Origin of the sequence: Campylobacter concisus (assembly GCF_003048875.2) — a bacterium.
GTDB lineage: Bacteria > Campylobacterota > Campylobacteria > Campylobacterales > Campylobacteraceae > Campylobacter_A > Campylobacter_A concisus_AU.
In genome coordinates this window covers 860569-918239 of the sequence record NZ_CP049264.1, presented here as the reverse complement: position 1 = coordinate 918239, position 57671 = coordinate 860569, and the positions used below count along the sequence as shown (strand labels likewise).

Genomic DNA, 57671 nt, shown 5'->3' with positions numbered 1-57671 from the left:
AAAAACCTTACTATAAATGTAGCATCAAGTAAAAATTTAAACATCAAAACGCAAGAAAATGCTAACCTAAAGCCGTTTGAAAACAAGGCGTTTGTGCTTAAAATTTCAGCCCTTGAAACAGGTGCTGGCGAATACAATGTCACAATAAGCGACAAAAATGGCTCAAAAACGCTTCAAAATTTACTTGACGTCGTTAGCCCTTATACGATCAGCACCTACGCAAAGAGCAGCGTCTTTGACAAAGAGAGCAAAATTTCACTACCAAAAGGCTATCACGATGTGAGCGTTGATGCCTCAAGCTCGGTCTCAAGCGTGCTTTTAGCAGCTTCTAAAAATTTAGTAGAGTATCCTTACGGATGCGCGGAGCAAAGAAGCTCAAGACTGCTTGCGCTTTTAAATTTAAAACCAAAAGATGAGCTTGAAAAAAGCGATCAAAAGAGATTTATCGCAAGCGGCATAGATGAGCTAGTTAAGATGCAAAAGCCAGACGGCAGCTTTGGCTACTGGAGCGATCTAGGCGAGACAAATGCATTTGCAAGCATCTTTGCAACTGATGTTTTACTTGATCTTAGCGAGGCTGGATACGAGGTAAGCAAAGGCGTCAAACAAAATGCTCTAAATTCGCTCTTAAAATACGCAAACAACGACCTTGAGGTACTTTACGCTCTTTATGTAAGCTCACGTGCAAATATGGCCGATAGATCTATCTTAAATAAAATTTATGACGACAAAGCCTACAATAAAACAGCGCTAAGTAAATACCTAATGGCAGCGGCTCTAAAGCTAAATGGCCTAAATGACGAGGCAAAGGTCGTGCTAAAAGATATCAAAAACGCTAAAACAAGCGAAGAAAATCCATCTGATTTTAGCTCAAAAGTAAGAGATAACGCCTTTATCTTATATCTGCACGCAAAATACTTTGAGAAAAACGACTACTCAGACGACCTTGCAAATTTCTTGATAGTAAATTTAAATGAGCTTAGCTCAACGCAAGAACGTGCATTTACGCTAAGAGCTCTAAACGCCTACTTTGGCAAAGATAGCGGCGAGAAAAATAATAAATTTAAGCTTAGCTACAATGGTGAAAGTAAAGAATTTGACGGTCTTTTAAGCACCTCTTTTACTACAAAAAATGGCGAATTTAGCATCACTCCACTAGGCTCAAATAAGCTTTATGCGACTATCTTAAGCTACGCTTACTTGCCGCTTGAGATTAAACACAAAATAGAGCCAAAAGAGCTTGACATCTACCGCGTTTTTGTCGATGAAAAAGGCAAAGAGCTGGGTCTTGACAGCCTAAAAGTAAATGACGTCATCTACTCAAAAGTGGTGATAAACTCAAAAACAATGGTTAAAAATGGCGTTATAAACGAGATCGTAAGTAGCTGCTTTGAGCCGATAAATGAAAATTTAAGCAACTTTAGCAAGAGCTTAAAAAACAGCTTGCAAGTTGAGTATAAAAGCGTAAAAGATGACCGCGTACTAAGCTTTTACACGCTAAGTAGCGACGAAAAAGACGCCGTGCTTTACACACCTTACCGCGTAAGACTTGGCGGCAAATGCTCGCTTGGTGCAGTTACAACTGAAAATATGTATAACGAAAGACAAAACGACTACGACTTAGCTCAGCGAAGCTTTAACGTCAAATAGCTATTTAAACTTCGGGGCGTTTAACCGCCCCAAGCCCATATTTCCCCACTTTTGCAAAGATTTTTTTAAACAAATTTTAGATAACATTAAGCATTTTTTAAACGAAACTGAGGAGAGAAAAGTGGCAGAATTTTACAATGCAAAAGAGATAGAAGATAAATTTTATAAAATTTGGGAAGAACGCGGATACTTCGAGATAGACGCAAACAAAGATATCCAAAAAGATGGACGTAAATTTTGCATTATGATGCCACCTCCAAACGTGACTGGCTCGCTTCACATCGGACACGCCCTAACCTTCACACTTCAAGATATCATGACTCGCTACAAGAGGATGGACGGCTACAAGACACTTTGGCAGCCAGGCCTTGATCACGCTGGTATCGCCACTCAAAACGTCGTTGAAAAGCAGCTTTTGGCTCAAGGGATCAAAAAAGAAGAGCTTGGACGTGAGAAATTTGTAGAAAAAGTGTGGGAGTGGAAAGAAAAAAGCGGCGGCATGATCGTCCATCAGATGCGAAAACTTGGCATCACTCCGGCTTGGTCACGCCAGAGATTTACTATGGATGAGGGCTTAAGAAAAGCTGTGAAAAAAGCTTTTGTAAATTTATACGACAAAGGGCTAATTGTTCAGAAAAACTACATGATAAACTGGTGTACGCATGATGGCGCACTCTCTGACATCGAGGTCGAGCACAAAGAAAATAAAGGCAAGCTTTATCATTTGAGATACTACTTTGCAGACAAGCCAAGCGAATTTGTTGTTGTGGCCACAACTCGTCCGGAGACCTACTTTGGTGATACGGCCGTAATGGTAAATCCAAACGACGAGCGCTATAAAAATTTAATCGGCAAAAAAGTGGTGCTACCTATCATAAATAGAGAGATCGAGATCATCGCAGACGAGCACGTTGATATGGAGTTTGGGACAGGCCTTGTTAAGGTCACGCCTGCGCACGATCAAAACGACTACGAAGTTGGCAAAAGGCACAACCTTGAGTTTATCACTGTATTTGATGAAAAAGGCATTTTAAACGACAAGTGCGATAAATTTGCAGGTCTTGAAAGGCTAGAGGCTAGAGATATCGTCGTGGCCGAGCTTGAAAAACTTGGCAATGTTGAAAAGATAGAGGACTATGAAAACCAAGTAGGTTACTGCTACCGCTGCAAAAACGTCGTCGAGCCATACATCTCAAAGCAATGGTTTGTCAAAAAAGAGATCGCAGACGAGGCGATACAAAAGGTCTCAGAGGGTCTTGCTAAATTTTATCCGCCGCACTGGATAAACAGCTTTAACGCGTGGATGAGAGAGCTAAGAGATTGGTGTATCTCACGCCAGCTTTGGTGGGGACATCAAATTCCAGTATTTTACTGCGATGATTGCGGTTATATGTGGGCTGACGAGGGAGAGCCGTGCGAGTGCAAAAAGTGCAAAAGTAAAAACATCCACCAAGACCCAGACGTGCTAGATACGTGGTTTAGCTCTGGTCTTTGGCCATTTAGCACGCTTGGCTGGGGCAATGAAAATGAGCTAAAAAATGAAAAATGGTTTGAAGGCGACTTGGCTGAGTTTTATCCAAACAACCTTCTCATAACTGGCTTTGATATATTATTTTTCTGGGTTGCTAGGATGATGTTTCAGGGTGAAAACGCCCTTGGTAAGCTGCCATTTGACGACATTTATCTGCATGCGCTTGTAAAAGATGAGTTTGGCAGAAAGATGAGTAAAAGCCTTGGCAATGTCATCGACCCACTTGATAGCATAAATGAGTATAGCGCCGATATATTGCGCTTTACACTAACGCTTCTAGCCGTTCAAGGACGTGATATCAAGCTAAGCGACGCCAAGATGAAGCAGGTAAGAAATTTCACCAACAAGCTTTATAACGCGAGCAAATATCTCATGCTAAATGAGAGCAAATTTGCAAATTTAGAGGACATCAAGCTTCAAACAAAGCTTGGAATTTATATGAATAGCCGCTTTAACGAGTGCGTGAGAGAGGTGCGCGAAAACATCGACGCCTACCGCTTCAATGACGCTGCAAACACACTTTACAAATTCCTTTGGGACGAGTTTTGTGACTGGGGCATCGAGCTTAGCAAGGCTGACAAAGCGAGCGTAAAAGAACTTGGAAGTATATTTAAAGAGGCAATGAAACTGCTAAATCCTTTCATGCCGTTTCTCTCAGAGTATCTATACCAAGAGCTTAGCGGCACACAGCTTGAAAATGCAAAATCAATAATGGTTATGAGCTATCCAGAGATAAAAGAGCGAAATTTAGATGTTGAGAAGAAATTTGAGCTAGTTATCGAAGCGATCGTTGCTATTCGCCGTGCAAAAGCTACTATCGACCTTGGCAACTCAAAGATCGCAAAAGCCTTTGTTAAATTTAACGAAAAAATAGATCTTTACGAGGTTAAAGAGTATATTAAACTGCTTGCAAAATGCGAGGAGATTGGCTTTGTAGATGAGAAAATCGAAAATTCAATAAGGGATGTGAGCGAAAATTTAGAGGCATTTGTCCCGCTTGAAGGGCTTGATATGAGTGGCATCATCACAAGGCTAAGGTCTCAAAAGACAAAACTTGAAAAAGAGATAGCTAAACTCTCAGGCATGCTAAATAACCAAAATTTCGTAGCAAACGCACCAAAAGAGGTCATAGAGACAAACAAAGAGGCGCTAGAGAGCGCTGAGGCTAAATTTAAAAAAGTATGCGAAGAGTTAGAAGCTCTTGGAGAAAAATAGTGATAAAAATAGAAAATTTAAACAAATTTTATGGTGATACGCAGATCCTTTATGATGTAAATTTGGAGGTTGCAAAGGGTGAAATTTTTGCTATCGTGGGACACAGCGGTGCTGGTAAATCAACGCTTTTAAGGTGCATAAATGGGCTTGAGAGCTATCAAGGTGGCAGCCTAAAAGTCTTTGATCAAGAGATAAAAAATTTAGATGAGACACAGCAAAGACATTTAAGGCGAGATGTTGGGATGATATTTCAGCATTTTGCATTAATGGCTAGAAAAAATGTCTTTGAAAACGTCGCTACTCCGCTTAAATTTTGGGGCTACAAAAACGATGAGACCGAAAAAAGAGTGAGAGAGCTTTTAAATTTAGTCGGTCTTGAAAACAAGGCAAAAAGCTATCCAAGCGAGCTAAGTGGCGGTCAAAAACAGCGTGTGGCAATTGCTAGAGCGCTTGCATTAAATCCTAAAATTTTACTAAGCGACGAGGCGACTTCGGCTCTTGATCCAAACACGACAAATCAAATTTTAGAGCTGCTTGAAAAGATAAACAAAGAGCTAGACATCAGCGTCGTCATCGTCACTCACGAGATGGAGGTTGTAAAATCGATCGCAAAACGCGCGATACTGCTAGAAGGCGGCAAGATTATAGGCTCTGGAAGCATCGAAGAGCTATTTTTAAAGCCAGATGAGAAGATGAAAGAGTTTTTGGGCGAAGTTGAAATTCTGCCAAGCACTGGCACAAATATCAGGCTATTTTTCCCAAAAGAAGTGGCTCAAAACAGCGTGATCACGCACATGGCAAGAAGCCTAAATATCGACTTTAACATAGTCTGGGGCAAGCTTGAAAAGCTAAACGACAACGTTCTTGGCTCGCTCGTCATAAATATAGACGAAAAAGATAAAGAAAACGTGCTTAACTATATCAAGCAAAGTGGCGTTTTGTGGGAGGTTGCTTGATGTTTGGTATTGATTTTTCTAAATTTCCAGATGTTTTTTCTAGGATACTTTTGCCAGCTATCGGCGAGACGCTATATATGAGCATAGTCTCTACCCTGCTCGCCTTTGCCATAGGCCTCATACCTGCGGTTTTGCTCATCCTTTCAGACAAAGACGGACTAAAGCCAAACAAGCAGCTTTATTTTGTGCTTGATATCGTTATAAACGTGCTTAGAAGCTTTCCGTTTATTATTCTCATCATTGTGCTCTTTCCAGTCACAAAAATGATCGTAGGCACAAGCATCGGCACCACAGCTGCGATCGTTCCGCTAACTATTGGCGCGGCTCCGTTTGTGGCAAGGCTCATTGAAAATGCACTAAAAGAGGTTGATAAGGGCATCATCGAAGCTGCTCAAAGCTTTGGTAGCTCGAAATTTCAGATCATCTTTAGAGTGATGTTTGTAGAGGCACTTCCTGGCATCATCTCGGCATTTACGCTAACGCTTATCGTAAATATCGGCTTTTCAGCGATGGCTGGTGCAGTTGGCGGTGGCGGACTAGGATCAGTCGCTATAAACTACGGATATCAGAGATTTCGCCCAGATATCATGCTCTACACCGTGGTTATTCTTATCATAATGGTTCAAATTTTCCAAGTTTTAGGCAACTATCTCTATAAAATTTCAAAAAAATAAGGCCACATTTTTTATCTGATTTTAAGCTTTTTTCCTTAAAATTGCCAAATTAATTTTAGCTGAAAGGACAAAAGATGAAATCAGATATGTGCCAGATGTGCCGCCTACTAAAAAATGCGTCGTCGAAAGACTAATCTCTAAGCACAGAATTTCTTTTTAAGTGCTTAGAACTAGCTTAAGCGCTTAAAAAGAAATTTAACCTTCTAGTTTAAATTTATCCTTTTTTGGTGCTTGGCAAATTTTAAAAAAGGATAACAAATGAAAAAACTACTTCTTACCTCTTTAGTTGCCCTAGGCCTTAGCGTTAGCGCAAATGCTGCTGACAAATCAAAAACAATAATCGTCGGTGCTACACCTATCCCACATGCTGAAATTTTAGAGGTTGTAAAGCCTATTTTGGCAAAAGATGGCTACACACTTGAGATCAAAGAATTTAACGACTACACCACGCCAAACCTTGCGACAGAGGACGGTGACCTTGATGCAAACTTCTTTCAGCACATCCCATATCTTGAAGAGTTTAACAAAAACAAAGGCACTCACCTTGTAAAAACAGTTGGCGTACACCTCGAGCCAATGGGCGTTTATTCTAAAAAGATCAAAGATATCAAAGAGCTAAAAGATGGCGCAGTTGTCTCTATACCAAATGACCCAACAAACGAGAGCCGCGCACTTGATATCATAGCAAGTACCGGACTTATCAAGCTAAACAACAACCCACTAAAAACCCCACTTGATATAGTTGATAACCCTAAGAAGCTTAAATTTGAAGAGATCGAGACTGCTCAAGTGCCAAGAACGCTTGATGACGTTACTATCGCAGTTATCAACACAAACTACGCGCTAAATGCAAATCTCAATCCAACAAAAGACGCGCTTGTGATCGAGAGCAAAGATAGCCCATACGTAAATTACGTAGTTGTTAAAGCTGGCAACGAGAACAGCCCTAAAACTAAAGCGCTTGATAAAGCGATCAACTCACCAGAAGTTAAGAAATTTATCGAGACAAAATATAACGGCGCTATCATCCCAGCGTTTTAATTAAATTTATAAAAAGCGACGTAAAAGCTTTTACCTTTTTAGCGTCGCTTAAAATCAAATCAAAAAAAGTAAAAACAATGAAATTTATCAAACTTTTAACCGCATCTTTAGTTGCTCTAAGCCTTCACGCAGCCGACAAGGACCACACTATCACTGTTGGCGTCTCACCAGTGCCACACGCTGAAATTTTAGAATTTGTAAAACCAAAGCTAAAAGATAAAGGCTACGACCTTGTTATCTCTGAAATTTCAGACTATTCGATACCAAATGTCGCCACAGAAGATGGCAGCTTAGACGCAAATTTCTTTCAGCATTTGCCATATCTTGAGGAGCAAAACAAGGCTAGAGGCCTGCATCTTGTAAGCGTTGCAAATGTCCATGTCGAGCCACTTGGCTTTTACTCTAAAAAGATAAAAAACATAAAAGATCTAAAAGATGGCGCAAAAGTGGCGATAGCTTACGATCCGTCAAATGGCAACAGAGCGCTTAGAATTTTAGAAAAAGCTGGCCTTATAGAGATCGATAAAAACGTAAAAGTTGCAACTGTAAATGACATAACTAAAAATCCTAAGAATTTGCAGTTTGTCGAGCTAGAAGGCGCTCAGATCCCAAGAACGCTTGATGATGTCGATATCGCTGCTATTAGCACAAATTTCGTCCTTGATCTTGGCATGAGCGTGGCAAAAGACGCACTTTTACTTGAAGATGCCAACAGCCCTTACGCCAACATCATCGTCACAAGAGCTGGCAACGAGAACAATCCTAAGATCAAAGCTTTAATTGATGCGGTGCTTAGCCCTGATACTAAAAATTTCATCATCACTCGTTACAAAGGCGAGGTCATACCTGCATTTTAAAAACGGGGCGAGCTTTCGCCCTAATTTTACCTTTAAATTTAAACCTTATAGCTTTTCGTTTTAACTATCTTTCTTAAAATTTATCGCTTTTGTTAGTTACTATTAGTAAATAAAGCTTTGCTACAATGCATCACTTAAGATAAATTTCGGAGTAAAAATGCTACATGACATTATTGATTTTATAGTCTCAAGCGTGAGCAGCTGGGGCTATGCTGGCATATTTGTAATGATGTTTTTAGAGAGCTCATTTTTTCCATTTCCAAGCGAAGTGGCGATGATACCAGCTGGATATCTAGCTCACAAAGGCGAGATGAACTTAGCGCTTGCTTTTATCTCAGGCACGCTTGGTAGCCTTCTTGGAGCCATTTTTAACTACTATCTTTGCTACTTTTTTGGACGCGAGATCGTCTTAAAATACGGCAAATTTGTTGGCATCACTCACGAAAAAATGGATAAATTTGAAGCATTTTTCAATAAACATGGCGAAATTTCAACATTTAACTCACGCCTCATCCCAGGAATTCGCCAGTATATCAGCCTGCCAGCTGGGCTTGCTAAGATGAACATTTTTAGATTTTGCCTATTTACCACGCTTGGCGCTGGGATTTGGTGTGCGGTTTTGCTTGGAGTTGGCTACTTTCTAGGCTCAAATCCTGATAAACAGACACTTCTAGCGATTACGATCGCTCTTTTGGCGGTGGTTGCGATAATAAGTGCTATCTATATATTAAAGCAAAGAAAAAAATAATACATATAAAAATACGTAAAATTTAGTGTATTTTGCTAAATTTGGCTCAAATTTTTAGCTAAATTTAGCCTAGCTGATCGCTCTCATTTTTTCTAATCTAGCTAAATTTCTTGAAATTTTCTCTAGCTCGCTTTGCTCGCAAACCTCGTCACCTGAGTAGAAAAATTTCACATTTGGAGTTAAATTTACACTTGAAATTTTAAGTCCAAGCTCGCTTATGAGGCGCTTTATCGTCCCTTCGTTGCCGTCTATTATGCTTACATTTGGGGGCAAAATTTCTCTTAAGCTATCTTTAAAATAGTTAAAATGCGTGCAGCCAAGCACTAAAAAGTCAAATTTACTTAGATCAAATTTAGCTAGCTCTTCTTTTAGATATGACTTAACGTTTTCGCTCTCAAACTCAGCCTTTTCAGCGAAATTTACAAGGCGAGGCAGAGCTAGCAGCTCGGTTTTATCTTTTGCGTTTAAATTTGTGATTAGCTCTTTTAGTTTTGCACCATTTACGGTGACTGGAGTGGCGATGACAAGCGTTTTTAGGGCGTCATCGTGGCTTAGATCGTGAGCCTTTTTTACAGCTGGCTCCATGCCGATGATCGGCACGCTTAAATTTGCTCTAAGCTCTTTTATCGCCACGCTTGTTGCAGTGTTACACGCTACCACAACAGCTTCTGCGCCATTTCTAACAAGAAATTTCACCGCATCAAAGCTAAATTTTAATATCTCATCCCTGCTCTTTTGTCCGTATGGGACATTTTTCACATCTGCGTAATATAAAAATTCATGCTCGCTAAGCTTGCTTAAAGCTTCGTTTAAGACGCTAAGTCCGCCAAGTCCCGAGTCAAATATACCTATCTTCATGCCCATCCTTAAAGCCTGCAATTATAGCAAATAATATCTTTGTAAGCCGTTTTTTATTATACTTTGGCTCATTTTAAAGTTGGAGCTAAATTTGGCAGTTGATAAGGTTATTTTCTATCTTTGCGCGACTTTGATCGCCATAAGTATCATTTTTTCACTATCCTTGCCAGTTTTTACAGTTTTATTTTTTAACTACGACGAATTTCACTTTTTCATCCGCCAGTTTGCAGTCGGTTGCATAGGAATTTTTCTCATGTGGTGGCTCTCTAGGCTAAATCCCGACAAAGCGCTCGTTTGGATAGGCTTTGGACTTCTTATCTCGTGCGGTATCGCTATGGGGCTCATGCACGCCTTGCCAGCTTCGATGGTGACTGACTCTGGAGGTGCTAGACGCTGGATCAGGCTGCCTGGCTTCTCACTTGCGCCTGTTGAGTTTTTCAAAGTCGGTTTTGTCTATTTTTTAGCATGGAGCTTTACTAGAAAATTTAGCGACGGTAAGAGGACTTTAGCAGATGAGATCAGGATACTTTGGCCTTATATTGGTCTATTTGTTGTAATTGTCTTTCTTATTGCCGTTATGCAAAACGACCTTGGTCAGGTTGTAGTTTTGGCACTTACCTTTGTGACGATGGCGCTCTTTGCAGGGGCTAGCGTTAGGCTCTTTGGTATAGGTATCTTGGGTGCTGCCTTTGTCATGACGGTGGCGATAGTTAGCTCTGAGCACAGAATTTTACGTATAAAGTCATGGTGGGGCACGATACAAAATATGGTTCTCTCTTTCTTGCCAGATAGCGTGGCAAACGTGCTTAGAGTGGCAGACGCGCCAGAGCCATATCAAATTTCTCACTCACTAAATGCAATTAAACACGGCGAGTTTTTTGGCGAGGGGCTTGGAGCTGGTATATTTAAGCTTGGCTTTTTAAGCGAGGTGCATACAGACTTTGTGCTAGCTGGCATAGCTGAGGAGGTCGGCGTTTTTGGTATTTTATGCATCACAGCGATCTTTATCACACTACTTTATAGGATATTTAGAATTTCAGCTAGGAGCGAAAACAAGGTCTATCACCTATTCTCGCTAGGCATCGGTCTTATCTTGTCGTTTTCGTTTTTGATGAATAGTTACGGCATCACATCGATCACGCCGATAAAAGGTATCGCTGTGCCATTTCTTAGCTACGGCGGCAGCTCCGTGCTTGCTATATGCATCGGCATCGGCATGGTCTTGATGGTTAGTAAAAAGGCAAAACTATGATAGTTATTTGTGGTGGCGGCACTGGTGGGCATTTGGCGATCGCTAGAAGCTTTTGTGAGGAGCTAAATAGACGAGGCATAAAGCCTATTTTTATCGGTTCAACTAGCGGTCAGGACAAATTTTGGTTTGAAAATGATGAGAAATTTGCAAAAAAATTCTTCTTACCAAGCAGTGGTGTCGTAAATAAAAGAGGCCTTGCCAAGCTAAAATCACTAACAAACATCATAAGCCTAGCGCTAAAATGCAAGCAAATTTTTAAAGAAAATGGCGTTAAAGCAGTCATCAGCGTGGGAGGCTACTCAGCAGCGCCAGCAGCCATAGCGGCCATCATCTCTAAAACACCGCTTTTCATCCACGAGCAAAATGCCGTAACTGGCAAGCTAAATAAAATTTTAAAGCCATACGCAAAGGGCTTTTTTAGCTCTTATGATGAGCTCTCGCCCTGCCCTTATCCTGTGGCAAATAAATTTTTTGAAAGCCAAAGAACAAGAGATGAGCTAAAAACGATACTATTTTTAGGTGGCTCACAAGGTGCAAAAGCTATAAATGAGCTAGCTATAAATTTAGCCCCATATCTTAAAGAAAAAGGGATAAAAATCATTCATCAATGCGGCAAAAATGCCCTTGATGAGCTTAAAAAAAGATATGATGAGCTTGGCTTTAGCGAGGCAAATTTAGAAATTTTTGACTTTAGCAAAGAGATAGAAAAGAAGATGAGTGAGGCTGATCTTGCCATATCAAGAGCTGGAGCTAGCTCGCTTTGGGAGCTTTGCGCAAACGCCCTACCATCTATCTTTGTGCCATTTCCTTATGCCGCTGGCAATCACCAGTTTTATAACGCTAAATTTCTAAAAGATAAAGGCATAGCCGAAATTTGCCTGCAAAATGGCGAAAATTTAGACAAAGACGAAGTCATAAAAATGATCGAGAGCTTTGATCTAAACAAAAGCAGCAAAGCACTAAAAGAAATCCTTTTGCCAAACGGAGCAAAAGAGATAATGGATAAAATTTTAAGCTAGATCCTCGCCTATGGCGTAGGCTTTTAGCTCTCGTAGCTCGTAAATGAGGTAGTGATAGATAAGCTCGTTTGTCTTTAGGCTCTTGCCTGAAAGCACAGGTCTTATCATCTCAATGATCCTATCTGTGATACCTGCGATCTCAACCAAAAGTAGCTCATCACCCCTTTGTTTTGCCACTCTTATGCAGTTATAAAAAAATGTGTAGATAGTTTTAAAATTTTCCAAAACGACATTTGAGACGATTTGAGAGTCGAGATGTAAAATTTTATTCATCCTATTTTGCAGTTCCATTAGCTCGGCAAGTAGCCCTCTTATCATCGCTGTATCGCCACTTCTTGAGAAGATACTCTTCTTCTTTTTTTTATTTTGTATCTGATATTCAGCGACTAAAATTTGCATGATGTTTGAGATGTTTGTCAGGCTCTCTTGTAGGTTTTGATTAGTCTTTAGGCTCACTCCGGCTTTTTCTATCTTGTAGTATAGGCTTTTGTTTGTCTGCTCGAGGTATGAGCTAATGTTTTCGTAGTAATCTTCAGTGTTAAAGACATTTTTAAAAAAACTGCCCTCGTCTGTTGTGCTGTAAAGTCTTTTTTTGATCTCTTCGACATTTTTATTAAAAGTAAGCGCATCGATCTTTGTCTCAGGCTCGACAACGCCGTTGTTTTCGATAACTTCCAAGTTTTTCTTAAGCGTATTTATCAGCTTATCAATCTCATTAAAATCCATTTTGCCTCTTTGAAATTTTTGACTATTTTACTATAAAAAGCTGAAGTTTTCGCTTGCAATTCTTAAAGAGATAAATTTATACTTCTTTTAATAAAATATCTCAAAAAGGAGCAAAAATGAATGGTGAAGTTTTTAACGCTTGCATTATCGTAGCATTCATAAAGCAAGCCTTAAAGTCAAATTCGGAGCTAAACTACAAAAGCGAAAAATTTATAAAAAGCCTAGTTTTTGACTTTATCTTAGGTGATGAGCCAGAAAAAAGAGAGCAAGCTAGCATAAATGAGTGGTTTAAGCACGCCTTAAAGCTTGGGCTAAGCGACGTGAGATATGCCACAAATTTGAGCGTCACATCAGAGGAGCGCTCGCTGCAAGGCTTTTCAAATGTAAGCTACAAGTCTATTCTTTGCATTTATAAAGATAAAATGAGCTATCTCGTGCCTCACTGGAGCTTTGAAGAAGATAAAAAGGGCTGGGATATAGTCTATAAAGAATTTAGTTTAAATGGCACGCCAGAAATTCAAAAATTTAGCGATAACACTTTGGAGTTTAAAGATATCCTAACTAGGACCTCTAAATTTGCTGACGAGATAGAGTGTGAGAATTTTGGTGACTGCTTTAGACGAGGGCTAAAAGCGCTAAATGAGCCAGAAAATATAGAGCAAAATGTCCTAAATGCGCCACTTATGCCAAAGCTAAATTTAGCCCTTTTTACTGCGGCAAGTGCGGCAGATGTCTTTGGTGGCATGGGCTCTTGGAACGACGACGCAGCAGGCTTGGCACAGCATAAAAGACGAGGCAAAGAGTATGATGAGCTTAGCAGTGAGCTATTTACGCAGATGCGAAAAGCCACACTTTTTGCTATAAATGAGTGGTAGCTAACCGTTTATCTGATAGATCTTTTTTCGTTGGCTTGAGCTGCCGATGTTTAGGATTTTGCGGTATTTGGTGATAGTTCGGCGAACGATTTGGATGTTAAATTTAGCTTGGATTAGCTCTTGGATTTTTAGATCAGAAAGTGGCTTTTTGTGATCTTCATTTTTGATAAGCTCTAGCAAAAATTCCTTTATCGCAGCGTTTGAAGTCTCTTCGTCAAAGCCAGTTGCGAAGAAATTTTTAAGCGCTACCGTGCCTCGTGGGGAGCTTAGATATTTGTTCGCGATCGCTCTTGAGATGGTTGAAGGGTTGCGTCCAAGCTCGTCAGCTAGGTCTTTTAGCTTCATAGGCTTTATGTCACCACCCAAAAAGTAGTCATACTGATACTCAACTATCATGAGCCCTATCTTATAAAGTGTCGCCTTTCTCATCTCAAGGGCGTCTATGAGCTCGCTTGCCTCTTTTATGCGCGAGCTTACAAAGGCCTCTTTCTCGTCTAGCCCCTCAGTGTCGATAGAAATTTCAGGATAATAGTCGTCATTTATCTGCACGCTTATGCCACTACTTGTGCTTAGCACGAAGATGTCAGGCACCGCCTCTTTTTCATCTTCAAGATACTCAATGGCTGGGGGATTTTTAAATTTCTTTATGATCTTTAGCGCGTCGTCATAGAATTTAAGCTTTCTAAGCTTCTCTATATTTTCAAAATTTAAGATGATCTTTTTCGCGCACTCTATGATCTCTTCGCTAGCCTCTGCCTCGCTTAGCTGAAACAAAAAGCTCTCTTTAACATCCTTTGCGCCCACGCCACAGGGCTCAAGGTAGGCAAATCTCGCCCTAACTCGCTCCACCTCGCTCTCGCAAAAATCAGCAAAAATTTCATCATCATAAGAAAAATATCCCTCATCGTCTAAACACTCAATGATCTTATATGCGATATCTTGGGACTTTTGCGTGGGAAAAAGTGGTGGATTTATCTGGCTAACGAGCTTTTCATAGAGGCTTTCTTTATATATGCTTAAAGCCTCGATACTCTCGCTAACAGAATTTCTACTAACCTGCTCGAAAAAATTTCGCCTTTTTTCGCTTTTTTCTAAATTTTTATGTTCGATCGTGGCAAATGGGTTCTCTTTTATAAAAGGCTCAAGCGTCTCTTTTAGCTCATCAAGCCCGCTTTGAAGGATAGGAAGCCAGCTTCTTAGCGTTTGGTTTAGTTTGATCTTTGGCGCTAAAGTTTGCTTTTGCCTTAGCATCATCTACTCAAGTAGCTTAAATTCTTCGCCAAGATAGTGCGTTCTAACGAGCTTGTTGTTTGCCACTTCGCTCGCACTGCCGCTTGCTAGCAGCGAGCCATCTTTGATGACGTAGGCTCTGTCGCAAATGGCTAGCGTCTCACGGACGTTGTGGTCAGTTATTAAAACGCCGATACCTAGCTTTTTAAGGTCCCTAACGATGCTTTGGATGTCGCTAACTGCGATAGGATCAACGCCTGCAAATGGCTCATCAAGCAGCAAAAATTTTGGCTTTATGATGAGGCTTCTAGCGATCTCACAGCGTCTGCGCTCGCCACCACTTAGACTGACGCCCTTTCTTAGGCGGATAGGCTCGATATTTAGCATATTTAGCATCTCATTTACTCTTTTAGAGATATCTTCTTTGCTTTGATTTAAATTTTCAGCCCCAAGGAGCAAATTTTCTTCTACGCTTAGCTCTTTAAATATGCTTGACTCTTGCGGCAAATAGCCAATACCAAGGTGCGCTCTTTTGTGAAGTGGGACGTTTGTGATCTTTTCGTCGTTTAAAAAGACATCTCCGCTAGTTGGCGAGATGAGCCCACAGATCATATAAAAAGTGGTCGTCTTTCCAGCGCCATTTGGCCCAAGAAGCCCCACGACTTCGCCGCTATTTACCTCTAAAGATATACCTTTTATGATCTCACTTTTTTTAATCGTCTTTTTTAGATCTTTTACTTCTAGTTTATGCACTTATAACCTCGTATTTTCTGCCATTTTTGCTAGGAGAAATTTTTACTAATGTATAGCTCTCGCCGTTTTTCTTTAGAGCTTTTTCTAAATTTTCATCGCCCCACTCTACTAGATGAAGCCCCTCTTCAAACAAATTTTCAAAAAGGCCGTTTTTTGCCATCCCGTCAAATCCGATCTGGTAAATGTCGTAGTGGTAGATATCTTTACCATAAATTTGCATCAAAGAAAACGTAGGCGACGTCACGCTCTCATCTATGCCATGAGCCTTGATGATCGCCTTTACAAGTGTCGTTTTGCCACTTGCTAGATCGCCGCTTAGTAGCACCACGCCACTTTTTGGCAGCACTCTCACAAGCCGATCAAGCTCATTTTCTAAAAGCTCAAAAACCATCAAAGCTCTTTTACATATTCGCTTTGAGCGCTTTTTGGTATGCTTTTTGTAGTCGGGATCGCTAGCACCTCGTATCTCGCCTCACGAGCTAGAAATTTGATAGTGATAACGTCGCCTATCTTAACATCTTTTGCTGCTTTTGCCTGCACGCCGTTGATGCTCACAACGCCGCTTTTGCACATATCTTCGCTAACGGCACGCCTTTTGGTGATATTTACTACATTTAAAAATTTATCTACTCTCATGCGGCGGATTTTAACAAAAATAGCCTTAAATTTTTAATCCTTCAGATATTTTAAAATCTCTTTTAAATTTAGAGGTATGACGCTGCCATGGGTTTCATTTTTAAAAAGCTCAAAGTGAGAATTTACGCCACTTTGCTTTAAAATTTGGGCCAAATCGCTCGCCTTTAAAATGCCAGCTTTGTCTGTTTTGCCCTTTCTCTTTTCAAGCTCTCCAACGCTAAGAAAGACAAATTTAGCTCTTATTTTCTCTTTAAATTTACCCTCACTTATGTTTTGCTTTAAAATTTCAGACTCACCCCACCAAAGAGATGGCGAAGCGATAAAGAAATTTGAAAATACGCCATCATTTTTAAGCAAAGCATAGAGCGTAAAAAGCCCGCCAAAAGAGTGTCCATAAAGGCTCTTTTGGCTGCTTTGCACGTTAAATTTCTCATCGATTAGCGGCACTAAATTTCTAGTTAAAAAGTGGTAAAACGCATCTGCGCCACCACCTTTGCTAAACTCCTCACCCTCTGCCTTTGGAGTGAGATCTCTTGTGCGTTTTTCTATCTCGTAGCTTTTGTCCGTGTCATATCCTATGCCTATTATTAGCGGGGCAGTCGTGGCGTCAAATTCATTTAAGAGCATGTTAAACTGGGCGTTTGCGTCAAGCAAGAAAAGCACGTTTTTAAACTCATTTTGCCCCTTTAGCTTGGCTGTGAAAATTTTATAAATTTCATCATTTGCGCTCATTTTAAATGTTGAAATTTCAAATTTACTAGCAGCTTTTTGGCTAAGTGGCTCAGGCGTTTGGCTAGGTCCTGCGTGCAAAATTTGCGTCACACCAAGCGTAAAAAGCAAAAATTTAAAGGCTCTTACCATTTTGCAGCGACCTTAAACCAAAATCTCCTGCCCTCTTGCGGATAAAAGTAGTATGTATCGCCCACAAGCGCCTCATCGTATCTTACTTTATCAAAGATGTTGTAGGCATTTAGGCTAAGCGTTAGGTGCTTGTTTGCGTCCCAGCTGACGCCTGTATCGAAGGTGAGTAGGTCTTTTGTGTTCTCTCTTACACTATTACCAGCACCAAAATTTACGCTTGTTAGCTTGCTCTCGTAGTTTGCACCAAAAAATGTCTTGACGCTTTTTACAGGCTTATATGTAAGCGTGGCGTGAAATGTGTGCTCTGGCGTTGCTGTTAGGCTTTTGCCATCAAGTCTGTTAAGCCCAGTTTGGCTAAATTTCATAGGGCCATTTGGCGTATTTATCGTTGGATTGCCAGTTTTGATCTTTGATTTGTTATAGGTGTAGTTTGAGCTGAAATTTAGATTTGAAAGGATGTCATAGTCGCCACTTAGCTCTACGCCCCAAACGGTCGCACCTTCTATGTTAAAGTAGGTTCCCCAACCAGGGCAAGTAACATCTGGTGCATTTGTGCAAGTGCCAAAGGCTGGAATTCCATTTACTCTTTTACTGCCATCAGTGTCTAGGATCTTATCTTTAAATTCATTTCTAAAAAGCGTTACCGAGCCTCTAAAATCAGCCTGATTGTCATAATACGCCCCAACTTCATAAGTCGTGCTCTTTTCTGGCTTTAGGTCCTTGTTGCCAAAATCAACTATACTCCAAGCCTTTTGAATAGTGCCTACTTCAGGAGAAATTTGATTGACATTAGGTGTTTTATAGCCAGTCGCTACGCCGCCTTTTAAGCTTAGCGTATCTGTGGCGTTATAGACTAGATAGGCTCTTGGCGAGAGGTGGTTGCCAAAAAATTCGTTGTGTGTGAGCCTTGAGCCAAGCGTTAAAAAGAGCTTCTCATCTAAAATTTGCCACTCATCTTCGATAAATCCCGCATGCTCGCTCATCGAGTAGGTCTTTGGATCTTTTAAGCCGTTTCTTGAAGCGTTTGAGACGATGAAGGTTGTGCCTACATTTTGCTTGCTAAAGTCATAGCCAAAAGTTAGAGTGTGTGCGCCAAAAAACGTTGTAAATTTTGAGTTAAAGTTGTGATTTTTAGCTTTTGCTGGTATAAATTTGTCAAAAAGGCTCGTTCTTTGGGTCTCATCATAAATGTAGCTAAGATCGGCATTTAGGCTATCAAATTCGCCAAGATAGCCCACGCCATAGCTCTTTTTCTCATAGTCATAGGCGTTTAGAAGTCTGTTTGTTCTAGTAGTGGCTGACTTTCCAACAGTTCTTGAGTAATCATGCCTTTCATTTGAGCCAAGGATAAAAAATTTATTGTGCTCATCTGGTGTGATCCAAAGTTTTGCGCTTAAATTTCTCTTATCGCTCTTTTGATAGCCACCTTTGTAATTATCCTCATCTCTTAGCTTTTTGTATCCCCAAAGCTGAAGCGCAAAAAGCTCTTTGTAAAGTGGCAAATTTAGATAAAAATCCACTTGCCTGCCATCGCCTATGCCTTTGTGAGTGTTGATAAGTGTTGAGAGGCCGACGTTGCCACTAAATTTTGAAAAGTCTTTTTTGGTGATGATGTTGATGACGCCGCCGACTGCATCACTGCCATAAAGCGAGCTCATCGGCCCACGGATGACCTCTATACGCTCGATCGCCTCGGCTGGTGGGATGAAATTTGAGTTCATATCCCCTGCTCCGCCCTTTGGATTTGCGCTGCTAGAATTTACCCTTTTGCCATCTATCAAAACTAGCGTTTGAGAGCTTTCCATGCCGCGTATCGAGATGCCACTAGCTGGACCATCCTCGCCGCCAACGACATTTACGCCTGGTACCTTTTGCGCGATTGAATGAAGTGAGGTAAAGCTATCTTTTGTTAGCTCATCACCACTTATCACGCTGATGCTTGCAGGGGCTTCTTTGATCTGCTGCGAAAAGCCACTCGCACTTACTACGACGCCATCTAGCTTAGTTTCGTTGTTCTCTTTCTCTACTGCATAGAGAGAATTTGCCACACAAGCGCTAAGGCAAATGGCGATAAATTTTGATCTATTCACAGATATCCTTTTGTTAAATTTAATCTTTGATAATGAAAGCGAAACGCAAATTTAACAAAGCAAGCATAAAAACAATATTAATTATCATAATTTTAAATGATAATTTAGAAAAATTTATGAAAATAAAATTTAAATCAATCTAAAAGAAGCTAGACCCAAAGCGGGTCTAGCAAATTTGAAGTTATTTTGAAGCGACCATTTCGTTGTATGAGTTAAATATCTCTCTACTAAGATCTTCGAGCTTTCTAAACTCAGTGACAAAATGTTTTAAATTTTTCTCGTTATAGCCCTTGCCAGCTTCTGTCAAGATGGCTTTGATGTTTTTGTTAAACTCATCTACCAAATGGCGTGATTTCTCATAAGTTTTAGTGTGGCTAAAGCTCTTTGCACACTCATTTTCATACCACGCTACAAGATCGTCTGCGTCTTTTGCTATATCATCGCTGTAACCTTGCTCATTTACAGTGTCTGAATAAACGCCCACTTTATAGACGATGATAGCTATCTTTGCGATGATGCCAAAGGTCTTGTCTTCTACATATTTTGATCTTTGGGCTGTCTCTTTTGCATTTTGGTTAAAGCTAGCTAAAGTTTGTTTGAAATTTTCAACATTTGCTGTGGCGATCTTTGAAATTTCATCTATCTTTTTAGAGTTTTCATCTATATCTTTGGCTTCTTGCTGAAGTGTTTGGATATTTACGCCGATCTCATGTGTCGCTTTTTGAGTGTTCTCAGCTAGCTTTCTAACCTCATCAGCGACAACTGCAAAGCCGCGTCCATGCTCACCTGCTCGTGCTGCCTCGATGGCTGCGTTTAGAGCTAGTAAATTTGTCTGCTCAGCTATATCTTTTATCAAATTTACAACCGAAGTGATGTCATCTGTTCTGCTATTTAGCGTGCTTATAGCGTGGCTTGAGCCCTCTATCAGCTCTTCAAGCGAGCTCATATTTACGCTTAGCTCATTGATGCTTTGCGTCGTATCCTCAGCGATCCTAGCCGTATCTTGTGCCATGTGCGCCATTTGGCTTAGGTTTTTGATGCTCTCATTTAGATCGTTTCTAACATCTTCTATACCGTCGTTGCCATTGCCAAGTGCGTCAAGCTCTTTTGAAAGCAGACCTCTTACTTTACTTTTGTGACTATCTTTTATACCAGTTACGCCGTTGCTCATAGAGATGGCATTTTGTTTAAATATACCGCGAAATCCCTCTGTAAAGATATTTCTATATGTTAGTCCACTTTGAGCAGCGTCTATCGAGGTTGAAATTTCTCTTTGAAGTGCCTCAACTTGATCAAGCAAGTCATTTATACCAAGCGCTACTTCATAAAGAGGGTCATTTTCTTTTACATTTACTATCCTAGGCTCTAAGATACCGTTTCTAGCTGAGCCTACTACGCTTAAAATTTCATTTATAGAGTCAAGTTTTTTTCCAAACATCTTATAGCCTTTGAAGGTTATTTACAAATTCATCATAACTTAGATTTTTTTCTTTTAAAAATTCAGTTAAAAATTTCATCGAAGCATCCATGCCACCGCTCTTTTCTACCGATAACAACTTTTGATATATAGGCTCTATTATCTCAATCGCCTTTGGATTTGGCTTGCGTCTAACTGAGTAGTAGCCAACTGGGTTGTTTTGCACATCAAGCGAAGTTGTGATATTTGCAAAGACCCAGTAGTATCCGCCATCAAAGCTTTTGTTTTTAACATAAGCGAAAATTTCTTCTTTATTTTTTATACGCTCCCAAAGTAGCTTGAAAACAGCTCTTGGCATATCTGGGTGTCTTATGATGTTGTGAGGCTTACCCAAGACTTCAGCTTGTTTAGCTCCAACTATCTTTAAAAATGGCTCGTTACAATATGTAATACGTCCTTTTAAATCGGTCTTTGAGACCAAAAAGGCGCTCTCTTCGACCATGTGTTCTTTGTTTTCAGACATCTTCTCTCCTTTAAGATTTTAATTATTTTAGTTTTTAACGGCTTTTGATAGATCCCACATCGGCAAAAATATACCAAGAGCCAGTAAAAGCACCATGCCTGCTATAAAAACAAGCAAGATAGGCTCTATATAGTTTGAGATGTTATCAATAATATCGTTAAATTTCATCCTGTAATAGTCAGTTACTTTTCCGGTCATATCGTCTAAGCTACCGCTTTGCTCGCCAGCGCTTATCATCTGTATGAGCATATTTTCATATAAATTTGTATCTCTAAAAGCCTCTGTTAGGCTAACGCCCCTACCAACAAGTATCTTAACGCCGCTTAGCTTTTTTTTGATATCCTTGTTTGAAACCGTTATCACAGCCGTATCAAGGGCATCTGCTATAGGCAAACCAGCTCGAACAAGCTCTGTAAAGATGAGGTTAAATCTACTCATATTCGAATAAAATATGATCTTGCCGATGAGATAGACTTTCAAAAGGTATTTATCGACCTTATCTTGAAATTCTTCACTCTCAAGGTAGTATTTTCTAAGCAAATATCCGATAAACGCAAGTGCTCCAAGGATATAAAAGCCGTAGTTTGTCATGACATATTCGATATTTAGCAAAATTTTAGTTGGCAGTGGCAGCTCTGCATTTAACTGCTCGAAAATTTCTCTAAACTGCGGCACAACAAGTATCATAAGGATGACAAAGGCTATGATGATCGCACAAATGACTGTTATCGGATAGCGGATAGCTTTTTTAAATTTTTGCTGATTGTCCCAGACCTCTTGCAAGATAGAGGCGAGCTTTACAAGCGCGTCAGCCATATTACCAGTGCTTTCCCCTAGTCTTATCATCGCTAGCGTCACGTCGCCTAGCTCTTCTTTAAAATTTTCTATGCTATTTGTGAGGCTTGAGCCTTGATTTAGCTCCTCATCTATAGTTTGAAATATAAATTTAAGGCGCTTATCCTCGGTGGAGTTTGCAACCTCTTTAATGCTATCGTGGATAGAAATTCCAGCATTTGTCATAACGCTAAGCTGCCTTATGGTGGCTACTAAATTTGGGATTTTCACCTTTGGATTAGTAAAAGCCTTTGCGATCACGTTTTGTAAATTTTCAAAGTTATTTATGCTAGAAGTTTGCGTCTCTTTGATCTTTACGATCATGCCAGTGACATTTGCTTTGTCTTTGATCTCGCTTTTATTGTTCGCTCTTAGGCTCATCTTGTGGCGTTTGCCGTTTTGGATGTATTCAACCTCAAAGTATTTCATATCTTAGCAACCCTATAAACTTCTTCAAGCGTGGTTATGCCATTTGCTGCTCTTATGACACCATCATGAAACATATCTATAAAGCCCTCTTCGTAAGCTACGCTTTTAAGCTCATCTTTAGAAGCACCATTTGCGACCATGCTTGCTATATGGTCACTAATAGGTAAAATTTCACTTATCATCTCACGTCCTAGATACCCAGTTTGTGAGCATTGCGGGCAGCCGACGCTTTTATAAAACTGGTAGTTTTCAGGGACAAATTTCTTAACCTCGTCAAATGCCTTTTGAGATAGAGTGATCTTTTGTTTGCAGTGTGGGCAGAGCTTTCTAACAAGCCTTTGAGCCTCTATGCAAACGAGCGCGCCACTTACTAGATAAGGCTCGATGCCCATATCTATCATACGAGGAAGCGCGCTTATGGCATCATTTGTGTGAAGCGTAGAAAAGACAAGGTGACCAGTAAGTGCCGCTTGTATCGCTATGCGAAGCGTCTCTTGATCTCTGATCTCACCTATCATTATGACATCTGGATCTTGCCTCAAGATAGAGCGAAGAGCTGAGACAAAGGTAAGTCCAGCCTTTTCATTTACATGCACTTGTTGGATCATATTTAGCTGGTATTCAACCGGATCTTCAACTGTGATGATCTTAGTTTTTACGCTTTTTATATCATTTAGCGCGCCGTAAAGTGTCGTAGTCTTACCTGAGCCTGTTGGACCAGTAACAAGGATGATGCCATAAGGTGCTTTCATGCTCTTTTTAAATTTAGAAAAGTTGTCTGGGTGCATGCCAAGATCTTCTAAATTTATAATGACCTTTGACTTATCAAGAATTCTTAAAACTATACTTTCGCCATTTAATATAGGTAGCGTCGAGATACGAAAATCATACTCTTTGTCTAAAATTTGAGCTGAAAATCTACCATCTTGTGGGCGGCGGCGCTCTGCGATATCCATATTTGAAAGTAGCTTCATACGGCTAACCATCGGCGGATAGATATCTTTATCAAATATAAATGTCTCACTTAGCATGCCATCGATCCTGCTTCTTACGATGCAGTTTGTCTCGGTTGGCTCGATATGGATGTCGCTGGCTCTGCTTTGGATAGATGTTTTTAAGATGATCTCGATTAGCTTTAAAATTCCAGAGTTTTCAGTGTTTTGACCTTGACTGGCCGAGCTTGAAAGCTCTCTTCTGATCTCTGTTATCACATCTTTTATGCTCTCATTAAGTGCTAGCTTGCTTATATATTTTTCTATCTGAGTTGGCTGAGCGATGGCAACTTTTAGTAGTTTTCTATTAAATAAATTTTGCACCTTATCTTGAGCAATAACGTCAAACGGATTTTTAAAAGCGACATATACGCTTATCTCGTCTTCTTTTACTGGGATCGCGCTATATGTTTTTAGCTGAGCGGTGCTTAGCTTCTCACTGATGCGGTAGTCGATGTCGATATCATCAAGGTCAAAGTATAAAACCTTAAATTTCTCGCTTATAAATTTAACAAAAGCCTTTATATCAAGCTCAAGATCGTTTGAAATTTCATCTATATTTACATGCCCTCTTCTGTAAATATCGGACAAAATTTCCATAAAATCTTCATCGTTTATTAAATTTTCATCTCTTAAAATTTTAACAAGACCCTTACCTTCTTGCTCGCTTATCTGCTTTATCTTTTCTATATCTGATGTGCTTAGTTTGCCATTTTGTTCTATATTTTTTAAGATTACATTTTCTACATTTTTCATTATCTATACTCTATTTGTGATTTCAGGTCGTTATTTTTAAAAATTTTAAGCACTAGCTTTGGTATTTGCCCATTTGTTGGGCTTATCTCATATCTTGTGTCAGAATTTGGCTCTTCAAATATAAATGTGCCAAGCTCTTCGACATACTCTTTTTTTACAAATTTATCAAACAAAAATGAAAGTATATAATCACTCTTTGGAAGCCTGATATAGCTTATATCAACGCCATCTATCATAGCGTGAAATAAGAGCTTTTTCTTAAATAAGATATCAGCAAAATAGGCAGCATTTTCTCTTGATTTTTCGCTCTTTACTAGCTTATCGATCGGAGTTGCTAGCCTGTTTAGATCGTTCATCTTTATGCAAGCGATGCCAAACATAGAAATTTGCTCTTCGTTATTTTGTGTTTTTAAAAAGTCCTCAACCTTTTGGTTGCAGACTTTTGCATAGTTTGCGCTGTTAAAGTCATCTCTTATCTCAGTCAGACTAACAGCAAAAACTTCACAAACAAAAAGCAAAAAAATAGCAAAAAATTTCATAATGTTCCACTTTTTATCTTATTTATAAGCTCATTTATCGAAGCTTTGTTTAAGTTTTTATTATACTCCCTTAGAGCTTTGACGGCATCATCGCTTTGTTTTAGCTTATATTTTGACTTTGCAAAGATGATCCACGACTCCTCTAAGCTATTATCTATATCGTTCGCGGCAAGCGACCACTTTATAGCTTCTTTGAAATTATTATTTCTAAAATTTAATCTAGCAAGCTCGAGCGCGATAGTTGGATTGTTTGTCTTTAAAAACTGCTCCCTTAGCACGCTCTCTTCATTTGATGCTGAAGTTACTTGTATATTTACACGCTTTCTAGCTGGTTTTGCCTCAAGATCTATCACTTCATCTTGTGGCACGCTCATGCCGTTTATGCCATTTTGTTCGGTAAGTGGCTCTTCATCAGGGATATTTAGCTTAAGCCAACCTTGTGAGCTTCTTTGCCTTTTTGGGTCATTTTTTGAAGTATCGTTTGTTTCGTTTATCTTTACGACCTCTTCGAGCTTTTTAGCTATCTTGTCAGCCAGCTCATCTTGCTTCTTACCCTCTTCAAATTTAGCCTTAGCAACCTCGCTCTTTTGCTTTAGCTCGCTAAGCATGCTTGCATTTGTTTCGTTTTTTTCTACCATTTTTACTGCGGTTGCATTTTTAGCTAAAAATTTATCGCTTTTACTAGCAAGACTTGGGGTTTTTTCTATGCTTAGCGCTATCAATGCAGCCAGCAAAATGATGATAAGTAAAAGCTCGATGATTAAAATTTTAGAGTTTTTGGCATTAAAAATTTTATGCAAAAAGCCACCATTTTTTTTCTTGTAGCTCTCATAAAGCTTTTCTAGTCTTTGAATTTCTTGTGGTTCAAGCATCGATTAGCCCCGCATCAAGTGCAGCCATGGTGAGTATCATGGTATTTGCCTTATCGCCGCTAAGCTTTGAAGGCTGATACTGCTCGTAGTATTCGCAAATTTCATAGAATTTATACATGATCTTGTTTAGCGTTCTTAAATTTCCACCGCAAAATGAGTAGGCGCACTCGTAGTCTTTTTTCTCAAATTTAAGGTATTTATCATAGTTTTTTTGACTAAGCTTTCTTTGCAAGTAGATGATGATCTCATTTACATCAGCACTACTTAGCTCGATGCTCTCCCAAATTCTAGTCTGAAAATAATCTTTCGCCAAAATATCTTCGTTTTCGGTTTTGTGTATCGTAAAGAGAAATTTAAACATCCTAGTATCGGCCATAAGCCTTATCTTCTCGATAAGCTCAGTCGGATAGAGCTGTGCTTCATCTAGGATAACCGTCATTTGATTTTTTAAAATTTCATCTTTACTGCTAAAGTCTTTTGAATAAAATTTTATAAAGCTCTCAAAGTTGTTTATATCTTCAAGCTTTTTTCCATAAATTTGCTCACAAAGTGCCTCGATAAATGTCGCCTCACTAAAAAATGGATGTGGAAAAAAGATGAGGCTTTTATCTTCTTTTAGATCATTTGCGATCTTGTTTAGCAAAAAGGTCTTGCCGCTACCTGGCTTGCCATAAAATAAGATAAGCTTTAGTGGCTTTTTTAAAGCTAAAACTATCTTGTTGTAGCAGCTTATAGAGTTGTCTAAATTTACGAAATTTAAACTCTCGTCTTCATCTATAAAAACATCTTTTATATGTGTATAAATATTTTCGTTACTCATAGATCGATTTAGAAAATCCTAGATCTTTTAGCGACTGCTGAACTGGTTTTGGATCTTCAAGATCAACAACTCTTGGCGTGATGACAAAGATAAGCTCAGTAGTTCTTACGCCATCTCTTGTGCTTTTAAAGACGCTTCCTATCAAAGGTATGTCGGCTAGAAGTGGCACAGCTGTGTTTTGCTTATCTTTGGTCTGTCCGATAAGTCCGCCAAGTATGATCGTATCGCCACTATTTACCTGAACGACGGTTGAGAGTTTTTTCTGAACTGTATCAGGGGCGATCTCTCTAATGGCTGTATTTTGTGATCTTGTGTCATCTTCTGCATACTTAAAGCTGCTTAAGCTTGGGTTGATGCGAAGCATGATCTTGTTGTTATCTGAAACTTCTGGAAGCAAATTTAACAAGATACCGATAAATACAGAGTATTGTTTATAAGTTGTTGTAAGCCTGTTGTTATTGTTATTGTTGCTACCATTATCTGTCTCTTCCATCACGCGGTAGTTTATATTATCACCCACAGAGATTAGCGCTTGTTGGTTGTTTAGAGTGGTTACTTTTGGACTTGAAACGACCTTTGTTTTACCATTTGTTTCAAGGAAATTTATCATACCATCAAGGCTAAAGTTTAAATTTGCAGCGATGTTTAGTGTGCGTCCAAAGCCATCGCTTAGGCTGTTGCCCTTATTTGTCCAGCTTGCACTTGAGCCGGTGCTAGAGCCTTGGTTGCCTATATATGAGTTAAATCCAAGCTCAAATTTACTCCAATCAACACCTTGTTTATACTCATTATTTAGATCAACTGCGATGATAGAAACGTCGATGATGACTTGCTTTTTAAGTCTTCTTTGCATCTCGGCTATATATTTTTCAACGCGTTTTAGCTGTGACGGAGTGGCTGTAACCGTGATAAGTCCAGCATTTTGGTTTATGATAGGATCTGGCGCTGTGATGTGCTCGCTGCTATTGTTTAAGATAGCTTTTAGCTCAGCATCAAGCTTCTCCCAGAAGTCAAATTTCTCTGTTGTTCTTATCAAGTTGTTTTCATTTTTTATGTCATTTGAGCTAGTGTCACTGCTTGAGCTATTGCCAACCTCTGATGGAGAGGCATCAACCGAAGCTTTTGTGATAGCTGTGCCCTCACGGATAGAGGTGATATAGTCTATTTTAAAAATTTTTGTTTGAAGCGATGAGATTTTTAAGACATTATTTGAAAACTCATAGCTTAAATTTTTCTCATTTAAAAGTAGATCAAAGACCTCGCTTAGACTCATGTTTCTTATATTTACGCCAAAGACTTTATCGTCAAGCTCTTTTTTACTATAAGCATCTTTTGCAACAATACTAAAATCACACATTTCAGAGAGCTGATTTAAAACATCGCCAAGACTTATATCGTCTGTGATCTTCATACTAAAATTTTTACTCAAGCATGTGCTTGGTTTTGCCATTATAGGGGTAGCTAAAAATGAAGCCAACGCCGCAGTTATAATAAATTTACTTAATTTTGATACCAACATTTTTACTTCCATTTTTAAGAGTTAGTTCTTGTTTTTCACCATCTTTTACGATGATAACCTTGTTATTTTGAACACTTGTGATATTGTAATCATCAATCATATCTCCCACTTTATACCACTTGCCATTTATATTTGCTTTATTTAGCAAAATAGCCTTTAGCATAAACCCCCTTGCAGAAGAGTATTTTGTAGTGTTTTGATCGCCTTTTGGAGCAACTGGCAAATTTAGCTTAAAAGGATCTTGCAAGCTAGAAATTTCACCGTTATTAAGCCCCTTTCTTTGCTCCTTTATCTTAACAAAAACTTCATCATAGTTTTTCATCTCGCCTTCAAACTCATTACCAAATAGGCCAAGAGCTAAAATTAAAAATAAACCAAATTTTTTCATCAGTACTTCATACCCCACACAGAGATAGAGAGCTTAGCTCCTAGATCTTTTTGAGTGGAATTTATATCCATCTTGTGAAGATCTACTACGAGTTTTGACTCTTCAAGTCCGTTTATATAGCTAAGCATATCTTTAAAATTTCCAAGGCAAGTGACATCTATATTTAAAATTTGCTCTATCTTTTGGAAATTTGGCTCTTTTATATCACTTTTAAGCTCTAAAATTTTTATATTATTTTGTTTTGCCAAAAGCACGATACTATCTATATAGTTTGCCCAGTTTTGATTGTCAAAAAGCAAAAATGAAAGCTCTTTTAGCTTTGAATCAAAATAGGTATTAAATTTCAAAATATTTGTGTAACGAAGTTTTAGATTGCTTAAATTTCTATTTTCTTCGTTTATCTTGAAATTTCTATCGCCATCAGGGGAGCTCACTGAGGCTAGATAATTTCTAGTGTTTTCTAGCTTTGTAGAAATTCTCGTATGTTTATCAAGCTTTTCATCAAAGAAATTTTGTGCAGGATCAAAGCATAGCATATAGACAAGGTAAGCTATGATAAGCGCTGAGCCAAGAAAAATGAGGTTTGTTTCGTTTGGCTTTTTGCTATCAAAGTATTGATCCATTTTGCTTAAAATATCTTGTCTCATTGTCTAATCTCTATGCTTATATTACTTTCATACTCGTGTTTAGCGTCATCGGAGCGAATTTTTTTAGTATTTACCAAGTATTTTTCATCTTTGCTGATATCTTTGATCAACTGGGTTATCCTTTTTTCATTATCGCTAACTGCAGTTATAGTCAAATTTCTATCGTTATTTACGATGTTTGTGATATGAACTGCGTTTAGATTTAAAATATCGGTAATTTTAAAAAGATTTAAACCCTTCATAGCGTAATTATCTTTTTTATTTTCGATCTCAGCAAGCAGACCTTTTCTAAAATTTAGCTTTTCATTCTCTTTTTGAGTCTGCTCTTTTACCGCCTCTTGTTCTCTTGAAATTTTAGCTAGCGTCTCTTTTATCTGCATCTCTTGTGCGTTTAAGACGCTATATTCGTCATTTAGTCTTGCGCTGTCTTTTTCTAAAACAAGACCAGCTATGTAGTTGTAAGCTGGATATAACATACTTAGCGCAAATGCCGTAGCGCAAGTGAGCAAGAATTTGCCACTTTTTCTTTTGACAAATGGATCTGGACGGAGCATATTTGAGAGGTTAAAATTCTCATAAAATGGCTCTTTGGTATAAAATCTACCAAATAAAGCCATAACGTTATAACGCTCGTTGATAGTGTAGTTTTTGTTATTTATCGCAACTTTTATGTTTATATATTCGGCATCCAAGCCAAGTTTGGTTGAGATAAAATTTGCAAAATTTTTGATCTCATAGTCACAATCTATGTAAATTTTCTTTATGGCTATGCCATTTTGGCTATTTATAATGTTTAAAATATCGTTAAAGTAAAATATATAATCTTCAAAAACTGTGTTTAGATCGTAGTTAAAGCCATCATCGTCTTTATTTACGAGTCCTCTTTGAGACAAAACTTCGAGAAATTTATCATCGCTTAGGCGATCGCCGCTTTGCTCTAAGAATTTATCTTTAAGATAGTTTAGGTTATAGCGAATTTCTCTTGCAGTAAAAAAATCACCATCTAAATATATGCTTAAAAATGATTCATCTTTTCTAAGCGCGATAAAGCAGTCTGCTTGTGTGCTAGGTAGCAAGCCTTTTTTATAAATAGCAGAGTAGATCAAAGGCTCAGGCGCAAGATAGTCGATATATGGGACCTTTTTTGCAACTGCTTTAAAGGTCGAATTTATATCTTCATTTGTGATAGCAAAAACAGTAAAAATTCTCTCTTGAGCTTTTGTAGTACCTTCTGAGAAAAATATCTTATTATCAAGCGCTGGATCAAGTGAGAGCTCTGCATAGGTCTTTGAATAAAGCTCCTCATAGAGGGTGTCGCTATCAACGCTTCTAGGGATAAAAATAGTTGTTGTTTTTAGGTCTTTAAATTTTATATATGAGATGAAAAAGTCGCGTTTATTGACTGTTTTTGAAAAGTTAAAAGCTTCTACATTGCTGTTATGATAACGAAATCCTTTATAGTCATACGGATCTAGTGCAACTATAGAAATTTCACTATTTTTTTTAATATTCATCATGAATCAAAAAACCTTCCTAAACGCTTATATTGGGTATTTTAATATCTTTAAAATAAAAAATCAATAGCCAATTATCTGATTTAGGCTCTTTTCTTCTTTACTCCAGCCTTTTTTAACGACTACATCGAGCTTTAGAAAGACCTTTGTGTTGGTTAAATTTTGTATTAACTTTCTTGCAAAAATTCCAATTCTTTTAATAGTTTCACCATTTTTCCCGATGATCATGCTTTTGTGGATGTCACGCTCCGTGATGATACTAGCATAAATTTCAGTTATGCCAGTTTTTTCTTTCACGCTTTTTATGATCGCATCGCTAAGATATGGGATCTCATCGCTTAAATTTTCATAGATCGCTTCAAGTATAAATTCTCTAAAAATTTCCTTCTCATTTGTCGGCGTGAGAAATTCTGGATCATAAAAGTACTCATGCTCTGGCAAAAGCTTGCAAATTTCATCAAGAAGCGGCTTTTTATAGGTAGGCTGCTTGGTGCTAAAGGTGAGCAAAGCTGCAAATTTATCTTGAAATTTCTGATACTGAGTGATCTTTTCAAGCACTTTAGTATTTGAGCTCTCATCGACTTTTGTTAGCACTAAGATGTGTGGTTTTTCAGGATTTAGAGCTAGAAATTTCTCATAGTCGCTTGTACTATCATGAATAGGCGCTAAAAATACTATGAGATCACAGTCTCCCATCGATTTTATAGCTTGGTTTATTAGTAGTTGATTTATCGCCTTATTGCTCTCGTGAAGCCCTGGCGTGTCGGTAAAGATGATCTGATCTTCACCGTTCATTACTATGCCATTTATCTTTCTACGAGTTGCGTTTTGCTTGTGCGAGACAATGGCGATCTTTTCATTCAACAATGCATTTAAAAACGAGCTTTTGCCAGCATTTGTGCGTCCTATGATGCTAACAAAGCCCGATTTCAAAGTATATACCTCGCTAGATCTTGATCCTCAACCACGTCTTTTAGGCGCTCTTTTACAAGCTCTTTTGTCACATTTATCTTCTCGCCGCTCTTTTCGCTAGCCTCAAAGCTGATATCTTCTATCACGCGCTCGATCACCGTGTGAAGGCGTCTAGCACCGATATCTTCCATCTTTTCATTTGCTGCGTGAGCGATCCTTGCTATCTCTTTTATCGCTTCATCGTCAAATTCTAGCTCGACATTTTCAGTTGAAAGAAGTGCGATATATTGTTTTAAAAGCGAATTTTTTGGCTGAGTTAAAATTTGATAAAGCGCGTCCTCATCAAGACTATCAAGCTCGACCCTTAGTGGGAAACGGCCTTGAAGCTCTGGGATGAGATCGCTTGGCTTGCTTATATGAAAGGCTCCAGCTGCGATAAATAAAATATGGTCTGTCTTTAAATTTCCAAATTTAGTATTTACATTCGAGCCCTCAACGATAGGTAGCAAGTCTCTTTGCACGCCTTCTTTGCTAGGATCTTGCCTGTTTGAGCTACCTGAGCCAACGGCTACTTTATCGATCTCGTCTATAAAGATGATGCCCTCGTTTTCAGCCCTTCTTAAAGCCTCTGTTTTTACGCTCTCAAGGTCTAAAATTTTATCATTTGCTTCGCTTTGAAGGGCTTTTTTGGCGTCTTTTACCTTCATCTCTTTTTTGATGTTTTTGCCGCCGATGCCAATTATCTTGATAAAGCTCTCTTGCATCTGTGCCATGTCAGGTGGCACGTTTGAGCCAGCTTCAAGCGGATTTTGCTGCACCTCTATCTCAATGCTTAACTCGTCAAGCTCGCCATTTCTTAGCCTATTTAGCATTTTTTCATAGCTCTTTGCGTACTCTGCTTGCTTCTCTTCGCTCGCACCTTTTGGAAGTGGCGGAAGTAGCTTTGAGACGATCTTTTCTTCGATGTAGGCGTTGATTTTATCTTGATTTTTCTCGCTTTGCTCGTTTTTTACGAGATTATATGACGCCATAGCAAGGTCTCTTACCATGCTCTCAACGTCACGACCAACAAAGCCAACCTCAGTATATTTGCTAGCCTCGACCTTTATAAATGGCAATCCCATCATCTTTGAAAGACGCCTTGCGATCTCGGTTTTACCAACGCCAGTTGAGCCGATCATCAAGATATTTTTTGGCATGATGTCATCTTGCAAGCTCTTTTCAAGCTTCATACGGCGGTAGCGGTTGCGAAGTGCGATCGCTATGATCTTTTTGGCGTCCTTTTGACCGATCACATAGTCATCTAAAAATTTAACAATTTCTCTTGGTGTTAAGTTCATTTTCTCTCTTATTCTAAAACATAAGTTTTGATGTTTGTATTTGTATAGATGCAAATTTCGCCGGCTATCTTGAGACTCTCTTTGACTAACTCCTCTTCGTCGATATCAGCAAATTTATCTAAGGCACGGGCCGCTGAAAGGGCGAAATTTCCGCCACTTCCGATAGCTGCTATCTTGCCATCTTCTGGCTCAACAACATCTCCAGTGCCACTAAGTAAGAAAATTTTATCCCTATCAAGCACAAGCATCATCGCCTCAAGCTTTCTTAGATACTTGTCTTTGCGCCACTCTTTGCTAAATTCTATCACCGCCTTTAGCAAGTCTCCCTTTGTATGCTCTAAATTTTTCTCAAACATGTCAAAGAGATTAAACGCGTCAGCAGTGCTGCCAGCAAAGCCAGCTAGGACTTTGCCGTTGTGAATTTTGCGAATTTTTACGGCGTTGCCCTTTAAGACGGTGTTGCCAAAACTCACCTGTCCATCACCGCCGATGACCGCTTTATTTTTGCCTTTGTAGGCTAAGATGGTTGTCGCATGAAACATCTACTCTCCTTGCACATCAACCTTTAAGGTCGCATTTATCGAGTGTCCAAGCTTTATAGAAACATCATAAAGACCAACTGCTTTTAAGTGAGTGTCCATGTCGATCGCTCTTTTCTCGACTACTAAATGGTGAGTTTTTTCAAGCTCTGCTGCGATCTCCTCTTTTGAAACTGAACCAAAAAGCGAGCCATTTGCACCAAGAGTTTTCTTGACGACGACTGTCACTTTTGCAAGCTCTTCTTTTAGTTTTTCTAAATTTGCGATTTCATATTTTAGCTCTTCAGCCTTTCTTTTTTGAGCTGCTTCGTATTGACGAAGGACATCTGGAGTGGCTGCTTTTGCAAAGCCTTTGCCGATTAAGAAGTTGTTGCCATAGCCGTCTTTTACCTCTTTTATCTCGCCAGCTTTGCCAAGCGCCTTTACATCTTTTATTAGTAGTACTTTCATTTTTATCCTTTTAAATTTTATTTTTAGTCAAATTTTCGCCCATTTTTGCGTGCGATGATGAAACGAAGCGCATTTAGCTTGATAAATCCAGCTGCATCTTTTTGATCATAAACGCTATCTTCTTCAAATGTACAGTATGCCTCGCTAAATAGGTTATCATTTTTGCTACTTCTGCCAAGGATAGTCACGTTGCCTTTATAAAGCTCAACTTTTACAGAGCCATTTACGTGTTCTTGACTCTTGTCGATGAGAGCTTGGAGCATATTTCGCTCAGGTGACCACCAGTAACCGTTGTAGATTAACTCTGCATATTTTGGCATGATCTCATCTTTTAAGTGAGCTGCACCGCGGTCAAGCGTGATGCTCTCGATCGCTCTGTGAGCTTTTAGCATTATCGTGCCGCCAGGAGTTTCGTAGCAGCCGCGGCTCTTCATACCAACTGAGCGGTTTTCTACGATGTCAAGTCTGCCGATACCGTGTTTTGCGCCAAGGCGGTTTAGCTCGGTTAAAATTTCAGCTGGGCTCATCTTTTTGCCGTTTATGCTCACTGGATCGCCTTTTTCATAGCCTATCTCAATGATCTCGCTCTTATCTGGAGCATCTTTTGGACTTACTGTCCATCTCCACATATCATCTTCTGGTGCGTGGCTTGGGTCTTCAAGCACTAGACCCTCATAGCTTATGTGAAGTAAATTTGCATCCATTGAATATGGGCTCTTACCTGGTTTTTTGGTGATATCTATACCGTTTTTCTCAGCGTATGCCAAAAGTTTTTCGCGGCTGTTTAGATCCCACTCGCGCCATGGAGCGATGATAGTTAGGTTGTCGCCAAGTGCGTAGTAGCCAAGCTCAAAGCGAACTTGGTCGTTGCCTTTACCTGTTGCTCCGTGGCTCACACCATCAGCACCAACAAGTCTTGCGATCTCGCTTTGGCGTTTTGCTATTAGTGGACGCGCGATTGATGTGCCAAGCAGATACTCGCCCTCATAGACTGCGTTTGCTCTAAACATTGGAAATACATAGTCACGTACAAATTCTTCTCTTAAGTCTTCTATAAAAATATTTTCAGGTTTTACGCCAAGTGCTAGGGCTTTTTTGCGTGCAGGCTCTAGCTCTTCGCCTTGTCCGATATCAGCTGTAAATGTGACTACTTCGCATTTGTATTCGTCTTGGAGCCACTTTAAAATAATACTTGTGTCAAGTCCGCCTGAGTATGCTAAAACAACTTTTTTTACATCTTTTTTCATAGCTGTCCTTTTGTTGAAATGGTCGTATTTTAGCCTAAATTGATTAATCTTTAATAAATTAATCTATTAAATAATGTAAGTAAAATTTTATTTTTCTGATAGTTTTTTATCCGTAGAAATTAGAAATTTTAGTTTAAATGAAATTTGCTTGCAAATTTTAAATTTACAAGCAAAGTGTTTTTCTAAACGCCTAGAAATTTAGCAAGGGCGAAATAAAATATAGCCGATGAGATAGCAGCTGCAGGCAGTGTGATGAGCCAAGCTAGGATGATAGGTCTTACCATTTTCCAGTTTGCATTTTTATTTACGATGCCAATGCCCAAAACTGCGCCTATTAGGATATGCGTCGAGCTAACTGGTATGCCAAGCTTTGTAGCTAGAAGTATGACGATACTTGAGGCAAGCTCCGCACTAAAGCCAGTCGTAGGTAAAATTTCAGCTAGTTTTGAGCCAATAGTAGTGATCACCTCTTTGCCTAAAAACCAAAGTCCAACGACAAGCGAGATGCCAAAGGTTACCATTGCGATGCTTGGTATAGGTGAGCTTTCGTTTATAGAGCCAGTTTTTAGCACGTCAAGCACAGCTGCAAATGGTCCAACGGCATTTGCGATGTCGTTTGCGCCATGTGAAAATGCAAAAGATGAAGCGGTAAAAATTTGAAACCATGAGAAAATTCTATTGATACTCTTTTCGCTATCGTTTTTGCTCATGACGTTTATGATAGCAAGGCTTGCAAGATACGCTAGAGCACCGATAACAAAGATGATCCAGACTGTTTGGATGATGCTAAAGGCTAAATTTATGTGTTCAAGCCCTTTAAAAAGCATCATCGATGAGATGACCATTGCAGCAAATCCAGCGATGATCGGGATGTGCTTTTTCATTGCTTTAAAGGTATCTATCTCTTTTTCACTATCTTTCATGATGCGAATTTTTGAGCGGTACTCGCTGTATTCAGTGGTTTCGATCTCGTCCTCATCGATAACTGCGATTTTTGAAAGAGTGGCTATCTGCTCCTCAGCTGGCTTTGTTTTAAGCGCTTTTATGAAGCTTTCTTTATAGGCTTTTCTCTCAGCTTTTAGCGCTTTTAAATTTGTCTTTAGCTCGTGTGTTGGCTCGATTATTTTGCTTTTTACATAGCCAAATATAATGTAAGACATCACGCCGCCAAGCAGTGGCGAGATGACCCAGCTAACGGCGATCCTGCCGATCTCGCCCCAAGAGACCATATTAAATGGCTCAGGGTCTTTTATCATAAATCCCATAGCAAGTCCTGCGCCAACGATGCCACCAACTATCGAGTGAGTGGTCGAGACTGGCAGACCTTTTTTGGACGCGTAAAATAGCCAAAGACCTGAGCTTAGAAGGGCTGAGATCATAATGATGACAAATTTCATCGGGTTTAGATCGCTTGGAAATTTCACGATCTCGTTTCTAATAGTATTTGTAACCTCAGATCCTGCAAATATCGCGCCGCTAAGCTCAAAAATGGCGGCGATTACAAGAGCTTGTTTTAGTGTGAGTGTTTTTGCGCCGACGCTTGTGCCAAAGCTGTTTGCAACATCATTTCCACCGATATTAAACGCCATAAAAAGACCAAACATACCAGCGATCAAGAATAAAAAGTAGTTATTTGCCGGGATGTATTGATAGCCCCAAACGAAAAATCCAACGCTGCAAATCGCAAAAATAACTAACGCCAAGAAGTTATCTCGAAGCAATCAAGCCCCCTTGTAAGAGTTTTTGGCAAAATTATATCTTGAAAATTATTAAAGTTTTTAGAATTTTCTCACTTTAAATGATACTAAATTATCATATGTTAGAATTTGGCAAAAATATTAAGGATAAATTTTGGTTATAGCGATCGATCTTGGCTCAAACACCTTTCGCGTGGCACTTATAAAAAAAGAGCAAAATGACTTTACTAATGAGCAAATTTATGAAAAGATAGTTGGAGCTGCAAGGGGCTTAAACGAAAGTGGCAAGATAGGCTTTGAGGCTAAAAATAGGCTTTTTGAAGCGATAGCGGAGGCTAAAAGCAAATTTGACTTTACTAAATTTAAGTGCGTGGCAGTCGCAACTGAGGCTTTTAGAGTGGCATCAAATAGCGAAGAAATTTTTAGCGAGATAAGAGAGAAATTTGGCATAAATTTTCATATCATTGACGGACAAGCTGAAGCAAAACTTACATTTTTAGGCGTGCAAAATGCCTTAAGAAAGCTTGGCATAAATGATAAATTTAGCATCATCGACATCGGCGGTGCAAGCTCAGAGATAGGCGAAGATGGAAAATTTATAAGCTTTAAATTTGGCATCATCACCTTTTACGAGAGGTTTAAGACGCTTGATCTGATACGAGAAAATGCAAAAATTTATACAAAAGAGGCAAGGGAATTTTTAACAAGTCTTGACAACAGACTTATCGTACTAACTTCTGGAGTGCCGACCACTATCACAACACTAAAGCTTGGGCTAAACTACGAGAGCTACGATCCAAAAAAAGTGAGTGGATATGAGCTTAAAAATGATGATCTTGCTTGGTTTGTAAATGAGCTTTTAAAGATGGATGACAAAAGCGCTGACGTGGCGGTTGGAAGAAGTAGAAAGTATCCGCTCATCGCTGGGACACTGCTTTTAGAGGAGCTACTAAACGGGCAAGAAGCGAAATTTATAGTAATAGACGATGGGCTTAGAGAGGGCGTTGGGGCGGCTTATTTAAAAGGCATATTTCAAGAAATTATCACAAAATTTTAGTTATTATTTCAAAAATTTAAAGGAGAGAAAATGGGCATAAGAGAGCAAATTTTAGCCGACATAAAAGAGGCTATGAAAGCAAAAGATGAGTTTAAAAGAGACACTTTAAGGACGCTAAATGCAGCACTTAAGCAGGTCGAAGTCGATCAAAGGATCGAGATGACCGACGAGGTCGTGCTCCCACTACTTCAAAAAGAGATCAAAAAGAGAGCTGACTCGGTTGAGCTCTATCTAAAGGGAGCAAGAGAGGACCTAGCCAAAAAAGAGCAGAGCGAGATCGAGCTGATCAAGGCATATCTACCAGCTCAGCTAAGTGATGATGAACTAAAAGAGAAGATAAAAAGTATCATTGAAAAGGTTGGTAAAAATTTAGGCGCTGTGATGAAAATGGCAAAAGATGAGATCGGAGCGAGTGCTGAAGCAAAACGCATAAGTATGATCGCAAAAGAACTTTTGGCATAAAACTAGATAAACCCATGTAAATTTTCGCATGGGTTTTAAAAGCTATAATTAAATTTTATATACTATAAAAGTATTTTGTTTATTTTTAAATTTTAAAAGAGCTACTTTGAAAAATAAAATAAATTTACATATTTTTTTAAAAAAGCTTGACAAATGGCATTAAAGTCTATATAATTACAACTCTTAAAAACATTGGGGTATCGCCAAGCGGTAAGGCAACTGGTTTTGGTCCAGTCATTCAGAGGTTCGAATCCTCTTACCCCATCCACTTTTAAAAATCCCAAACAACTCTTATCGCGGAGTAGAGCAGTGGTAGCTCGTCGGGCTCATAACCCGAAGGTCGGCGGTTCAAATCCGTCCTCCGCAACCAAATACCAAGGACTTTTACCACCTTTTAACTAAACACCAACTCCCACACCATCACGTATATCATCAACATTTAGATGCACGTAATGTAGGCTACTTTTAATATCTGTGTGACCCATAAAAGCCATCAGTTTATGAGCATTAAATCCCTTCAAACTCACTAACCTAGAAGCCACTGTATGGCGTAATACGTAAAGTCCGTGAGTGTTGCTAGTCCCTAAATATCCAAGATGGTTTCTCACAGCCCACCACATACGATTTGCTGTATCGTGATTTAGGTGGGTTATAGAACACTTATCAAGTGGTAAGTCTTTGTATCTATAATAAAGTTAATTTAAGGCATCAAATTTATTTCGTTAACATCAAGAGCATTGCTTTTTTGTAGTTATGATATAGCTTCTTTTAGGTATCAATTAGCACATTATGCGAATTTGTTTCATAAAGAGTTTAAATATTTTTGATTATGTTTTTAGCTATTTTTAAAATTTATTTTTAAATTTTTAACAATGGCTTTAATTTACAAACTTTTATCATCAATTAAATTTAGTAGAAAAATTTAAATCAGCACAAGGCTTTTATATCTTATCAGCGACACATCTAACAAGTTCATTTTCATTATCGCCTGGATATTCACTCCAAAAATCAATCTTCAAAATTTTTTCTAACTCTTTTGAATTTTGCAAATCATCCAGCCAACGACCATCTATATAATCAACCTTTTTAACTTTCGAGAGTAGAATTTCTTGTGTTTTTAGCTCGTAAGTTTTTCTAATAAATACTCCATCATAACCATCATCTTCTTGCGCATCATTTAAAGATTTATACTTTTCTATACACTCTTCGTATCTCTTATACTCTTTATTGCCCTGGTATAGCAAATTTACACTTTTATCTAGCCTATGATTTACAAAGTCCATTTGCACTATATACTCTGACATAGGACCATTATTAACACTACTAAAATACTTTACAAGCCTAAAATCTTTTCCATCTAGCGCAAAAACATATTCCCAGTATCCGTACTTACCATAACTATAGAAAAATTTTAGTTCGCTATTTTTTATCTCTACTACAAGCTCTGGTGGAAAATAAGCTCCACCATCTTCATTTGGGCTCTCAAAGATATCTCTCTTAGTTACTACAGCCTCATATTTATCACCATTTGAGAGCAAGATCACGACACCACGACGATTTTTATTTACTATTTGACACCATTTATCATCTTTAGTGCTCTCGTCGCAACCTTCACTAAACGGCATAAATTTATCCTTAAATGTTTCTTGAGTTACCACAGCTACATCCTCTATGCCATCTTTATTTAGATCACCCTTGATGGCATCATATAGTGCAGTTTGTTTTGGCAATGATGCTTGCACTACCGCTAACATCTTATCATCTAACTTGGATAAATTCTCTATCTCATACTCATCGCCAGAAAAAGGTATGCTCATCTGTTTTAGAGTTTTTAGCATAGATGTTGAGTTTTTCTCTACATTACTCGTATTGATATCTTGAGCAAAGGTAAAATTTAGCATTAAAAAAGAAATACAAACGAGAACTCCAAATTTAAACATTTTTATTCCTTTATCTTTACATTGCTTATAAATTTAGACCAAAATTTCTCTTTGGCCCTTTGCATTTACAGGGCTTAAAACGCCCATTTTCTCCATTTGCTCGATTATATTTGCAGCTTTGTTGTAGCCTATTTTTAGGCGTCTTTGTAGGTAGCTGATCGATGTTTTTTGCTCGCTTAAGATGATCTCTTTTGCCTCTTCATATAGCTCATCAAGCTCATCTTCGCCTAGCGCACCAGTAGCCGAGCCTGCGCTAGAGCCCTCTTCTGCTAGAAATTTCTCATCGTAGATCACATCTTGCTGCTCTTTTAAGAAATTTACAATTGTTTCGATCTCTTTTTCGCTCGCAAATGGCGCATGCAGCCTGATCACACCAGGGCTTCCAGGAGGTGTAAATAGCATATCTCCTCGCCCTAGCAAGCTCTCAGCTCCCATTTGATCAAGGATGACCTTACTATCGATCCTCTGCCCTACTCTGTAGCTTATCCTGCTTGGCAAATTTGCCTTTATAAGGCCAGTCACGACGTCGACACTTGGACGCTGGGTCGCCACTATCAAGTGTATGCCGCTAGCCCTTGCCATCTGCGCTAGACGGCCTATGTAAAGCTCCACGTCCTTGCCGCTAGTCATCATAAGATCGGCCAGCTCATCGATGATCACGACTATGTATGGGAACTGCTCGCCGCCCTCGCTCTTCATCTTTTCGTTGTAGCTCTCGATGTTTTTTGTGCGAGTTTGGCTCATTATTTTGTATCTTCTCTCCATCTCAGCGACCATGTTTGAAAGCGCTGTGATCGCCTTTTTAGCCTCTGTGATGACCGGCGTCAAAAGGTGTGGGATGTCGTTATATATGCTAAACTCAAGCATCTTTGGATCGATCATCATTAGGCGCAAAGTTTGTGGGCTATTTCTATAAAGCAAGCTTAAAAGCATCGCGTTTATACCCACGCTCTTGCCTGATCCTGTTGTACCTGCGATTAGCAAATGTGGGAGCTTTTTAAGGTCAGTCACAAAAGGAGCGCCCACGATATCCTTGCCAAGAGCCATGGTTAGCGGACTGCTCGCGTTTTTAAAGACTTCGCTTTCTAAAATTTCTTTTAGATAGATCGTCTCTAAATTTTGATTTGGCACCTCTATGCCAACGACATCCTTGCCAGGGATCGGCGCTTGGATGCGGATAGTTTGGGCCTTTAGCGCCATCGCTAGGTCATCTTGTAAAGTGAGAATTTTACTCACCTTAATGTGCGGGGCTGGACGAAACTCAAATGTCGTAACGATAGGGCCAGTATAAGTTCGCACCACGTCGCCATCTATCTTAAATTTACGCAGTTTATCGAGCAAATTTGAAATTTGTTGGTCGATCTCTGCCTCATTTATATTGTGCGAGCGCTTTGGAGGGTCGTTTAGAAATTTAAGTGGCGGCAAGACAAAGTCTTTTGGCTTTTCGACCTTGCCGCGCTCTATCTGATCAAGAAGCTTTTTGTTTTCAGCCACTTCATTTAAAATTTCAACCCCGCTTATAGTTGCAGGTCTGCCCTCTTGTGCTGGCTCCATCTCTGGCTCTGGTTCAAATTCTGGCTCGCTCTCTAAATTTGGCTCATCATCATTTAGCACCTGCGCATCTATAAGCTCTTCTTCTTTTATCTCGTCGGCTTTTGGCTTTTTGCGCTCTATCTTTGGTATCTGCCTTGCCCTTACCTCTTTTACGCTTGCGCTTTTTTCTTCATAGCTATTTGGCTCTTTATCTACGAAAGCCTTTCTTAAAACGATGATAAAATTTTCTCTAAAAGCAAGTCCAAGTGAGATGATAAATATCATAAGTATAGCAACCGCAGTGCCGATAGCGCCGATGACTTCTTTTAGCGCTGAGACTATAAAGCCACCTATCACGCCGCTATTTGCCCCAGAAGTACTTAGCGCTTGAAACATCAAAAATGCGATAAAAAATAGAAAAATCCCAACTAGAAACTGGGCAAAATCAAAGTCAAATTTATTAAAATTTTTATATACAAAATAGCCTAAAACGATAAGTAAAAATGGATAAACATAGGCGATAAGTCCAAAATATTTAATATTAAAAACACCAAGGCTTTGTCCAAGTAAGCCTACAAAATCAGCAGTCGGAGCAGCCGTAGCGATACCAAAATATATAAAAAAACAAACAAAAATAGTAAATAATATATGTCTTAAAATTTTAGATCCTTTTGTTAAAAAGGCTTATTATAGCACGCTTGAGTTTAATTTTTAAAAAATCAGCAAGCTAGGCCTGCTGATTTATCATTTTAGTTTAGGTAGTTTAGCAAGCTTAGTTGATTTATCTTAGCGCTTGCTTGTAGAGTAGCTTGATATGAGAGTGAAAGCTGTGTAAATTTAAGATATGACTCTGCATAGTCTGCGTCTATGACGTCATTTTTAACGGTTAGCACATTTACTTTCATGACCTCTGCACGCTGATTTGTCGCAGTTAGTAGCTTTGTTTGAGAGCCTATCTTTGTAAGCTCTTTATTTGCGTGATCTATCAAGTGATCTAGCCTTTTTAAAGCTCCCTGCATACCTGTATTTCGCGGATCGTGATTGTTAGCGTCTGCTCTATAGTAGCCGTTTCTAACGGCAAATATCATATCATCAAGGTCTTGAAAGACACTTGTGCTTGGCTCATCGATAGTTAAAGCGTTATTTTCGTTAAAGCTAAATACTGAGCCCTTGCCTTGAGGGTGGCTTGCAGCGCCAGCAGTGTTCATGCCAGTGCTATCTCCGTCAAATATATCTCCATTTTTCGCATCATACATGGTTAGCTCTATATTTGTGACAGATTTTGTCTTGTCAGTTAGCACCATCCTGCCTTTATCGTCTAAATTTACTTCTACTGCGCCTTTAGTCTTTGACAAAGCCTCTTTATAGGCGTTGTAGTTTTGATCTCTTCTTACCTTTTCGATATCTGTATCAAAATTTGCATTTTCTACGTTTTGAGGATCAGGGATGTTATCGCTTGCAGCCATCGCTACGATATCCATTAGCTGGCGATATGTAAAATCACTTGCATAGGTTCTGTAACTGCCAAATTCATCTGAGTTATAGACGGTCAAATTTCTAGTTGGAGATACCACACCAGCAGCAGTTGTAGATGTTATTTGAAACTGCACTGGGGTATTTACGCCACCTGCTTCGCCCATTTTTACTTTGATGTCATACATTGTGCCTGTTATTGATTTTACTTGCATGCCTATCTCTTGATTATCTATATTGTAAAGCTCCCTCTTTCTAGCATCAACATCTTTTGGGTATAAATTTCTATTGTAGCTCTCTTTTGTACCAGAAACCTCGCTTAGCTTTGTCTGATCAGTTGCAAACTCGCCTGTTCTTCTAGCAACTTGAGGTAAATTTGCGATAAGTTCATTGTCTTTTCGCTCAAATCTAACCTTGTCATAGTCAAATGCGTTTGTTAAATTTCCATCTTTATCAAGGTATTTGCTCTTTGTAAATTCAGTTATATGAACCGTTTTTGGCACAGCATTTGCCATATTTTCAAGGCTTTGTAGCGAATTTATCGTATCAAGTGTATTGTTTGGAGCTATCGCACCACGATTTGCCGCCACAGAAGTAGCTGCAACCATGTGAAAGTCTATCGTTTGATTGCCTTTAGTAAGGTCTTTTATATTAAATTGTCCGTCGTTATTTATGCTCACATCGACAACTTTTGTAGTCTTTGTGTTGCCAAATTCCATACCGATCTTCTCCATCAAACCAGCCATTGACGTATCAGCACTCATCTTAAATTTACTTGTAAATGTCGTGCCGTCTGGCTTTTTACCCTGCATAAAAAAGTATGTGTCAGGGAAATTTACATTTGAAGTATCCAAAAAGTCAAAATCTGGCTCGATTGTACCTTTATAAGAGCCGTCACTGCCCACAACTGAGTCGCTTGCGTAGTTTAGACCGATCATATTTTTTATCTTGCTATTTTCGTCAAGATATTTTGGCGCATAAGAGATGTCAGTTCTAGTTTGATCAGCTAGCATCACGTTTGTTGTTAAAATTTTGTTGTAGTCGCCATCTTTTCCTAAAAATAGATCAAATCCTGGGATATTGTAAGGTAGCTCGACCTGCGCACCGGCTGAAGTTTTCATATAGTCGCGGTTGCCTTGATATTTACCTGAGCCATCGATCGGCTTAGTATCCACAGCACTACCTGAGAATAAAAACTGCCCATTTATAGAGGTATTTGCGATATTTACAAGGTGGTTTTTGATACCTTGAAGGTCGTTTGCCAAAGCTTCAAGAGATGTTGTGCTATGCACGTCGCTGGCTGCTTGAACGACTTTTGTTTTAAAATTTTCAAGCTGTTTTTCAAATTCTTGCAGCGCATTGTCCGTGTTTTTCGCAAAATTTACTGACTTACCGGTAGCATCTGCCACTTGAGTGAGAGTGGTCGCTTCATAATCAAGCCTCATAGCATCGTTATAAACCGCAGCACCGTCGTATGGATCTTGAATTTTTAGTCCATTTGAGAGCTGCTGGTAGCTTTTATTTACGCCAACCATATTTTTTTGATAGTCGTGCAAAGTCTGACTAAAACGTAGTTGATTTGTAATTCTCATAATTTTTCCCTAAATTTTTATTCACTCTAAGCAAGAATAATTCCGCTTTGTGATATATCGGTGAAAATTTGATTTTTTTTAGTGCAAAAAAGTTTTATTGTATAATCTGCCAAAATTTACATATATAAATAGGAAAGAAAATGGGGTTAAAAATACTCTTCTCACCAAGCGAAAGCAAAATTTCTCTAAACACGAGTGATAAATTTGATGGTAAAAATTTGATATTTTCTGAGCTTTTTGGCAAAAGGGCTGAAATTTTAAAAAGATATGATGAGTTTTTAAAAAGTGCAAATTTAGACGAGATAAAAAAACTTTTTGGATTAAAGGAGCTTGAGGATAGCGAGCAACTGCGAGAAAGTCTATCTAAAAAAGGTAGCATAAAAGCTATCTTAAGATATGACGGCGTTGCCTATAAACACCTAAACTACCGCGGACTAAGCGTTGAGGCTCAAAAATATATAGATAATAATGTTTTGATATTTTCAAATTTATTTGGGCCAATTTTGGCAAAAGATGAGATAGCTGAATATAAACTAAAGCAAGGCGAAAAGCTAGCTGGCTTTGATATTTGTAAATTTTATGAGCAAAATTTTAGCAAGGCAGTCGATAGCTTTTTAGAAAATGATGAAATTTTAGACCTTAGAGCCAAATTTTATGAGAAATTTTATGTGGTGAAAAAAGAATTTACGACATTTTGCTTTTTAAAAAACAAAAAGATATTAAGCCACCATGCAAAAGCTTATAGAGGTGAGGTTTTGCGCCAGATCGCAAATGCTAAAGTGACAAACAAAGATGAGCTAATGGGTTTAAATTTTAAAAATTTAAAGCTTGTAGATATGAAAAAGATAGGGCTAAAAAACGAGCTTACGTTTGAAATTTGCGAGTGAAAGTTCAAAATTTGGTCTTTTTTACTAAAAAAATGCAAAAAAAGAGCTAAATTTAGGGAAAAAGTATTGTATTTTTTTTTAAAAGAGTGTAGAATTGCCGCATAACTTCTTAAAAGGATGGTTCATGAAAAAAGCTGAATTTATTCAAGCGGTTGCCGACAAGGCTGGTCTTTCAAAAAAAGATACTCTAAAAGTTGTTGATGCTACTTTGGAGACAATCCAAGCGGTTCTTGAAAAAGGTGATACAATTAGCTTTATAGGCTTTGGTACTTTCGGTACTGCTGACAGAGCTGCAAGGAAAGCTAGAGTTCCTGGAACTAAGAAAGTAATCGACGTTCCTGCTAGCAAAGCAGTCAAATTCAAAGTTGGCAAAAAACTTAAAGAAGCAGTTGCTGCTGGTGCTGCTAAAAAAGGTAAAAAGAAATAATTTTCTTTTTCGGGGAGCAAGTCTCCCCTTTTTCTTTCTTCTCACAAATCTAAAATTTCAATCTTAACTTAGCCCGAGTGGTGAAACTGGTAGACGCGTCAGACTCAAAATCTGATAAGGGCAACCTTGTGTCGGTTCGAGTCCGACCTCGGGCACCATCATAAGCTTAAACATTTTATAAATTTAGCCGATACTATTTGCAACATCTTTAAAAGGATTTTAGATGAATGTTGCACCGCAAAAGTATGATTTTATAAATTTAAATGATTTGCAAAATCTCTCTAAAAGATTTTCAAATCATGGCGATCAAAATAGCTCAAAAGTAAATTTAAGCCAGTTTAACGAGCTTTATGAAGCAAATAAAACAGATACCATCTACATAACTGAAGCTGATATCAAAGAATACAACAAACATCTAGCAATACAAAAAGCAGAAGAAATTTTAAAAGATTACTCGCAAAATTTAATAGATAGCAACAACAAAATTTACTCAGACAAACTTTCTAATGGCTTTAGCAAAAACGCCTACTTTAAAAATATAAATGCCACAGATGATGCCGCCATGCTACCTGTCTTAAAAAGTGGCTACTTAGAAAATACAAAATTTAAAAATTTAAACGACTACGCCTACTCAAACACTCTAAAGACAAATTATGGCGAAGTGGAAGTCTTTTTAGATATTTACGGCGATAATGATGAGCTAGGCATTGGAAAGCTAGAAAACAACAGCGCACTTTTTAGCTTTGATAGCAATAATGACGGCACACTAGATCAAAAAGATATGCTCTTTGACAAGCTAAAAGTAAGAGGATACGACAAAGACGGAAATGAAAAAATAGCAAATTTAAGTGACGTCACGGCTAGAGTTGATCTTAGGCAGTTTATCAGCACAAATGTCATAAATCACAACCAAATAGCAAGAGAAGAGCTAAACCATAAAGCAATAATCACAAATAGTCCCGATCTTTACGTAGATACAAAAGAGATCGATCACAGGCACTCCTACTACGCCTCAGATCCAAATACCTTGTTTGCTGCTGAGAATAGATATGAAAAGATAGGCAAAAATGATATAAATAATTTCTTTAAAAAATATGCTCAAAATGACGGCTGGGTCGATCTAAGGCACAATAATATCTTTGGTAAGGATAGCTCTTTTAAAAATTTCGCTTACACAAAAATAGGCTTTGATGACACTGCAAGATTAAGCGAGTTTAACCCGATCGTCGAGCCAAGCAAAGAGCAGAAAAAAGATGAAAATTTCTCATACACAAAATTTCAAAAAGATAGTTTTATGAAATTTTATAGTGACTACAACGCTGAGCTTGATGCGCATGAAAAGACGATAGAAAATCTTAGCGCTAATTTAAAGAAATTTGACGAAAATGCGGACGCTTACATATCAAAGCTTGAAGATACAAAATCAGCCAAAATGATCGCAATGGAAAATGAATTTAAGCAAGCAACTGGGCTTGATTTTAGCATCTCAAATTTAAAAAAAGTAAAAAAGGCTTTTACATCAAATGAAGCCATAGCCGCCACTGCACTGCGAGATAGCGATAGCGTCATAGCTATGAAGCTAAATCAAGATGGCACGATAAGACTAAAATTTGATAGCGGCAGAGAGCTAGACGTAAATGAGCTTTACAATGACACTGGCAAGCTAAATACGCCAAGCGAGCTAAAAACTAGTGTAAATTTAGATGCAAAAAAGATGGATAATGAGCAGCTAAATAGCCTAAATTTCAAAGACATCGGCGTCATGCAAAGCGGCAAGATCACAAGCCTAAAAGATGCTGGAGCGATAGCTATCATCAACATATCAAATAAATTTGAGAGTAAATTTTTAATCAGCCTAAATAGCGGCAAAAGTATATCCGCAAGAGAAATTTATAATATCAGCTATCTTGAAAACGATATAAAAAATAAAGAAAAGATAGATGAAAGAGATAAATTTTACAAAAAGGTTGATACTAGGGTTTAAATTTAAGAGTAAAATCCAAAAAAGTTTATTGTAATTTAATCTTTTGGGGCATATAATCAATTCTTTGTAAATTCCAAACTTAAAAGAGACTGCTATGAATTTCACACCACTTTTTGCAATATTTTTCATAATCGCAACTGGTTTTTTTGCTAAAAAAGTCGGCATTGTTGAGCAAAAGCACTCGATCCCATTTGTGGATTTTGTCCTTTGTTTTGCAATGCCTGCGCTAATTTTCGACAAAATTTACCACGTAAATGTCGATGCCTCGCTTATAAACACGATCCTAATCGGCTTTGCCTCAACCGCCATTAGCGCCGCTTTGGCATTTGTCATAGGCAGAGTTTTTAAATTTACCAAAATAACAACCGTCAGTATGGTCATGCTAAGCCTTTTTGGTAACACACTATTTGTCGGTATGCCTGTCATTCAGGGCTTCTTTGGCGATGCGATGGTAAATGAGGTCATCTTTTACGATCAAATAGCCACTGGTATCCCACTTTCGATCCTTGGACCACTCATCCTATCTTTTGCCGCACCTGAGAAGGTCTCGCTCTTTCAAAATACGATGAAAATTTTAAAATTTCCACCATTTATCGCGCTCATTATGGGTCTTGTCTTAAAAGAAGTCCCGCTTCCAGATTTTATCTTTGCGCCACTTAGGATGTTTGAAGGTAGCGTCACCCCAGTGGCACTTTTTGCGATCGGCGTTGGTCTTAACTTTAGCAGTATCACAAGCTCATATAAAGGCGTTAGCGTCGTGCTTTTGTGTAAGATGATATTGCCAGCTATCGTATTTTTCATCATATTAAAAGTCTCAGGCATCCAGATGAGCAAAACTTGGGTCGTTGGTCTCTTTCAATGTGCGATGCCGACATCAGCCCTTGCAAGCGCGATGGTCATAAAAGCTGGACTTGATAGCTCACTAGCCATCTCATCAGTTGCTATTGGCGTGCTTTTTTCATTTATCACGCTTCCAGTTATCTATTTTGTATTTGCGTAAATTCACACTTATTTCACACTAAGTGACTACAATTGCAACATAATTTAATTTAAAGGAGACTTTATGAAAAAGTTAATCTTAGTTGCACTTGGTGCTATGTTTATGTTTGGCGGTCTTGCAAATGCTACTGAAATGATGCAAAAGGACAAGATGGGCAAAGATGAGATGATGAAGAAAGAGCAGATGATGAAAGATGATATGTCTAAAAAACATCCTGTCAAAAAACACGAAGCTAAAAAAGAAGACATGGGCATGAAAGACGAAATGAAAAAAGACGACATGGGTATGAAAAAAGACGACATGGGCATGAAAGACGAAATGAAAAAAGATGACATGGGTATGAAAAAAGACGACATGGGCATGAAAGACGAAATGAAAAAAGGCATGTAAAGGCACTTGATGGTCAGAATTTTGCTTGTTGAAGATGATGAAACATTACTTGATCTAATAAGCGAGTATCTGGGCGAAAATGGTTACGATGTCACCACTACAAACAATGCCAAAGACGCACTAGATCTTGCATACGAGCGAAATTTTGACCTACTTATACTAGACGTCAAACTCCCGCAAGGCGACGGCTTCTCCCTACTTTCATCGCTACGTGAGCTTGGCGTCACAACACCTAGCATATTTACCACCTCGCTAAACACCATAGACGACCTTGAAAAAGGCTACAAAAGCGGCTGCGATGACTATCTAAAAAAGCCATTTGAGCTAAAAGAGCTACTTATCCGCATGCAAGCTCTCATAAAAAGAAATTTCTCACACCAAAACGGCGAAGATATCAAAATTTTAGATGATCTTTGCTTTCACCCACAGAGCAAAACTCTAAGTAAAAACGGCGAAAATGTAAATATCTCGAGCAAAGAGAGCGACCTGCTCGCCCTATTTTTGCAAAACAAGGGCAAAATTTTAACCAAAGATGAAATTTTTAATAAAATTTGGAAATTTGACGAGGAGCCAAGCGAGCTTAGCCTTCGTGTATATATCAAAAATTTACGCCAAATTTTAGGCAAAGATGCCATTTTAAACAAGCGTGGAGACGGCTACATCTATGTCTGAAAAGACGCAAATTTTATTTAAAATTTTATCCCTCTATCTTGTTAGCTCTGTGCTATTTTTGAGCTATTTTTTTATACACGACTACCAAAATAAAAAAGAAGCACTCATCTTAAACGAGGTAAAAAGCCTAAAAGAGATCAAGATGGGCATATATATGAAAGCCAGGATGAATGGCTTAGACTCGGTCTCAAGCCTCACAAACGAAAAGGGCGTACATGCTTGTATCGTGCTGGAGAATGGTGAGAAAATTTATAAAGATTTTGAGTGCAAAAATATCAACAAAGGCAAAAATGTAAATTTGATAGACGGCAAGGTAGCGATCTTTGAAAAGATCCAGTATATGGAGGACAACGCCACAGACGAGCTCGCACGCGCAGACATCTTTCTAGTTGGCAAAAATATCAACGGCGAAATTTTATCCTTGCAAATTTCGACCACACTAAAGGCTGCATTTTTCCTCTTTGCCCTGCTCTTTGTCGCCTTTTACTTAGCAAAACTAAGCCTAAAGCCACTTTATGAAAAGATAGATACGCTAAATCACTTCATAAAAGACTCAACACACGAGATAAATACACCCCTAAGCGTCATCTCGATGAGCATAGAAACAGCCGATCGTGAAAACCTAAATGAGCGAAATTTAAAGCGCTTTAACAACATCAGCCTTGCTGCAAAGAGCCTAGGCAGCATCTATGACGCGCTCGTTCATCTAAGTTTTAACCTTGATAGGCCAAGCAAAAAAGAGCTAATAGATCTAAATTTGCTAACCACGCAAAGGTTAAACTATTTTTCACCATTTTTTACCAAACGCGGACTTAAGATAGACGCTAGCCTAAAGCCTAGTTTTATAAACGCAGACCTTGAAGATGTGAGTAAAATTTTAGACAATCTCTTAAGCAACGCCTCAAAATATGCAGCACCAAATTCAAAGGTTAGCATCATTTTAGAGCCAAATTTCTTTAGCATAAGCAACACTGGACGTGGCATCAGTAAAGAGCAGCAGATGAAAATTTTTGATCGTTACACGAGATTTAACGACGATCAAGGCGGCTTTGGCATAGGGCTAAATTTAGTAAAAGAGTGCTGCAAGAAAAACGGCATCACCGTAAAATGCCAAAGCGAACTTGATGGCGAGACTACGTTTTTGCTCACTTGGCAGAGTTAAATTTAAAACCACCCTACTTTAAATAATAAAATTTATTAAAAAAGAGAATTTATGTCCAAAATTTATTTTTGATAAATTTTATTAATATTATAATCCTTTTACAAAATCTTAATCAAGGAGAAAAGTATGAAACTACTTGAAAAATACGGGCTTTTCATAAATGGTGAGTGGCGTGACGCAAAAGACGGCGCTACACTTGATGCCAAAAATCCAGCAAACGGCGAGCACCTTGCAAAGATCGCTGATGCTACCGAAGAAGATGTAAATGACGCAGTTCGTGCTGCACGTGAGGCTTTTAATAAATTTAAACACACCACAGTTAGCGAGCGCGCAAAGCTGCTAAACAAGATCGCTGATATCATCGACGAGCACAAAGAACACTTAGCAAAAGTTGAAAGTATGGACAACGGCAAGCCGATCCGTGAGACGCTAAATGTCGATATCCCTTTTGCAGCCGAGCATTTTAGGTACTTTGCTGGCGTTATCATGGGCGAAGAAGGCAGCGCAAATGTGCTTGACGAGAAGCAACTCTCTATCGTTTTGCGCGAGCCAATAGGCGTAGTGGGTCAGATCGTGCCTTGGAATTTTCCATTTCTAATGGCAGCTTGGAAGCTAGCTCCAGTGATCGCAGCGGGCGATGCGAGCGTGTTTAAACCTTCAAGCGAGACAAGCCTAAGCGTGCTTGAGCTATTTAGGCTGATAGATAAAATTTTGCCAAAAGGTTTGATAAATATAGTAACTGGCAGAGGCAGCAAGAGCGGCGAGTGGATCAAAAACCACCCAGGCCTTGATAAGCTAGCATTTACTGGATCAACCGAGATCGGCCGTGATATCGCCATAGCTGCGGCTCGCCGTATCATCCCAGCCACACTTGAGCTTGGTGGCAAGAGCGCAAATATCTTCTTTAGCGACGCAAATTTAGACAAGGCGCTTGATGGCCTTCAGCTTGGAATTTTGTTTAACCAAGGTCAAGTTTGCTGCGCGGGATCGAGAATTTTCGTAGAAGAGAGTTTTTATGACAAATTTATAGAGGCTGCGGTTAAGAAATTTAGCACTATAAAAGTTGGCGATCCGCTAGATCATAGCACTCAAATGGGCTCTCAGATCAATAAAAAACAAGCTGAGCAAATCTTAAACTACGTCGAGATCGGCAAAAAAGAAGGTGCAAAAGTAGCAATCGGTGGTAAAGCCTACACCGCAAATGGTTGCGACAAGGGCGCATTTGTCGAGCCAACGCTGCTAGTTGATGTGACAAACGATATGAGAGTGGCTCAAGAAGAAATCTTTGGACCAGTTGGCGTTGTCATCAAATTTAAAGATGAAGCCGAGCTTATCAAAATGGTAAATGACAGCGAATACGGCCTTGGTGGCGGAATTTTCACGCAAGACATCACAAAAGCACTTCGCGTTGCAAGGTCTATGGAGACTGGCAGGGTCTGGATCAACACTTACAATCAAATCCCAGCAGGCAGCCCATTTGGCGGATATAAAAACTCAGGTATCGGCCGTGAGACACACAAGATCATCCTTGAGCACTACACTCAGATGAAAAACATCATGATAGACCTAACTGGCAAGGTTAGCGGCTTTTACGCACAATGATTTTAGGGGGTTTAGCCCCCCTACTTCTTTAAATTTCATAAATAAATTTTTTTTCTAAATTTATCAGCAAAATAACAATCTCTATTTTTAAGTTTAATAGACTAAAATTTGGCGCAAAGGAGAAAATTTGAGCGAGCAAATTTACATTATCGGCGACGTTCACGGCTGTTTTAACACGCTTTTAGAGCTTATCAAGCAGTTTCCAAACAAAGAAAAATCTCAAATTTGCTTTGTTGGCGACGTGATAGATCGGGGGCTTTTTAGCTGCGACGTGGTCGAGCTTATCATGCAAAATGACTATAAAATGGTAATGGGAAATCACGAGCGAAGGCTACTTAGCAATAAATTTGAATTTCTAAACAACAAAGTTCCATTTGACAGGAGCTGGTTTTTTGGAAACGGCGGCGAAGCGACATATAGATCATATCTTGGGCAAAGCGTGGAGTTTAAGCAAAGGCATGTGGATTTTCTAGAAAGCAGGCCAGTTTATCTGGAATTTAAAGATTATAAAACTCAAAATGGCGAGCATCTAGTCGTCTCTCACTCAGCCGTTGGCAATATGTGGGAGCTAAGAAATGACAAATATGCTAGCGAAGAGTTTAAAAGGCACCTGCTCTCAGGCAGAGGCGACGAGATGCAAGTTAGTGGCATCTTTAACGTCTATGGTCACACACCAGTAAGAGAGGTAAAATTTTATAAAAATAGCGCAGATATCGACACAGGCTGCGTTTTTAACGAAGTTGGTTTTGATAAACTAAGCGCGCTAGAGTTTCCATCGATGAAAATTTATACGCAAAGAAATGTCGAAAATTTTAATAAAAAGGATAATAATGTCGTCTTCTCAGGATAATCTTACTTTTTTAAACAGGGTTGATAATTTTTGGAATGAATTTGGCAAAAATTTAGGCACTATAGAAAAGCACTTAAGAAATAAAAATTTTATGACTGCAAACAAAGTAATGGAGCAGTATCTTAAACTATGTCTAATCGATCAAAAATTTAAGTTATCTCTTATCGATGATAAGGTCAATCTTATGCTTAGAACAGAATCTATCAAAGAGAAGCTTTTATGGCTTAGATTTATGAAATCACGCATGCCAAAAGAACTTGAATCAAAGCTTACTTTAACAATCGGCAATGTGCCTGATAGCAATGCCTCTATAGTGGTAAACCGCACTAGAATCAACGCGAAAGATTTCATATCATATACAAATTTCAACGATAAAAGTGTATCCATTTACATTTACAACAATGCCATCAATAGATTTGCAGAAGAAGAAGATGAATACGAAGCAGAACTTTTATCTTATGCCATTTGCGAAAAAGTCCTTGGCGAGATGATAATGATAAATGTAGTAGAAAGTGTTAGTATCTGCTATGAGCCGTCAGAAGAAGATATGAAAGACGATGATGAAGATTATGAAGAAATAAAAAATGACGATGAAGACGAAGAAGTAGAAGATGATATCTTTGATGAAATACCAAAAGAAAATGCTATTGCACTCAATGAGCTTGGCGCTATAATAGTTGAAAAATTTGGCAAAGAGATATTAAGCAACTCTTTTAATAAATTTGAATCCTACAAACAAGAACCTTCTGCCAACACGTTAAGAAAAGATATCTATGAAGGACGCACACTTTTATATAGTCTTTGTTGCGAATATATTAATAAGCAAAAATACACCTATGAGGATGGCTTAGAATATGGTATAAATTTTTGCTTTTTAGCACTGCCTTACAATGGAGATATAAAGCATAGTATTGATTACAGAGACAAGATAGAAAAAGAGCTACAAGAGAGCAACTTTTGTGTAGTTATAGGCACTGCAGAAGGTAAAACATATACCTATATAGATCTTTGCTGCTATGATAAAAATGAGCTTGCAAAAGCTGTAGATAAAATTAGAAAAGATCTTGAAATAAATATAGAATTGTGCGAATTTAAACCTTGGACTTTTTTTGGATTCCTTTTTGGTCTATTTGGAGATAAGTAATAAATTTATTGCCAGCTAGCAATAAATTTATCCTTTAAATTTAGAGCTATTTGAGAGATAAGCGCAAAATTTAAGCCCATATAAAAAGATGATCCACGAGATATATATCCACACAAAGAAGAAAAGCACAGCTGAAAACGAGCCATAGACGCTTAGATATGTCTTGTTGTAAAGCACATAATAGACAAAGGCTGACTTGCCAAGATACCAAACGAGCGAGGCAGCAAATGAGCTAAAAAACGCGCTTTTAAATTTTATCTCGTCATTTACTGAGATGAGATATGTGACGCAAAATATCACCCAGATGATGAGATATGGCACGATGCTTAAGAAATTTATCCAGCTTGTAAATTTAGTCGAGTTTAGCATCTCTTGCACAAGGCTTGAGAGGTAAAAACTGCCAGCAAGTCCGAGCGGTGCAAGCGTGATGAGCGTCCAGTACGAGCTAAGTGCCGACCAAAATCCCCTAGCCTTGCTAGCTCTTGTCACTTTTAAGACTACGTATTCATAGTCACTAAAAAACATAGCTGAAGTAAATATCATCGCCACAAAGCCAACTATGCCTAAATTTCCGCTATTTTGGAGGAAATTTTGCAAGTAGTTTGAGATGATCTCTTGGTTGCTTGGCAAAAGGGCTGAGAAGACAAAATCTTGAATTTTGGCGTAATAATCCTCAAAGCTAGGCAGTTTTGTAAAGATAGAAAACGATATAAGAAGTATCGGTATGATCGATAAGATCGTGTGAAAACTAAGGCTTGCTGCGTAGTGAAAGAGCTCTTTGTCCTTAAGAGCAGCTAGCAAATTTAAACCACTCTTTAAATCGCTCTTGCTTAAGGACAAACGGCTCATTTATCAGTTATCTTCTTCAAAAAGTTTTTCGTAGTGAGCGTCGTAGTTGTTGATGTGCTCGCTATTTAGCTTCCAAAATACAGTGTCTATGTCGCTAACTCTTGTATAAAATGGTAGTTGATAGTACTCAACCTCGCCAGTTTTAAACTCTTTTAGCACCTTAAAGCTTTGGCAATCAGCAAAAACGCTTCTGCCATCCATAGCGACAAAGATAAGACCAGCTGCACTTTGAGCGCACATCTTTCTAAAGTCATCTCTACTTGGATTTGGCTTGTATTCGTAGCTTAAGTATGCTCCGACAAGGTCTGGATGGATAAATATCATATTAGGAAATGCGCCCAAAACCTCTTCATAAATTTCTTTATTTGGCACGACAATTAGCGAGCGGTTATAAAGGTAGTTTAGCACGACTATATCGCCACTTGCAGGTGCGATGCCAGGGAGTGGGAGAGCCTTTTGCTCAAGTAGGTCAAACACCTCAAATCTAACCTTCGCAAAGCCGGCATTTTTTGAGACAACGCTCACTCTTGCGATGATAGAGCTATCAGTGTCAAATTTATGGAGCACAACGCCACTTGATCCGATCAAAATTTCAGGACTATCAACTATCGTTGCTGTGCCGTCACTCTCGACGCTAATAAGAGGAGTTCTATACTCATTTAAAGAAAAATCAGCCCCAAAAGCAAAGCCAAAAAACAGCGATAAAATCACGATTATACGTTTCAAAAATATCTCCTAAGTTTAAATTTTTAGAGCGATTATAGCCTAAAATGCTTTATCTTTTGCAAAATTAAAGCAAGTTTTAGTTAAAATCCCCTCCAGCTTTTTAAAAGGATATCGATGCCTCGTATATTTGTGATTTTTGCAATATTATGTATAAATTTATATGCCATAAAACCAACTGTTGATGAGCTTAGTTGGCCAAATGGCAGCAGCTTTTTAAATTTTCTTGAAACAAATAAAATCCCACTTTCACTTTATTACAACCTAGCAAGCGAAGATCAAGAGCTAACAGAAGAGATCATCGCTGGCACAAAATATCAAATTTACAAAGACGATAACGGCGAGGTAAAACAAGCTCTCATCCCCGTTAGTGACGAGCTTCAGATACATATTTATAGAGATGACAAGGGTAAATTTCAGCTTGAGTTTATCCCGATCTTATACCAAAGCGAAGATAAAGTTTTAGCCCTAAAAGTAGATAAATCAGTCTCTGAAGATATCTTTGACTACACTGGCTCTGGCACGCTAGCACTTGGTTTTAAAGAGGTTTTTAGCGGTAGCGGGATCGATTTTAAAAAGATAAACAAAGGCGATACGATCGCTATCGTTTATAACCAAAAACTACGCATGGGACGCTCTTTTGGCACGCCTGAAATTTACGCAGCGATGATAGAGACTAAAAACAAACGCTACGTGATGTATAAATTTGAAGATAAATTTTATGATAAAAACGGCAAGAAAAGTGATAAATTTTTGCTCGTTCGCCCTCTTGCAAACGCTAGGATCACATCAAATTTCACTCTAAAAAGATGGCATCCGATCCTTCAAAGATATAGAGCTCACCTTGGAGTTGATTACGGTGCTCCAAAAGGCACACCGATCAAGGCTGCAGGCGATGGCACGGTCAAATTTGTCGGACAAAAGAGCGGTTATGGCAGAACCGTCATCATCTCTCACGCTGGCGGCTACGAGACACTTTACGCCCACCTAAACGGCTTTGCAAAGGGCATAAGAAGCGGTCTTAAAGTAAAACAAGGCACGCTAATAGCATACGTTGGCACAAGCGGCATGAGTACTGGACCTCACCTACACTTTGGCCTCTATCTAGGTGGCAAGCCGATCAATCCAGAAAGCGCCATCAAGGTCGTAAAAAACATAGAAGACAAAAAAGAGTCGGCTAAATTTAAAGCGGTCATAAATAGAAATGATGAGCTGATAAGACAAGCTCTAAGCAACGACAAAGAGTATCATAAGGTGGAATTTTTCCCTAACGTAATAGATTTTTAAAGGTAAAACTTGAGCCAAGAACTAGAAGAAGCAAAAGAGCTGATAGATCAGCACTTAGATGAAAATTTAGAAGACGGCGAGCTCTCTGCTTACGAGCTAGCCCAGCATCTTAAAACACTTAAAAAGCACGATGAAGAGCTTTTTGCCAAGTACCTTGAAAAGCTAGATCCTGAAATTTTAGGTGATGTGGCGATAGAGTTACCTGATCACATGCTAAAAGACGTGATCGA

General features: G+C 38.8%; 53 protein-coding genes, 3 tRNA genes and 3 pseudogenes (2 of these 59 only partly in view). 27 read left to right on the top strand and 32 right to left on the bottom strand.

Going from position 1 to position 57671, the window contains the following annotated elements; translation table 11 throughout:
- The 7 genes from CVT07_RS04635 to CVT07_RS04605 all read left to right on the top strand — a co-directional run.
- A protein-coding gene (locus CVT07_RS04635; RefSeq protein ID WP_107936707.1) for an alpha-2-macroglobulin family protein crosses the window boundary here: on the top strand, positions 1–1650 show its end. It extends 3474 nt beyond the left edge of the window; 1650 of the gene's 5124 nt are visible here — the last part of the coding sequence; its start codon lies beyond the left edge, outside the window; the stop codon is at positions 1648–1650.
- A gap of 121 nt (positions 1651–1771) precedes the next feature.
- Positions 1772–4396 (top strand): valine--tRNA ligase, encoded by a 2625-nt coding sequence (locus CVT07_RS04630; protein ID WP_107936709.1) that lies wholly within the window; start codon positions 1772–1774, stop codon positions 4394–4396.
- Positions 4396–5352 (top strand): methionine ABC transporter ATP-binding protein, encoded by a 957-nt coding sequence (locus CVT07_RS04625; protein WP_107936711.1) that lies wholly within the window; start codon positions 4396–4398, stop codon positions 5350–5352. The genes CVT07_RS04630 and CVT07_RS04625 overlap by 1 nt, the downstream gene beginning before the upstream one ends.
- Entirely contained in the window at positions 5352–6026 is a 675-nt protein-coding gene (locus CVT07_RS04620) for a methionine ABC transporter permease (RefSeq protein WP_021086223.1), read from the top strand. The genes CVT07_RS04625 and CVT07_RS04620 overlap by 1 nt, the downstream gene beginning before the upstream one ends.
- Positions 6027–6284: 258 nt before the next feature.
- Positions 6285–7067 carry a MetQ/NlpA family ABC transporter substrate-binding protein gene (locus CVT07_RS04615; protein WP_021084583.1) on the top strand — a complete coding sequence of 261 codons (783 nt, stop codon included), beginning with the start codon at positions 6285–6287 and terminating at the stop codon, positions 7065–7067.
- Positions 7068–7144: 77 nt separating this feature from the next.
- Positions 7145–7924: a MetQ/NlpA family ABC transporter substrate-binding protein gene (locus CVT07_RS04610; RefSeq protein ID WP_107936713.1), complete on the top strand. Its 780-nt coding sequence runs from the start codon at positions 7145–7147 to the stop codon at positions 7922–7924.
- A 157-nt stretch (positions 7925–8081) separates the two neighbouring features.
- Positions 8082–8672, top strand: a complete 591-nt coding sequence (locus CVT07_RS04605; RefSeq protein ID WP_107936715.1) for a DedA family protein — start codon at positions 8082–8084, stop codon at positions 8670–8672.
- Between the two features lie 69 nt (positions 8673–8741).
- Here CVT07_RS04605 and murI read toward each other — a convergent pair whose 3' ends face one another.
- Positions 8742–9530 carry a glutamate racemase gene (gene murI, locus CVT07_RS04600; protein WP_107936717.1) on the bottom strand — a complete coding sequence of 263 codons (789 nt, stop codon included), beginning with the start codon at positions 9528–9530 and terminating at the stop codon, positions 8742–8744.
- 91 nt (positions 9531–9621) lie between these two features.
- Between murI and CVT07_RS04595 the strand changes: the two genes are divergently transcribed.
- Both CVT07_RS04595 and murG read left to right on the top strand, forming a co-directional pair.
- Complete coding sequence (locus tag CVT07_RS04595; RefSeq protein ID WP_107936719.1) at positions 9622–10782, top strand: FtsW/RodA/SpoVE family cell cycle protein; 1161 nt, start codon at positions 9622–9624, stop codon at positions 10780–10782.
- Positions 10779–11801 carry an undecaprenyldiphospho-muramoylpentapeptide beta-N-acetylglucosaminyltransferase gene (gene murG, locus CVT07_RS04590; RefSeq protein WP_107936721.1) on the top strand — a complete coding sequence of 341 codons (1023 nt, stop codon included), beginning with the start codon at positions 10779–10781 and terminating at the stop codon, positions 11799–11801. The genes CVT07_RS04595 and murG overlap by 4 nt, the downstream gene beginning before the upstream one ends.
- Here the strand turns inward: murG and CVT07_RS04585 are convergent.
- Positions 11793–12527, bottom strand: coding sequence for an imidazole glycerol phosphate synthase (locus tag CVT07_RS04585; protein ID WP_103614670.1), 735 nt, complete (start codon positions 12525–12527; stop codon positions 11793–11795). The genes murG and CVT07_RS04585 overlap by 9 nt on opposite strands.
- A gap of 116 nt (positions 12528–12643) precedes the next feature.
- On the opposite strand from CVT07_RS04585, the gene CVT07_RS04580 reads away from it, so the two are divergent.
- Complete coding sequence (locus tag CVT07_RS04580; protein ID WP_107936723.1) at positions 12644–13402, top strand: hypothetical protein; 759 nt, start codon at positions 12644–12646, stop codon at positions 13400–13402.
- On the opposite strand, the gene CVT07_RS04575 is transcribed toward CVT07_RS04580, so the two are convergent.
- The 23 genes and pseudogenes from CVT07_RS04575 to CVT07_RS04465 all read right to left on the bottom strand — a co-directional run bounded on the left by CVT07_RS04575 (position 13403) and on the right by CVT07_RS04465 (position 36431).
- Positions 13403–14653, bottom strand: a complete 1251-nt coding sequence (locus tag CVT07_RS04575; protein WP_230855749.1) for an RNA polymerase factor sigma-54 — start codon at positions 14651–14653, stop codon at positions 13403–13405.
- Positions 14654–14656: 3 nt separating this feature from the next.
- Positions 14657–15385, bottom strand: coding sequence for an LPS export ABC transporter ATP-binding protein (gene lptB / locus CVT07_RS04570; protein ID WP_103614010.1), 729 nt, complete (start codon positions 15383–15385; stop codon positions 14657–14659).
- Entirely contained in the window at positions 15378–15776 is a 399-nt protein-coding gene (gene tsaE / locus CVT07_RS04565; RefSeq protein WP_103572319.1) for a tRNA (adenosine(37)-N6)-threonylcarbamoyltransferase complex ATPase subunit type 1 TsaE, read from the bottom strand. The genes lptB and tsaE overlap by 8 nt, the downstream gene beginning before the upstream one ends.
- Complete coding sequence (locus CVT07_RS04560) at positions 15776–16021, bottom strand: RNA-binding S4 domain-containing protein (protein ID WP_002940508.1); 246 nt, start codon at positions 16019–16021, stop codon at positions 15776–15778. Before CVT07_RS04560 ends, tsaE begins: the two co-directional genes overlap by 1 nt.
- Positions 16022–16054: 33 nt before the next feature.
- Positions 16055–16882: an alpha/beta hydrolase gene (locus CVT07_RS04555; protein ID WP_107936727.1), complete on the bottom strand. Its 828-nt coding sequence runs from the start codon at positions 16880–16882 to the stop codon at positions 16055–16057.
- Positions 16876–18972: a TonB-dependent receptor domain-containing protein gene (locus CVT07_RS04550; protein WP_107936729.1), complete on the bottom strand. Its 2097-nt coding sequence runs from the start codon at positions 18970–18972 to the stop codon at positions 16876–16878. The genes CVT07_RS04555 and CVT07_RS04550 overlap by 7 nt, the downstream gene beginning before the upstream one ends.
- A gap of 181 nt (positions 18973–19153) precedes the next feature.
- A pseudogene (locus CVT07_RS10360) lies at positions 19154–19831 on the bottom strand (methyl-accepting chemotaxis protein); the annotation flags it as partial.
- Positions 19832–20411: 580 nt separating this feature from the next.
- Positions 20412–20912, bottom strand: coding sequence for a PAS domain-containing protein (locus CVT07_RS04540; protein ID WP_021089187.1), 501 nt, complete (start codon positions 20910–20912; stop codon positions 20412–20414).
- Positions 20913–20939: 27 nt separating this feature from the next.
- Complete coding sequence (locus CVT07_RS04535; protein WP_107936733.1) at positions 20940–22175, bottom strand: type II secretion system F family protein; 1236 nt, start codon at positions 22173–22175, stop codon at positions 20940–20942.
- Positions 22172–23923, bottom strand: coding sequence for a GspE/PulE family protein (locus CVT07_RS04530; protein WP_107936735.1), 1752 nt, complete (start codon positions 23921–23923; stop codon positions 22172–22174). Before CVT07_RS04530 ends, CVT07_RS04535 begins: the two co-directional genes overlap by 4 nt.
- Positions 23923–24462, bottom strand: coding sequence for a hypothetical protein (locus CVT07_RS04525; protein ID WP_107936737.1), 540 nt, complete (start codon positions 24460–24462; stop codon positions 23923–23925). The genes CVT07_RS04530 and CVT07_RS04525 overlap by 1 nt, the downstream gene beginning before the upstream one ends.
- A complete protein-coding gene (locus tag CVT07_RS04520; protein WP_107936739.1) occupies positions 24459–25334 on the bottom strand; it encodes a CDC27 family protein in 876 nt (291 codons plus the stop codon). The genes CVT07_RS04525 and CVT07_RS04520 overlap by 4 nt, the downstream gene beginning before the upstream one ends.
- Complete coding sequence (locus CVT07_RS04515; RefSeq protein ID WP_002940497.1) at positions 25327–26154, bottom strand: ATP-binding protein; 828 nt, start codon at positions 26152–26154, stop codon at positions 25327–25329. The genes CVT07_RS04520 and CVT07_RS04515 overlap by 8 nt, the downstream gene beginning before the upstream one ends.
- Positions 26147–27673: a pilus (MSHA type) biogenesis protein MshL gene (gene mshL, locus CVT07_RS04510; RefSeq protein WP_103611975.1), complete on the bottom strand. Its 1527-nt coding sequence runs from the start codon at positions 27671–27673 to the stop codon at positions 26147–26149. The genes CVT07_RS04515 and mshL overlap by 8 nt, the downstream gene beginning before the upstream one ends.
- A complete protein-coding gene (locus tag CVT07_RS04505; protein ID WP_107936741.1) occupies positions 27651–28061 on the bottom strand; it encodes a hypothetical protein in 411 nt (136 codons plus the stop codon). The genes mshL and CVT07_RS04505 overlap by 23 nt, the downstream gene beginning before the upstream one ends.
- Positions 28061–28708: a hypothetical protein gene (locus CVT07_RS04500; protein WP_009293841.1), complete on the bottom strand. Its 648-nt coding sequence runs from the start codon at positions 28706–28708 to the stop codon at positions 28061–28063. Before CVT07_RS04500 ends, CVT07_RS04505 begins: the two co-directional genes overlap by 1 nt.
- On the bottom strand, positions 28705–30225 hold the full coding sequence (locus CVT07_RS04495) for a C4-dicarboxylate ABC transporter (protein ID WP_107936743.1): 1521 nt from the start codon (positions 30223–30225) through the stop codon (positions 28705–28707). The genes CVT07_RS04500 and CVT07_RS04495 overlap by 4 nt, the downstream gene beginning before the upstream one ends.
- A gap of 60 nt (positions 30226–30285) precedes the next feature.
- Positions 30286–31155 carry a GTPase Era gene (era, locus tag CVT07_RS04490; RefSeq protein WP_107936745.1) on the bottom strand — a complete coding sequence of 290 codons (870 nt, stop codon included), beginning with the start codon at positions 31153–31155 and terminating at the stop codon, positions 30286–30288.
- Positions 31152–32474 carry an HslU--HslV peptidase ATPase subunit gene (gene hslU, locus CVT07_RS04485; protein WP_021089127.1) on the bottom strand — a complete coding sequence of 441 codons (1323 nt, stop codon included), beginning with the start codon at positions 32472–32474 and terminating at the stop codon, positions 31152–31154. Before hslU ends, era begins: the two co-directional genes overlap by 4 nt.
- A gap of 8 nt (positions 32475–32482) precedes the next feature.
- Positions 32483–33016 (bottom strand): ATP-dependent protease subunit HslV, encoded by a 534-nt coding sequence (hslV, locus tag CVT07_RS04480; RefSeq protein WP_103567505.1) that lies wholly within the window; start codon positions 33014–33016, stop codon positions 32483–32485.
- A complete protein-coding gene (gene rplI, locus CVT07_RS04475; protein WP_107936747.1) occupies positions 33017–33463 on the bottom strand; it encodes a 50S ribosomal protein L9 in 447 nt (148 codons plus the stop codon).
- 23 nt (positions 33464–33486) lie between these two features.
- Positions 33487–34710, bottom strand: a complete 1224-nt coding sequence (locus CVT07_RS04470) for an argininosuccinate synthase (RefSeq protein ID WP_021086204.1) — start codon at positions 34708–34710, stop codon at positions 33487–33489.
- Between the two features lie 182 nt (positions 34711–34892).
- The gene (locus CVT07_RS04465) at positions 34893–36431 is read right to left on the bottom strand and encodes an inorganic phosphate transporter (protein WP_002940474.1); all 1539 of its coding nucleotides are present in this window, start codon (positions 36429–36431) and stop codon (positions 34893–34895) included.
- A 130-nt stretch (positions 36432–36561) separates the two neighbouring features.
- On the opposite strand from CVT07_RS04465, the gene CVT07_RS04460 reads away from it, so the two are divergent.
- The 4 genes from CVT07_RS04460 (at position 36562) to CVT07_RS04445 (ending at position 38296) form a co-directional block, all read left to right on the top strand.
- Positions 36562–37464 (top strand): disulfide bond formation protein DsbA, encoded by a 903-nt coding sequence (locus tag CVT07_RS04460; protein ID WP_107936749.1) that lies wholly within the window; start codon positions 36562–36564, stop codon positions 37462–37464.
- A gap of 30 nt (positions 37465–37494) precedes the next feature.
- Entirely contained in the window at positions 37495–37926 is a 432-nt protein-coding gene (locus CVT07_RS04455; protein WP_107936751.1) for a GatB/YqeY domain-containing protein, read from the top strand.
- Between the two features lie 193 nt (positions 37927–38119).
- Positions 38120–38194: transfer RNA gene (locus tag CVT07_RS04450), tRNA-Gln, on the top strand.
- Positions 38195–38221: 27 nt separating this feature from the next.
- A tRNA-Met gene (locus CVT07_RS04445) sits at positions 38222–38296 on the top strand.
- Between the two features lie 28 nt (positions 38297–38324).
- Here the strand turns inward: CVT07_RS04445 and CVT07_RS04440 are convergent.
- The 5 genes and pseudogenes from CVT07_RS04440 to CVT07_RS04425 form a co-directional block, all read right to left on the bottom strand.
- Positions 38325–38579: a site-specific integrase gene (locus CVT07_RS04440; RefSeq protein WP_223232074.1), complete on the bottom strand. Its 255-nt coding sequence runs from the start codon at positions 38577–38579 to the stop codon at positions 38325–38327.
- A gap of 288 nt (positions 38580–38867) precedes the next feature.
- Positions 38868–39866, bottom strand: a complete 999-nt coding sequence (locus tag CVT07_RS04435; RefSeq protein ID WP_107936753.1) for a hypothetical protein — start codon at positions 39864–39866, stop codon at positions 38868–38870.
- 33 nt (positions 39867–39899) lie between these two features.
- A pseudogene (locus tag CVT07_RS04430) lies at positions 39900–41363 on the bottom strand (DNA translocase FtsK); the annotation flags it as partial.
- A 285-nt stretch (positions 41364–41648) separates the two neighbouring features.
- A pseudogene (locus CVT07_RS10105) lies at positions 41649–42005 on the bottom strand (DNA translocase FtsK 4TM domain-containing protein); the annotation flags it as partial.
- 143 nt (positions 42006–42148) lie between these two features.
- Positions 42149–44464, bottom strand: coding sequence for a flagellin (locus tag CVT07_RS04425; RefSeq protein WP_107936757.1), 2316 nt, complete (start codon positions 44462–44464; stop codon positions 42149–42151).
- Positions 44465–44604: 140 nt separating this feature from the next.
- On the opposite strand from CVT07_RS04425, the gene CVT07_RS04420 reads away from it, so the two are divergent.
- The 11 genes from CVT07_RS04420 to CVT07_RS04370 all read left to right on the top strand — a co-directional run bounded on the left by CVT07_RS04420 (position 44605) and on the right by CVT07_RS04370 (position 54582).
- Positions 44605–45351, top strand: a complete 747-nt coding sequence (locus CVT07_RS04420) for a YaaA family protein (RefSeq protein WP_107936759.1) — start codon at positions 44605–44607, stop codon at positions 45349–45351.
- Positions 45352–45475: 124 nt separating this feature from the next.
- A complete protein-coding gene (locus tag CVT07_RS04415) occupies positions 45476–45778 on the top strand; it encodes an HU family DNA-binding protein (protein WP_012001719.1) in 303 nt (100 codons plus the stop codon).
- 71 nt (positions 45779–45849) lie between these two features.
- A tRNA-Leu gene (locus CVT07_RS04410) sits at positions 45850–45936 on the top strand.
- A gap of 65 nt (positions 45937–46001) precedes the next feature.
- Positions 46002–47762, top strand: coding sequence for a response regulator (locus CVT07_RS04405; RefSeq protein WP_107936761.1), 1761 nt, complete (start codon positions 46002–46004; stop codon positions 47760–47762).
- Positions 47763–47856: 94 nt separating this feature from the next.
- Entirely contained in the window at positions 47857–48762 is a 906-nt protein-coding gene (locus tag CVT07_RS04400; protein ID WP_021093175.1) for an AEC family transporter, read from the top strand.
- Positions 48763–48825: 63 nt separating this feature from the next.
- Positions 48826–49152 carry a hypothetical protein gene (locus CVT07_RS04395; protein WP_021085558.1) on the top strand — a complete coding sequence of 109 codons (327 nt, stop codon included), beginning with the start codon at positions 48826–48828 and terminating at the stop codon, positions 49150–49152.
- 9 nt (positions 49153–49161) lie between these two features.
- Positions 49162–49824, top strand: a complete 663-nt coding sequence (locus CVT07_RS04390; protein ID WP_002940533.1) for a response regulator transcription factor — start codon at positions 49162–49164, stop codon at positions 49822–49824.
- Positions 49817–50986, top strand: coding sequence for a sensor histidine kinase (locus tag CVT07_RS04385; protein WP_107936763.1), 1170 nt, complete (start codon positions 49817–49819; stop codon positions 50984–50986). Before CVT07_RS04390 ends, CVT07_RS04385 begins: the two co-directional genes overlap by 8 nt.
- A gap of 126 nt (positions 50987–51112) precedes the next feature.
- The gene (locus tag CVT07_RS04380; protein ID WP_107936765.1) at positions 51113–52588 is read left to right on the top strand and encodes an aldehyde dehydrogenase family protein; all 1476 of its coding nucleotides are present in this window, start codon (positions 51113–51115) and stop codon (positions 52586–52588) included.
- 127 nt (positions 52589–52715) lie between these two features.
- Complete coding sequence (locus CVT07_RS04375; RefSeq protein WP_107936767.1) at positions 52716–53438, top strand: metallophosphoesterase; 723 nt, start codon at positions 52716–52718, stop codon at positions 53436–53438.
- Positions 53419–54582: a hypothetical protein gene (locus CVT07_RS04370; protein ID WP_107936769.1), complete on the top strand. Its 1164-nt coding sequence runs from the start codon at positions 53419–53421 to the stop codon at positions 54580–54582. The genes CVT07_RS04375 and CVT07_RS04370 overlap by 20 nt, the downstream gene beginning before the upstream one ends.
- A 27-nt stretch (positions 54583–54609) precedes the next feature.
- Here the strand turns inward: CVT07_RS04370 and CVT07_RS04365 are convergent, their stop codons facing one another.
- On the bottom strand, positions 54610–55431 hold the full coding sequence (locus tag CVT07_RS04365; RefSeq protein WP_002942744.1) for a YihY family inner membrane protein: 822 nt from the start codon (positions 55429–55431) through the stop codon (positions 54610–54612).
- A 3-nt stretch (positions 55432–55434) separates the two neighbouring features.
- Positions 55435–56157, bottom strand: a complete 723-nt coding sequence (locus CVT07_RS04360; RefSeq protein WP_002942758.1) for a plasminogen-binding N-terminal domain-containing protein — start codon at positions 56155–56157, stop codon at positions 55435–55437.
- Positions 56158–56271: 114 nt separating this feature from the next.
- Here CVT07_RS04360 and CVT07_RS04355 point away from each other — a divergent pair, with 114 nt between their 5' ends.
- Together CVT07_RS04355 and mgtE are read left to right on the top strand one after the other, a co-directional pair.
- Positions 56272–57441 (top strand): peptidoglycan DD-metalloendopeptidase family protein, encoded by a 1170-nt coding sequence (locus CVT07_RS04355; protein ID WP_107936771.1) that lies wholly within the window; start codon positions 56272–56274, stop codon positions 57439–57441.
- 9 nt (positions 57442–57450) lie between these two features.
- On the top strand, positions 57451–57671 hold the 5' end (the start) of the coding sequence (mgtE, locus tag CVT07_RS04350; protein ID WP_103617429.1) for a magnesium transporter. Its footprint extends 1147 nt past the window's final position; the window shows 221 of its 1368 coding nt (coding positions 1–221); it begins with the start codon at positions 57451–57453; its stop codon lies off the right edge, out of view.

Coding starts and splice junctions, on each gene's coding strand:
- CVT07_RS04610 (WP_107936713.1), top strand. CDS start 7,145: ATGAAATTTATCAAACTTTTAACCGCATCTTTAGTTGCTCTAAGCCTT.
- CVT07_RS04455 (WP_107936751.1), top strand. CDS start 37,495: ATGGGCATAAGAGAGCAAATTTTAGCCGACATAAAAGAGGCTATGAAA.
- CVT07_RS04505 (WP_107936741.1), bottom strand. CDS start 28,061: ATGAAAAAATTTGGTTTATTTTTAATTTTAGCTCTTGGCCTATTTGGT.
- CVT07_RS04390 (WP_002940533.1), top strand. CDS start 49,162: ATGGTCAGAATTTTGCTTGTTGAAGATGATGAAACATTACTTGATCTA.
- CVT07_RS04560 (WP_002940508.1), bottom strand. CDS start 16,021: ATGAGAGTAGATAAATTTTTAAATGTAGTAAATATCACCAAAAGGCGT.
- murI (WP_107936717.1), bottom strand. CDS start 9,530: ATGAAGATAGGTATATTTGACTCGGGACTTGGCGGACTTAGCGTCTTA.
- hslU (WP_021089127.1), bottom strand. CDS start 32,474: ATGAACTTAACACCAAGAGAAATTGTTAAATTTTTAGATGACTATGTG.
- CVT07_RS04585 (WP_103614670.1), bottom strand. CDS start 12,527: ATGGATTTTAATGAGATTGATAAGCTGATAAATACGCTTAAGAAAAAC.
- CVT07_RS04420 (WP_107936759.1), top strand. CDS start 44,605: ATGGGGTTAAAAATACTCTTCTCACCAAGCGAAAGCAAAATTTCTCTA.
- CVT07_RS04620 (WP_021086223.1), top strand. CDS start 5,352: ATGTTTGGTATTGATTTTTCTAAATTTCCAGATGTTTTTTCTAGGATA.
- CVT07_RS04380 (WP_107936765.1), top strand. CDS start 51,113: ATGAAACTACTTGAAAAATACGGGCTTTTCATAAATGGTGAGTGGCGT.
- CVT07_RS04580 (WP_107936723.1), top strand. CDS start 12,644: ATGAATGGTGAAGTTTTTAACGCTTGCATTATCGTAGCATTCATAAAG.
- CVT07_RS04400 (WP_021093175.1), top strand. CDS start 47,857: ATGAATTTCACACCACTTTTTGCAATATTTTTCATAATCGCAACTGGT.
- CVT07_RS04495 (WP_107936743.1), bottom strand. CDS start 30,225: ATGATGAATATTAAAAAAAATAGTGAAATTTCTATAGTTGCACTAGAT.
- CVT07_RS04540 (WP_021089187.1), bottom strand. CDS start 20,912: ATGTCTGAAAACAAAGAACACATGGTCGAAGAGAGCGCCTTTTTGGTC.
- CVT07_RS04555 (WP_107936727.1), bottom strand. CDS start 16,882: ATGGTAAGAGCCTTTAAATTTTTGCTTTTTACGCTTGGTGTGACGCAA.
- CVT07_RS04500 (WP_009293841.1), bottom strand. CDS start 28,708: ATGAGACAAGATATTTTAAGCAAAATGGATCAATACTTTGATAGCAAA.
- CVT07_RS04370 (WP_107936769.1), top strand. CDS start 53,419: ATGTCGTCTTCTCAGGATAATCTTACTTTTTTAAACAGGGTTGATAAT.
- CVT07_RS04435 (WP_107936753.1), bottom strand. CDS start 39,866: ATGTTTAAATTTGGAGTTCTCGTTTGTATTTCTTTTTTAATGCTAAAT.
- CVT07_RS04385 (WP_107936763.1), top strand. CDS start 49,817: ATGTCTGAAAAGACGCAAATTTTATTTAAAATTTTATCCCTCTATCTT.
- CVT07_RS04575 (WP_230855749.1), bottom strand. CDS start 14,653: ATGCTAAGGCAAAAGCAAACTTTAGCGCCAAAGATCAAACTAAACCAA.
- CVT07_RS04395 (WP_021085558.1), top strand. CDS start 48,826: ATGAAAAAGTTAATCTTAGTTGCACTTGGTGCTATGTTTATGTTTGGC.
- CVT07_RS04605 (WP_107936715.1), top strand. CDS start 8,082: ATGCTACATGACATTATTGATTTTATAGTCTCAAGCGTGAGCAGCTGG.
- CVT07_RS04415 (WP_012001719.1), top strand. CDS start 45,476: ATGAAAAAAGCTGAATTTATTCAAGCGGTTGCCGACAAGGCTGGTCTT.
- CVT07_RS04470 (WP_021086204.1), bottom strand. CDS start 34,710: ATGAAAAAAGATGTAAAAAAAGTTGTTTTAGCATACTCAGGCGGACTT.
- CVT07_RS04425 (WP_107936757.1), bottom strand. CDS start 44,464: ATGAGAATTACAAATCAACTACGTTTTAGTCAGACTTTGCACGACTAT.
- hslV (WP_103567505.1), bottom strand. CDS start 33,016: ATGTTTCATGCGACAACCATCTTAGCCTACAAAGGCAAAAATAAAGCG.
- CVT07_RS04520 (WP_107936739.1), bottom strand. CDS start 25,334: ATGCTTGAACCACAAGAAATTCAAAGACTAGAAAAGCTTTATGAGAGC.
- tsaE (WP_103572319.1), bottom strand. CDS start 15,776: ATGGTTTTTGAGCTTTTAGAAAATGAGCTTGATCGGCTTGTGAGAGTG.
- CVT07_RS04405 (WP_107936761.1), top strand. CDS start 46,002: ATGAATGTTGCACCGCAAAAGTATGATTTTATAAATTTAAATGATTTG.
- CVT07_RS04355 (WP_107936771.1), top strand. CDS start 56,272: ATGCCTCGTATATTTGTGATTTTTGCAATATTATGTATAAATTTATAT.
- murG (WP_107936721.1), top strand. CDS start 10,779: ATGATAGTTATTTGTGGTGGCGGCACTGGTGGGCATTTGGCGATCGCT.
- CVT07_RS04615 (WP_021084583.1), top strand. CDS start 6,285: ATGAAAAAACTACTTCTTACCTCTTTAGTTGCCCTAGGCCTTAGCGTT.
- CVT07_RS04530 (WP_107936735.1), bottom strand. CDS start 23,923: ATGAAAAATGTAGAAAATGTAATCTTAAAAAATATAGAACAAAATGGC.
- CVT07_RS04525 (WP_107936737.1), bottom strand. CDS start 24,462: ATGAAATTTTTTGCTATTTTTTTGCTTTTTGTTTGTGAAGTTTTTGCT.
- rplI (WP_107936747.1), bottom strand. CDS start 33,463: ATGAAAGTACTACTAATAAAAGATGTAAAGGCGCTTGGCAAAGCTGGC.
- CVT07_RS04515 (WP_002940497.1), bottom strand. CDS start 26,154: ATGAGTAACGAAAATATTTATACACATATAAAAGATGTTTTTATAGAT.
- CVT07_RS04365 (WP_002942744.1), bottom strand. CDS start 55,431: ATGAGCCGTTTGTCCTTAAGCAAGAGCGATTTAAAGAGTGGTTTAAAT.
- mshL (WP_103611975.1), bottom strand. CDS start 27,673: ATGTTGGTATCAAAATTAAGTAAATTTATTATAACTGCGGCGTTGGCT.
- CVT07_RS04535 (WP_107936733.1), bottom strand. CDS start 22,175: ATGAAATACTTTGAGGTTGAATACATCCAAAACGGCAAACGCCACAAG.